The organism is Mesorhizobium sp. M1169, from assembly GCF_040318345.1.
GTDB lineage: Bacteria > Pseudomonadota > Alphaproteobacteria > Rhizobiales > Rhizobiaceae > Mesorhizobium.
Genome location: NZ_JAMYME010000005.1, coordinates 229113 through 283557 on the forward strand (window position 1 = coordinate 229113; position 54445 = coordinate 283557).

Genomic DNA, 54445 nt, shown 5'->3' on the forward strand with positions numbered 1-54445 from the left:
CACTGGCGCGCGTTGCCGTGAGCCGCATCACTGGGCAGGTACGCGTGCTCGAGCTCCATCAGCATACCGCGGCCGGACCGATGCTCGATGCTGCCGCCTATCTTGGCCAGATCGAAGGCGGCGGCGTCCAGGGGCTGGGCTTCACCCTCACTGAGGACGCGGCTATGCGGGATGGCCGGGATCTTGCCGGCAACCTCGATTTCTACATGCTGCCAGGCATTGCCGACACGCCGGAAAGCTTCGCGACCTTCGCGTTGGAGGATCTGGACGAGGACGACCCGTTCGGCCCGCGCGGAGTTGGTGAGCTTGGCATTGGTGCCGTGACGCCAGCCGTCGTCAACGCGATTGCGGACGCCACAGGGGCTTGGCCCGAGCGCCTCCCGGTCGATCCTGAATGGGTACTCGACGCCCTGCAGAGGAGTGCAGCGTGAGTGCCGAGATCGCGATTACCTTTAACCTAAACGGCTGCCGCCAGGCGCTGGCCGTGCCCGCCGAGTTGCGCCTGATCGACCTGCTGCGCGATCATTTCGGCATGACTGCCGCCAAGATGGCTTGCGGCATCGGCCGCTGCGGCGCTTGTTCCGTGCTGATGGACGATCGCGCGGTCAATGGCTGTCTGCTCATGTCGTGGCAACTCGACGGGGCCACCATCATCACGCCGGAGGGTTTCGACGACCTTCCCGAAGCCATTGTCCTGCGCCAGGCTCTGGCGGCCGAAAACGCTTTCCAGTGCGGCTACTGCGCACCCGGCATCACTGTTGCGCTGACCGCTCTGCTGCTGGAGAATCCGGCTCCAGACGAGTCTCAGATCCGCACTGCGCTCGAAGGCAATATCTGCCGCTGTACCGGCTATCATTCCATCATCCGCGGTGCCCTCGCGGCGGTCGAGGCGTTCGCTTGCGGGGTACGGACATGACGGTCATCATTCGAAACGGTGCAGCCAGGCACGCAGGCGTCGAGGCGTTCCTGGCCAAACCCAGAATGCGGCACCTGATCGGCGGCGGCTGGTGCGACGCCAGCGATGGCGCAACCTTGCCCGCGACCGATCCTGCGAATGGCGACACGCTCGCGCTGCTGGCGCAAGGCACAGCCGATGACGCCGGGCGCGCCGTTGCTGCGGCGCGTGCTGCTTTCGAAGGCGAGAGCTGGCGCGACATGACACCGTCGGCACGCGGCAAGCTGCTATGGCGCATCGCCGACCTGATTGAACGCCATGCCGATGAGCTTGCAGAACTCGAGACGCTTGACCAAGGAAAGTCGCTGAAGACCTCGCGCTTCGCCGAGATTCCCGCCTCGGCCGAGCAGTTCCGCTATTTTGCCGGTTTTGCCACGAAAATCCTCGGCACGACCATCCCCACCTCCATCAGCTACCAACCGGTGGGCAGCAAGATTTTCGCCTACACGGTGCGAGAGCCGATCGGTGTCGTGGCTGCCATAACGCCATGGAATTCGCCGCTGCTTATGGCCTCGATGAAGCTCGCCCCGGCGCTTGCCGCCGGCTGTACGATCGTGCTCAAGCCAGCTGAGGAAACGTCGCTCACCGCGCTCAGGCTCGGCGAACTGATGATCGAAGCCGGCTTGCCGGACGGCGTCGTCAATATCGTGACCGGTCTCGGTGAAACCGTGGGCGCAGCATTGGCTGCAGATCCCGATGTCGATAAGGTCGCCTTCACCGGCTCGACGGAAGTCGGAAAGATGATCGTCTCCGCAGCGCGCGGCAATCTGAAGAAGCTGACGCTCGAGCTGGGCGGCAAGTCGCCGGCCATCATCATGCCCGATGCGGACATGGGGCTCGCAATCCCCGGAGTGGCTCGGGGGATCTTCGCCAATGCCGGCCAGGTCTGCGTCGCCGGCTCGCGTGTCTATGCGCATCGCTCGATCTACGACCGTCTGGCGGAGGGGCTGGCGGAAGAGGCGCGAAAGCTGCGTCTCGGACACGGGCTTGACCCGGATACCGACCTTGGTCCGCTGGTCAACGGAACCCAGGCTGCGCGCGTCGCCTTCTACGTCGGCGATGGTGCTTCCAGCGGCGCCGAGATCATCGCCGGCGGCCGGCGCTTCGACAACTTCTTCGAGCCGACCGTGGTTACCGGCGTGCGCCCGGACATGCGCATGATGCGCGAGGAAATCTTCGGCCCGGTCGTTGCCGTGACACCGTTCGACGATGTCGCGGAGGCGATAAGCCTTGCGAACGACTCGCCCTACGGCCTCGCCGCAAGCGTCTGGACCCGCGACCTATCCACTGCGCATCGCCTTGCCGCACGTATCCGGTCGGGCACCGTCTGGATCAATTGCCATTCCTACTTCTCGCCGGAACTGCCGAAGGGCGGCCACAAGCAATCCGGTTGGGGCTATGAGAACGGCGCACCGGGCCTGGAGAACTATCTCGAGACGAAAACGGTCTGCGCGGTGATTTAGCCGCGCCTTTTCCGCGATGTTCGCGGATCGGAGGCTGACAGCCCTTCCATCGGCGGACAAGGATTGATCGAAAATTGCTCGGATCCTCCTGAGGACCAGTTCCTTGGCGGCGCTGGTCCACATCGACGTTGCACTTGACTCGTCCATATTATCCGTAATAAATCATACATATTGCCATCGAAAAAAGGCGGCAGGTCTGGGAGGACCGATGAAAATCACGGCCATCAAGGCGCGCGTCTGCAATGCGGAAATGCGCAACTGGGTCTTCGTCCGGGTCGAAACCGACGAGCCCGGGCTGTTTGGCTGGGGTGAGGCAACGCTGGAATGGAAGACCCGAGCCGTCGTTGGGGCGCTTCAGGACCTTGAGGCCCTGCTCATCGGGCAGGATCCGCGCAACGTGGAGCAGTGCTACCAGATACTTACGCGCCACGGATTTTGGCGTCTTGGCGTCGAGGGAATGTCTGCCGTCAGCGGCATCGAGATCGCGCTCTGGGACATCCTGGGCAAGTCATTGGGCGTCCCCGTCTGGCGCCTTCTGGGCGGACAGGTTCGCGACTATCTGCGCACCTATACGCATCTCGGCCTCGGAGACATGAAGGCGGTCTATGAGACCGGATCCGCGGACGCGATCGTGGAACGCGGACGCATCGTGACGCAGGCAGGCTACGACGCTGTCAAGGTCGTCTGCATTCCCTACACCCACTACGCATCGCCTGCGAAAGCCGTTGATTCTGTCGCCAACATGGTTGGCTCACTTCGCGAGGCCATAGGTCCGGACATCGACATCATGGTCGATTTCCATGGACGCCCTGCATCCGTTAACGCTGCGATGGACTACCTCAGAGCAATCGAGCCGGCCCGCATCATGTTCGCGGAAGAACCCGTGCCGCCCGAAGATGTTGCCGGACTGGCGCATATCACGGCGCGATCGGCCGTGCCGATCGCTTCCGGCGAGCGGCTGATCGGGCGTCGCGAATTCACGCACTCGATCGCAGCCCGTGCCTTCAACATTGCCCAGCCTGATATTTGCCACACTGGCGGTCTGCTGGAGACAAAGAAGATCGCGGCCATGGCGGAAACGGCAGGCATCGGCCTTGCGCCGCACAACCCGCTCGGTCCGATCGCTGGCGTCGCTGCTCTTCACTTCGGCATATCGACGCCAAACGTCGTCATTCAGGAGGAGATGTCCGGTGCCGTCGCCTGGTACGACGACGTCGTTACCTGGCCAATTCGGCGTAAACCAGGCCGCTGGGACCTGCCCGATCTGCCGGGCCTTGGCGTCACCGTCAATGAGGACGTCATCGCGCGTCACCCCTTCAAGCAGGAAGTGCTGCATGCCCGCAATGCCGTCATGCCGGACGGCACCGTGGTCGACTGGTGAATGCAATGGCAGGCCGGCTGCAAGGAAAGATCGCAATCATCACGGGCGCCGGCCAAGGCATAGGTGCCGCCACCGCCCGGGCTTTTGCAACACATAGGGCAAAGACCGTCATTGCCGAACTGAATGCGGCAAGCGGCAAAGCGGTCGCCGACGAATTGCGTGCCGGAGGCGCCGACGTATTGTTCGTCGAGACGGATGTCACGGACACATCCGCGGTCGCGGACATGGTCGCCGGCACGATCACGGCCTATGGCGGCGTCGACATTCTGGTCAACAATGCCGGTGCCAACGTGTTCTACGAACCATTGCTGATGCCGGATGAGGAATGGGAGCGCTGCCTCAAGCTCGACCTCCAGGCCGCGTGGTTCTGCGCCAAGGCGGTTTTGCCGACGATGCTGGCGAAGGGCTCGGGGTCCATCGTCAACATAGCGAGTTGCCACGCCTTCCAGATCATTCCCCATACGTTCCCGTATCCGGTCGCCAAGCATGCACTTTTGGGCCTGACCCGTTCGCTGGCCATCGAATATGCCGCACGCGGTATCCGGGTGAACGCGATAGCCCCCGGCTATATCGAGACGCCGATCGCGGAAGCCTACTGGAACACATTCCCGAACCCCGCCGAGGAGAAGCGGCGAGCCTACGACCTCCATCCGCCCAAGCGAATTGGCCGGCCGGACGAGGTTGCAATGACGGCGGTTTTCCTCGCTTCGGACGAAGCGCCGTTCATAAATGCCGAGACGATCACCATCGATGGTGGGCGCTCGGTTCTCTACCACGACTAGCAACCACCATTGAGCTCAGGGAGGATCTTCATGAAAACCACAACAAAGGCTTTGGCGACATTTGCGGTACTGGCTGCCGGACTGATGAGTGGCACAGCAAGCGCAGACGACATCAAGATCGGCTACATCAACAAGATGGGAGACCACCCATGGTTCGTCGCCGAAGTCGGCGGCGCCAAGAAAGCGGCTGAGGCGGCAGGGGCCGCGTTCGTGTCGCAGGACGTTCAGTTCGACGCCAATTTGACGATCACGACCTTCGATACGATGGTCGGCGATGGCGTGAAAGGCATCGCCATCGTTGTCCCCGACAAGGCACTGGGACCGGTCATCGCGGAGAAAGCAAAGGCCGCAAAAATTCCCTTGGTGGCGGTGGACGACGATATCTACTACCAGGATGGCACCCAGGTCCCCTATGTCGGCATGAATGCTTACAATATCGGTGCGCGGGTGGGCGAAGAGCTTGCCAAGCTCTACAAGGCTGAAGGCTGGGCGGGCAAAGAAGTGCGCATCGCCTCGATCGAGGACCGCAAGGCCGATACCTGCATGCAGCGCAACAAGGGCGCGGAAGAAGCGTTCCTGAAGGCGGTGCCCGATTTCAAGCCGGGCAACATCGTTCGCGTCCCCTACGACAACACGATGGTCAACGCCATCGACGTGATGACCACCACACTGACGGCCAATCCCAGCGTCACGAACTGGATATTCTATTCATGCAACGATGACGGCGTGCTGGGTGGTGCGCGAGCACTGGAGAATGCTGGCTATTCCGCAGACCAGGGCATGGGGATCGGCATCGACGGGAGCCGCGCCTGCGATGCCTTCGGATCCGGAAAGCCCTCGGCGTTCCGTGGTACGATGTGGCTCAATTCGGAAAATCATGGCGCGCTGGCGGTGAAGATTCTCTTGGCCTCCATCAAGGACGGAACCAAGCTTCCCGTTCAATCCTTCACTGACCCGGAATACATCACCGCCGACAATTTTGCGTCGGACTACAAAGCCAAGCTCTGCCACTGAACCAGATATGCGTCATGCGCCGCAGTGCGCATGACGCTCTTTGGGCCGGCAGTTCGTCGACGGGCACACGGGATCGATCCTCGGGAGTGAGCTTTTGACGCAATCGGATTTCTTCTCGCTCGACAGGATATCGAAGCGCTTCGGCGTCGTGCAGGCGCTCGACAATGTCTCGATTGCCTTTCGGCCAGGAGAGGTGCTTGCCCTGGTTGGCGAGAATGGCGCCGGCAAGTCGACAATGATGCGAATTCTCGAGGGCGTGTTCGCACCGGACACCGGCACCGTGCTGCATGGCTCCACGCCGATCGTTTTCAGCGAACCGCGCGACAGCCACAGAGCCGGAATACGCGTCATCCATCAGGAGCCGGAGATCGTTCCGAACCTGACCGTGGCCGAGAACATTTTCGTCGGCGAACTGCCGCGGCTGGCAGGCGTCCTGCTCGACTGGCACAGGCTCGAGGACCAGACCGATAAGGTGCTTGCGACCTTCGGCATGCAGCAGGATATGCTGCCGCGTCAACTCTGCAGCACACTCGGTCCGGCACAGCGCCAGATGATCGAAATCATGCGCGCCATACGTGCCGGCGGCCGGCTGATCGCATTCGATGAGCCGACCTCGTCACTGACCGACGACGAAGCGCGCCGTCTGTTTTCAGTAATTCGCCGGCTGCGCGGCGAGGGCACTTCGATCGTCTACATCTCTCACAGGCTGAACGAGGTCATCGACCTTGCGGATCGCATTGTCGTGTTGCGGGACGGCCGGCTGGTCGATGATTCCCCCGCTGCCGGTGCCAGCGAGCAGACCATAGCCAAGCTCATGGTGGGCCGCGACATAGCCGATCTGTTTACGCGCGAGACGTGGCAATCGGGGCAACCGTTGCTGGAGGTGGCGGGCCTGACCACCGACCACGTCACCGATGTGAGCCTCAAGGTCCGCCGTGGCGAGGTGCTCGGCATTGCCGGCCTTATGGGTGCGGGTCGATCCGAACTGGCAAAGGCGATTGTCGGCTATGATAGGCGCCTCGACGGAACCATAACGATGAATGGTGTGCCCGTTGGCCCCAACAGTCCGCATGCAGCGATCGTGGCGGGCATCGGCTTTGCCCCGGAAGACCGCAAGCACGAGGCGCTGCTGTTGTTCCGAAGCATTCTTGATAACGCCTCGCTTTGCGTGCCCGACAGAACGTCGACCTTCGGCTTCTTCAACCGGCGCAAGGCACTGGAGATCGTCTCACCGCTTGCAGCAAAGATGTCGATCAAGGCGCCTAACCTCGACGAACAGGTTTCGAAATTATCGGGTGGCAACCAACAGAAGGTCGTTCTCGCGCGCTGGCTTGCGCGGCAGCCGATGCTTCTCATCCTCGACGAGCCGACCCGCGGCATCGACATCGGCGCCAAGGCGGAAATCTATCGCCTGATCGACGAACTCGCCGCCAGCGGCATCGGCATAATCCTGATTTCCTCGGAAATGCCGGAACTGATCGGGCTGGCCGACAGGGTGCTTGTTATGGCTGGAGGCCGGATCACGGCCGAACTTTCCCGCCCTGACATCGACGAGGCCACGATCCTGAGACATGCCATGCCTCAATCTGCAGCATCGCTTGGAGGACAAATTCAGTGAACAGCCTTGAGCTCAGGACAGCAACAACGCAAACCGGCAAAAGGCGCGCTTCCTTGCGCATCGCAGAGCGCATCGGCATTCACAACATAAGCCTTCTTGTTGCTCTCGCCATTCTCGTGCTCATTTTCGGCACCCTGAGAGGCGACGTGTTCTTCTCCAGCCGAAACCTGCTGAACATCGGTCTAGGCATTACCATCCTGGGCGTTCTGGCGATGAGCCAGACCGTGGTTATTGTCGCCGGAGGGCTCGATATTGCCGTCGGCGCAATTGTCGGTCTGACCACAGTATCGACGGCAATGGCCATCCAGGCCACCGGATCACCCGCCGCGGGCATTCTTGCCGGCCTGGTCCTGGGCGGTCTTGCCGGCCTCGTGAACGGCATCATCATCACCTATGGGCGGGTCAACGCTGTCATCGCGACTCTCGGTACGATGGCGATCTTCCGCGGCATCGCGTTCATCATGTCCGACGGGCAATCGATCGCGATTTTCAGCGAGACTTTCCGCTTCATCGGGATCGGACGAATCCTCGGCCTGCCTCTGCTGATCTGGATTCTCTTGCTGACCGCGATCGTGTTCCATCTCTTCCTTGCCCGCTCGATCGTTGGCCGCAACATCTATGCCCTGGGCGGCAATCCCGTTGTCGCACGCTTCTCCGGCATCGATATCAACCGCTACCGCGTCGGCATCTACATCATGAGTGGAGTGGCGGCCGGATTGGCCGGGATTCTGTTGGCTGCCCGTACCGGCTCCGGGCAGCCCGTATCCGGATCCCAAGGCCTGGAACTCGAGGCCATCACAGCGGCCGTTCTTGGTGGCTGCGCCTTGCAGGGCGGCAAGGGCACGATCGTCGGCGCACTGCTGGGCGTCGCCATCATTGGCGTCCTCAACAACGGAATGATACTGACGTCCGTGCCAACCTTCTATCAGTTGCTTGCCAAGGGCTCGCTGCTGATACTTGCTGTGGTAATTGCCGAGTACCACTTGAACAGGACATGACGATGGACGCGGCGATCGCTTCGACTGGCCAAGGCAAGCAGGACATTCCTGCCGCAGATGGCACCACGTCATCGCTCAAGGATCGCATCGCACGCGATCTCGGACAGCGCATCCTCGCCGGCTCCTACGCCCAGCACTCCGTCCTGCCGACGGAAGCCGAGCTTTGCGTTATCTACGGGGCGAGCCGCACCGCGCTTCGCGATGCTCTTCTGACGCTTTCGGCGAAAGGATTGATCGAGGCGCGCAAGCGGGCCGGGACGCGTGTGCGCGTGTCGAGCGAATGGAACAGGCTGGATGCACAGGTTCTGGAATGGATGCGCGATATCGAGCCCGATCTCGATTTCGTCCGAGGATTGATCGAGGCGCGGCTGGTCATTGAACCCGCTGCCGCCCAACTTGCGGCCAAGATGGCGACGTCAGGCGATCTCGCGGTCATCGAAGCGGCCTATGAAGCCATGCGCATTGCTCCGCAGGATGATCTCGCTGCGTGTCTCGATGCCGACGTCAGGTTTCATACGGCCATCCTGCGTGCCAGCCGCAACCCGGTGTTCGCCAATCTCGGCAATATGCTTGCGGCCGCCCTCAGCTTCTCCTTCCGCTTGACCACATCGGCCACCGCTAATTACCAGCAGACGCTGAGCGCGCATGGCGACGTGCTGGAGGCAATCAGGATGCGGAGGGCCGACGATGCACACGATCAGATGAAGGCGCTCATCGGGATCGCGTCGAACGACCTTCTTGCAGTGGCTCGCAAAGGCCGCCATCAACAGCCGATCGCCGCTGCCAAGGCCAGTACCGTCTGAAGCGGATGGTCGGGACGATCAAGATCAGAAGCGGAGACCTGTCTGCTGAAATCGTCCCATCGCTTGGGGCAGGTCTTGCGAGACTGGACCATGGACGCGTGCCGCTCTTCAGGCCTTGGCCGAACGGCGGGAGCAGCAACCCGTTCGACCTTGCCTGCAACCTGCTTTTGCCATGGTCAAATCGCATCTCGGGCGGCGGGTTCACATTCGACTGCAAATTCCACGAACTGCCTGCCAATGTTGCACGCGAGCCCTTTCCCATTCACGGCAATGGATTTTCGAGCGAGTGGGACGTCGACAGCGTAACGCAGGACAACGCAAAGCTGTCGCTCATCAGCAACGGGCCCGGCCCATACCGATATCGCGCCGAGGTGAGCTACGCGCTCGCCGGACAGGGGCTCGAGCTGAAACTTCGCATCGTCAATCGGGCATCGATCAGATTGCCGTACGGGCTTGGCATCCATCCATGGTTCCCGAGAACAGCGTTGACCACGCTTCACGCCGCGGCATCACAGGTTTGCCTCGAACGGCCCAACCATCTCCCTGAACGATGTGTGGATGTCAAAACCCGTCCTGATTGGAATTTCGGCGCCCCAGTCGTATTGCCGAGTGGATGGATAAACAATCTGTTTGCCGGTTGGAACGGTGTCGCTACCATATCGTGGCCGGAGCACAGTTGCAGCCTGCGGATTGAAGCTTCATCGCCGTTGAATTTCTACCTGGTCTATTCGCCATCGGACGAGAGCGACTTCTTCTGTTTTGAACCGGTCAGTCATGTTGTCGATGCTCATAATCGGGGTTCGATCGACAAATGGAATGGACTGTCGGTGCTTGGGCCCGGCGAGAGCCTGGCAGCCCGCTGCAGCTTTGCCGTCAGTTAGGCGGACCTCTGCGGCGCCCTCGAATTGGCGGATGTCGGCCTGCATGTCCGGTGACAACGAAGCCGTCTTTTCGTCCAAACGGAGCTTGGGAAGAGGGAACTCCGGCGACCGGGAACCCGTGAGCCAGTTCGACGTTTGCCGGATGTCGCTGCGCAGCTCGTCTGCTTGACGGCCCACCAAATGTGCCTGGCAGGATTGGATCAATGACGGATGTTGAACCAAAAGAATTCGTGCTCGCGGGCATCGTCATGAAGCGACTGGTGTCCGGCGAACAGACGGGAGGCTTGTTGAGTCTGTTCGAAAACAGAAGCGACGGGCGCACCAAAACGCCAATCCATGTTCATGCGAATGACGACGAGACGGTCTACGTCATCGAAGGGCACTTGACCGCAATTGTGGACGGTGTGGTCCGAACGCTCTCGCCCGGCGAGAGCATGTTTTTGAAGCGGGGCATCCCGCACCAGCTTATGAATCCCGGCAATCAGCTCGTTCGCTATATCCTGATAGACACGCCAAGTGTGTTCGAGCAGTTTCTCGCCGAAGGTGGCCATGAACGCAGCAAGGGAGAGGTGGTCGGGCCGCCAACGCCTGCCGATATCGAGCGGCTCAAAGTAGCCGCGCCGAAGTTTGGGATTACGCTCCTGCAGGACTGGCCGGCAAGAGAGTAGATGGCTTCGTGATGGCGGCTTGGACCGCCGCTAAAGCCGGCCCTTGCCCGAGGAACCGGTATTGGCTAGCCGTCGGCAATCCAATCCGAGAGGCTTCGCGAAAAACTTCGCGGCACGATGAGTTCGCACGCGGTCTCGCCGGTGCGCAGGAAGAGCACGGGCACGTGATGGAAGGATGTTTGCACGGCGCGGCCCGGAGCGGCGGTCGGCGCGTGCCAGTTGACGGTAATGCAGCCGGACAGAAGCCTTGCGATACCAGGGCCGGCCATTTTCAAACGAACACGACCTTCCCCGAGGGGCACGGAACAGCCGAGATCGGGGTCGACGACAAGGGCTGGCGCTTCTGTGCCTTCGTCGAGAGCCAGCCAAAGGCGGCGAGGTGCAACGCGGATGGTCAAAAGGCCCTTGTGGCGAACCGTCTCTCCCACCGAAGCGGGAAGTTTCGTGTTGAGCGACGCCGAGACGCTCTTTTCGAATTGTCTCAGTGTCGCGTCCCAGCCCTCGATCTGGATAAGCGGACAATCCGCCACGGACAGACTGAAATCCCGAGAAGAGGTCAAGCTAGCCATGCAGCCGTTCTCCCTGCGGATCGATGAATACCGGCGAGACAACGCGGGCGCGAACCGTTTCGGCCTTCATCGGATAGACCGCCACGACCTCGCTTCCTTCTGCCGCGACATCACCGGCAAGCAGGGCCAATCCGACATAGCGGTCGAGTTCTGGGCTAAAGGTGATCGAGGTCACCCGGCCGCGGCCATGGCCCTCGATCTTGTCGTCGGGCAGGAACAGGATCGCCCCGCCGCGGAGGCGCTTGCCGTCTTCGGCGCATTCCAGTCCGACCAGCCGCTGGCGCTCAGGCACCTGATAGGCCTGGCGGCGGCGCAGTACATCGCCGACGAAGCCGCTGCGCTTGCCGGCCATGCGGCCGAGGCCGAGATCGTCGAGCGTCGTGCGCCCATCGATCTCCGGTCCGGCGACATGGCCCTTTTCGACCCGCAGCGCGCCGAGCGCCTCGACACCGTAAGGCTTCAGGTCGAAGGGTGTGCCGGCTTCGAGCAAGCGGCTCCAGAGCTGTTCACCGGCAGTGGCGCCGACATAGACTTCGTAAGCGCGCTCGCCGGAATAACTGAGGCGCAGGATGCGGAGCCCACGGACCTGCCACTCGCTTTCGAGTAGCCCCATATGCGGAAGCGCCGCGTCGGAAACGTCGAGACCAGGAAAAGCAACACCGAGGATTGCGCGGCTGTTGGGCCCGGCAACCGACATCGCCGCCCATTCATCGCTGACCGAGGTAACGGCCACGCGCAAATCCGGCCAGGCCGTGTCGAGCAGGAATTCGAGACGCGACAGCACATCGGCGGCCTTGGCGGTCGAAGTGGTCATGAAGAACCGGTTTTCCGCTAGCCGCGTCGTGGTGCCGTCGTCGAAGACGATGCCGTCGTCGCGCAGCATGACGCCGTAGCGGGCGCGGCCTATCGCCAGTTTGGCAAAGCCGTTGGCATAGACGCGGTCGAGGAAGATTGCCGCATCCGGGCCCTGGACATCGATCTTGCCGAGCGTGGAGATGTCCATCAGCCCCGCGGCCTGACGCACGGTACGCATTTCGGCAACATAGGCCTCGTTCACGTCGCGGCCCGACTGCCGGTAGAAATAGGGCCGCATCCAGAGCCCGACCTCGAGCATCTCGGCGCCGTTCGCCATGTGCCAGTCGTGCATCGGCGTGCGGCGGATCGGCTTGAAATGATGGCCGACGGCGCGTCCGGCAAGCGCGCCGATCGCCACCGGCGTATAGGGCGGGCGGAAGGTCGTGGTGCCGGTCTCGGGAATCGTTGCGCCGCGCAGCGCTGCCATGGCGGCAAGTGCGGGAAAATTGCTGGTCTTGCCCTGATCGGTGCCCATGCCGAGCGTGGTGTAGCGCTTCAGATGCTCGACCGATTCATAGCCTTCACGATGGGCGAGCTCGATATCCCCGGTCGTCACGTCCATCTGGAAATCGACGAAGGCTTTTCCACGTCCGACCGAAGGGGCTTCGCGAAGTAGCGTCGTAGCGGTCTCGCCGAGATCGAGTTTCGATGGAGCGGGCACCGGCGCCGACTTGCCGCAGGAGGCTGCCGCTTCGATGCCGGCGCGATGGCCGTGCTCGACGGCAGCGGCGGTCGCATAAGCTCCTATCATTGCGCCGGCGCCGAACTGGCTGGCTGAAAAGACGCCCGGCACGAAGCCGTCAATGTCGTCGCGATAGACAGGTTTGACACCGAGGTGTGAGGTGAGATGCACGGTTGGCGACCAGCCGCCGGAGATGCAGACGAGGTCACAGGCGGCCGAGGATTGTCCCTCCGGTCCATTGAGCGTTACGCGCCTGACGGTATGGCCGCCGTGCAGGTCGACGATGCGCGTTGCGGCCCTCACCACCACGCCGAGCCGTGCGGCTTCCGCGGCAAGTGCTGCGGGCGGGACGGCGCGCAGATCGGCAATCGTCACCTCCGCGCCGGCTGCGGCGTAATCGAAGGCGGTGCGCCAGGCACCGTCATTGCTGGTGGCGACGATGATTTTCTTGCCCGGCAGGACGGCGAAACGGTTGAGGTAGGTCCGCGCGGCCGAGGCAAGCATGACGCCGGGCCGGTCGTTGTTCGAGAACACGATCGGCCGCTCGATGGCGCCGGTGGCGAAAACGATCGCGCGGGCGCGCAGCATGGTGACCGTTTGGCGTGTCTCGCCATTCGGCTGCGGATCGGTTGGATCGCGCTGTTCGACCAGTCCAAGCACATTGCCGTCATAGCTGCCGAAAGCGGCCGTCCGCTTCATCAGCGCGACGGTTTCGAAGCCCTCCAACTCGGCCTCGGCCTGCCTCAGCCATGCGGCCGCTGCGCTGTCGGACGGTTCCGCCAGAAGCTGGCCGCCAAGCAGAAAATCCTGCTCGATCAGCGCGACCCGCGCGCCGGCCGCGGCGGCTGCCCGCGCCGCCGACAATCCCGCCGGGCCGCCGCCGACGATGGCGACATCGGCGAAGGCATGATGAACCTCGTAGCGGTCGGGATCGGGGCCGGTGCCGGCTCTGCCCAGGCCGGCCGCCTTGCGGATGAAATGTTCGTAGAACATCCAGGCGCGGCGCGTCGGGCCCATGAAGGTCTTGTAGTAGAAGCCGGCGGACAGAAACGGCGCGAAAAGGCCGTTGACGCTTTGCACGTCGAAGCCAAGCGACGGCCAGCGGTTCTGACTCTCCACGACCATGCCATCGGCGAGTTCCAGCGTCGTCGCCGGCAGGTTCGGCTCGCGCCTGCCGGCGCTCCCGAGCGTAACCAGCGCATTCGGCTCTTCGGGCCCGGCGGAAAAAATGCCGCGCGGACGATGATATTTGAAGCTGCGCCCGACCAGAGTGACGCCATTGGCGAGCAGCGCGGAGGCGAGCGTGTCGCCGCGATACCCAATCAGCTTGCGGCCATCGAAGGTGAAATCTACCGGCACCTCGCGACTGATGCGGCCACCCGCTGGCAGGCGTTTGCGGTTCGAACTCATGCCGGTTGTTTCCTGACAGTCGATTTCCTGGCGAAGTCGACGGATGCGATCGCGTGGTTGCGGGTGTCGCGTTCGACCACCAGCCATTGCCGGCAGCCGGTCACGTGCTGCCAGAATTCACGGTGCGGGCCGGCCGGGTTTGTCCTGATATAGACGTAGCGGTACCAGGCCTCCGGATCGGCATCGTCATGGGTTGGACGCGTGACCGAGGCATCGCCGCCATAGCGGAACTCGTCATGGTCGCGCGGGCCGCAGCAGGGGCATTCGATGCGCAGCATTTTGTCCCGCCTCCTATTGCAGCCAGGCGGAAGGGCCGACGCCGGCCTCATCGAGCGTGTGGCCGGTGCGGAAACGATCGAGCCCGTAGGCCGCGATCAAGGGATGCGGCTTGCCGGTGGCGATCGTGTGGGCGAAGCACCAGCCGGAAGCCGGCGTCGCCTTGAAGCCGCCATAGCACCAGCCGCCATTGAGATAGAGGCCGTCGATCGGCGTCGGGCAGATGATCGGGCTGGCATCGGGAGTCATGTCCATGACGCCGCCCCAGTGGCGCAGCAGACGGACGCGCGAAATGCACGGCATCAAAGCAATCGCCGCCTCCGCCACCTCGCGCACGACGCCGAGATTGCCGCGCTGGGCGTATGAATTGTAGCCGTCGAGATTGCCGCCGAAGACCAGTCCGCCCTTGTCGGACTGGCTGACGTAGAAATGATCGGCGCCGTAAGCGACGACGTGATCTACCAACGGCTTCAGCGGTTCGGTGACAAAAGCTTGCAGCACATGGCTTTCGATCGGCAGTTCAAGGCCGGCCCTGGCACCGAGCACGGACGTGTGGCCAGCGACCGCGAGGCCGACCTTGCCGGCGCCGATCCGGCCTTTCGTCGTTTCGACGCCGAGGATCCTGTCGCCGTCGCGGAGGAAGCCTGTCACTTCGCAGTTCTGGATGATGTCGACGCCATGGCCGTCGGCGGCGCGCGCATAGCCCCAGGCGACGGCGTCGTGGCGCGCCGTGCCCGCCCGGCCCTGGAAGATGGCACCATGGATCGGAAAGCGGGCGGTGTCGGAAAAATCGAGATAGGGCACGAGACGGCGCACCTCGTCGCGGTCGAGGATATCGGCATCAATGCCATTCAGCCACATGACATTGGCGCGGTGGCTGAAGCCGTCGAGCTGATCGGCCGAATGCGCTGTGACGAGCTGGCCGCGCTGCGAGAACATGACGTTGAAGTTCAGCGCCCGCGACATGCCCTCCCAGAGCTTCATCGAGAATTCGTAGAACTGGGTGTTGCCGTCGAGCAGGTAGTTGGAGCGGATGACGGTGGTGTTGCGGCCGACATTGCCGCCGCCGACATAGCCCTTTTCGAGTACGGCGACGTTACGGATGCCGTGGTTCTCGGCGAGGTAGAAGGCGGTGGCGAGGCCGTGTCCGCCGCCGCCGATGACGATCACATCATAGGACGGTTTTGGCTCCGCCGCACGCCAGGCGCGCTGCCAATTCTTCTGGCCGGCGAGCGCGTTGCGGAAAATCGAGAGTGCCGAGTAGCGCGCCATGCGTGCGGGCCTATCGAACGATCGGGCCGGCCGGCGTGCGGGTGAGCACTTCGGCGCCCGCGTCGGTCAAAAGCACCGTGTTGGAGACGAAGTCATTGCCGCGACCCGTTCCCATCAGCCATGACAGGATGTGGAAGCTCATCCCCGTTTCGATCTCGAGGTCGGAATCGTGTCGCAAGCCGGTCACCGAATTGCCGCCGGTCCATGACGGCGGCTGGCCGGCGCCGACAAGGTAGCCGCAGTGATGGCGGCGATAGTGGGAAAGGCCGGCCTCATCGGCGACAGCCTGCCAGGCGGCGTAAACATCGCGCGCCTTGGCGCCCGGCCGCAGCGCCTCGACGACCGCGTTGAAGGCCTTGGCGGTCACCTCCGCCATTGCGGCGTCTTCATCGCTGATGTGGCCGATGCGAACGAGCCGGCCGAGCGGGGCATGGTAGCGCGAGATGCACCCGGACAGTTCGACAAAGACCGGCTCGCCCTTGCGGTAGATTCCGTCGCCCCAGGTCGTGTGCTCTTCACCCAGGCGCGCGGCCGGGCGGATGAACGGTCCGAAGCCCGGCGCATGACCGCCGGCGCGGATCATTGCCGCAACACATTGGGCGGCGACCTCCTGTTCGGAAGTGCCATCGGAGATCGCGGCGATCGCGGCACCGGCGGCGGCGTCCGTCACCTTTGCGGCACGCCGCATCAGCGCCTGTTCTTCGGCGCTCTTCACCCGCCGCATCTTGTCGATCAGACCGGAGACATCGCTCCACGTTGCATCGGCTTGCGTCTGGAGCGCCACGGCAAGTCCATGGCTAAGGCCGGCCGTCCAGCATTCGAGGCCGATCCGCTTGCCCGACAGGCCGAGCTCCGCAAGCATCCGCGCGGCAAGGTCGGCCGCCGTTTCGCTGTCAGAGTGGCCACGGAATTCCGCTGCCTTCACCTGCTTCTCGATCGTCACCTTCTCCATCGAGCGGGTGACCAGAACAGGTTTTCCCCGGAGCGGAACGATCAGCAGGTGAGGGGCAAAATACCCCCAGTGATCAAGCCCGGTGAGATAGAAGACGTTCTCCGGCGAGGCGAAGACCGCCGCGTCGAGCTCGCGCTCGGCCAGTGCAATACGGACCTTGGCAAGGCGGCCGGCGATTTCGGCTTCGGAAAACGGATTGCGGTCCATCGGGTGTCCTCGTGCTTGTTGCCGGCTTGCTGGCGCGCATGGTCTTTTCGGCAGCCGGTTTCCTGGCCGCCATGTCAGTCGATGACGATGAGTTCGCGCGCCACGTCGCAGAGGCGTTCGCCGCCGCGTTCCGTGACGACGAACGATTCCGAGATGGCGATGCCGAAATCGTCGAGCCAGACGCCGGCCATGAAATGGAAGCACATCCCGGACTGCATCTCGGTAGTATCGCCGGGACGAAGGCTTGCGGTGCGTTCACCCCAATCGGGCGGGTAGGCGAGCCCGACCGGATAGCCGACCCGGCTTTCCTTCTTCAGCCCGTTCCGTCGCAGGACTGCCTGCCAGGCGGCTTCCACCTGTTCGGCGGTGTAGCCGGGGCGCGCCTTCTCGAGGCCGGCGTCGACACCCTCGACGATTGCCTTGGCCATGTCGAGGATGGCTAGCGGCGGCTTGCCGAAATGTATGGTCCGCGTCAGCGCCGCGTGATAGCGGCGCCTCACGCCGGCAATCTCCAGAATGGCGGGGCCGCTGTCCGGCAGCGGCGCGTCGGACCACGTCAGATGCGGCGTGCTGGTGCCCTCGCCAACGGGCATAAGCGGACAGATCGCGGCATAGTCGCCGCCCGCTCCGGGCACCCCCGTGATCTGCGCGTGATAGATTTCCGCAATGACATGGTTCTGAGGCACACCGGGCCGCATTTTCCCGATGGCGCGGTTCATGGCATGCGTGCAGATCGCACCCGCCTCGCGGATCAGCACCAGCTCGGCTTCGGATTTGACCAGCCGCGCCCAGTTAACGAGATCGTGGTTGTTGGCGAAATGCGCGTCGGGCAGCCCCTCGACAAGATGGGCGTGGCAGCGCGCAGTGTAATAATGCGCGTCCATCTCGACGCCGATACGGGCCTTTCCCCAGCCGCGCGACCGGATCAGTTGGGCGAGTTCGTCATAAGGGTGTTCGACGGGCTGCTGCACCAGCCGTTCCGAGAACGGCACGATGTTTGTCTCGGGCAGGCCGGTGGTCAGGCGTGCGCTCTTGGCATCCTGCGCTCTGCCGAACCAGATCGGCCGGTCCTCCTCCAGATGGACGAGCACGCACTGCGGAACGTAGAACGACCATCCGTCATAGCCGGTCAGCCAGCACATGTTGGCTGGATCCTGACAGACGATGAGATCGAAGCCGGCTTTTTGCATGCGTGTCTTCACGCCGGCGAGGCGCTGCCGATACTCCGCTTGCGTGAATGTCCCGAAGCCGTTCGCGGTCGCCACCGAAATCCTGCCTTCCAGGTACGCCGTTTGCCTTTTGTAAGTGGCAACTAGGCCAAATTGTGCACAACTCGACGTCAATTTGCCGGCTAACGGCGAATTATCGCCGAATTTCCATGGTTTCTATATCTCTGCTTGCGAAATGTCTAGGGCAGTTGTATACGTCTGATCAAGCAGGCGTCGACCTCGAAGAAGGCCGCGCCCTGGGAACCATCCACAGTTGTCCAATGGGAGAAAAGCATGTTCAATTCATCGATATCGCGCCGCATGGTCGTGAAAGCGGCTGCCTGCATCGCGCTCGCCGCGACGTCATTGACCTCGCTGTCCGCTCACGCGGAAACCACCCTCGAACGGGCCAAGAAGGACGGCTACATCCGCGTCGGTTTCGCCAACGAGGCGCCGTTCGGTTACGCCACGCCAGACGGCAAGCTGACCGGCGAGGCGCCGGAAGTCGCCAAGGCGGTGCTCGCCAAGATGGGCATACCGCAGGTCGACGGTGTTTTGACCGAATTCGGCTCGCTCATTCCAGGTCTCAAGGCCGGCCGCTTCGACATCATCGCCGCCGGCATGTTCATCACCCCGAAGCGCTGCGCCGAGATCAACTACTCCGAGCCGTCCTACGGCATCGGCGAGGCTATGCTGGTGGCAAAAGGCAATCCGAAAGGCATCAAGGATTTTTCCAGCATCAAGGACAATCCGGATCTCAAGCTTGCCGTGATGGCCGGCGCAGTCGAAGGCGGCTTCGCCAAGGAAGCGGGCGTTGCCGATGGGCAGATCGTCTCCTTGCCCGACCAGTCCAGCCTGGTCGCCGCCGTCCAGTCGGGCCGCGCCGATGCTGCCGCGCTTACCGCCCTTTCGATCGCCGACATGGCCAAGAAGGCCGACGGTGTCGAATCGACCAAGCCCTTCGGCGAGGTCGCCGGCAAGTCGGTGAAAGGCCATGGCGGCTTCGGCTTCCGCAAGGAAGACACCGACCTGCAGCAGGCTTTCAACGCCGAGCTGAAGAAGTTCATCGGTTCGCCGGAGCATATCGCGCTGGTCGAGCCACTCGGCTTCGGCAAGGATTATCTGCCCAACAAGACCACCGCAGAGCTCTGCGCTGGCAAATAGGTTCCCAACTGCTGGCGGCGCGAAAGCGCCGCCCTTTTTTCCCGGGGGAATCGCATGGGAATCCGTACGCTCATTGCCATGCTGGTCATCGCGCTGGTCGTGATCGGCGCGTTGGCAACACAGGAAAGCTATAGAGTGTTCATGCCGGGGCTGCTGCAAGGCGCGGTCCTGACGGTCGAGATCGCCGTCCTCGGCAGCCTGCTGGCAATTATCATGGGCGTGCTTGCGGCACTTGCAAGGATGTATGGCCCGACGCCGCTCAGATGGCTGGCCACGGTTTACGTCGAGATCTTCCGCGGAACGTCGGCACTGGTACAATTGTTCTGGCTGTTTTTCGTGCTCCCGCAATTCGGCGTCACGATCAACGCGTTCGTGGTGGCAGTGCTGGCGCTTGGCCTGAATGTCGGCGCCTACGGATCGGAGTGCGTGCGCGGCGCGATCCAGTCCGTCGCCCGCGGGCAGTGGGAAGCGTGTACGGCATTGAACATGAGCCGCCCACAGATGTTGCGCCGGATCATCCTGCCGCAGGCCTTTGTCGCGATGATCCCACCCTGGGGTAATCTGTTCATCGAGCTTCTGAAATCGACGGCGCTGGTCTCGCTGATCACGCTTTCGGATCTCGCCTTCAAGGCGCAGCAAATGAACCAGAACACGTTCAAGACCATTCCGATCTTCACCCTCGTTCTTTTGATGTACCTGGCAATGTCGCTGGTTGTGACCATCGGCATGCGGCTTCTCGAAAGGCGAGCGTCGCTCGGACTGGCGCGGGGGAAGGCGGCATGATCTGGGATTGGGGATTTGCCCTGGAAATCCTGCCGGTGCTTGCCCGCGCCGCCGTCATTTCCATCGAAGCGACGCTGATCGGCTTTGCGCTTGCCGCCTCGCTCGGCCTGGTGCTGGCCGTTGTCCGCATCGCCGTGCCATGGACCAGCTGGACGATTTCGGTGCTGGTCGAGCTGATCCGCTCGACCCCGCTGCTCATCCAGATATTCTTTCTCTATTTCGTCTTTCCGAAATTCGGCGTCGTGCTCGACGCTTTCACCGCCGGGGTGCTGGCCATCGGCATCCACTACGCCGCCTATTGCTCCGAGGTCTATCGCGCCGGTTTCGACAACATCCATCGCGGCCAGTGGGAAGCTTCGATCGCGCTCAATCTCTCGTCCTGGACGACGTTCCGCGACATCATCATTCCGCAGGCGATCCCGCCGATCGTTCCGGCGCTCGGCAATTATCTGGTAGCCTTGTTCAAAGAAACGCCGTTGCTTTCCGCAATCGCCGTGATGGAACTGATGCAGACCGCAAAGATCATCGGCTCCGAAACGTTCCGCTACACCGAGCCGATCACGCTGGTCGGCCTGTTTTTCCTTGCCATGAGCCTGGTTTCGGCGGCGCTCATCCGCTCCCTCGAAGGGCTGCTCAACCGGAGGACCACGCGATGACTGAACAACCGATGGTCCGCTTCGACAATGTATCGAAACGCTACGGCACGTTAACCGTTCTCGACGGGCTCAATCTCGAAATAGCGCGCGGCGAAAAAGTCTCCGTCATCGGTCCGTCGGGTTCGGGCAAGACGACGGTGCTGCGCATGCTGATGACGCTGGAGACGATCAATGACGGCGTCATCTGGGTCGAAGGCGAGCCGCTGACCCATATGGAGAGGAACGGCAAGCTTGTTCCCGCCGATCTCGCCCACATCCGCAAGATCCGCGCCAAGATCGGCATGGTGTTCCAGTCGTTCAACCTGTTTCCGCATATGACGGCGATGCAGAACTGCATCGAGGCGCCGATAACGGTGCTCGGCATGAAGCGGGCGGACGCCGAGGCACGAGCGGCCGAGCTGCTGGAGCTGGTCGGTCTGGCCCAGAAGAAGGACCACTATCCGTCACAGCTTTCCGGCGGCCAGCAGCAGCGCGTCGCCATCGCCAGGGCGCTGGCAATGCGGCCCAAGATCATGCTGTTCGACGAGGTGACGTCGGCGCTCGACCCGGAGCTTGTCGGCGAAGTGCTGCAGGTGATAAGGCAAATCGGGCGCGAGCATGATCTCACCATGCTGATGGTCACCCATCAGATGGGCTTCGCCAAGGAGTTTTCCGACCGCGTTTGTTTCTTCTATCAAGGCAAGATCTGCGAGCAGGGACCGCCAAGCGAACTGTTTGGTGCTCCCAAGAACGAGCGGACACGGCAATTCCTGCACGCTGTCCTGGAGGCTGGGTGACGATCGAGACAGAGGCCAAGCCGCCCACGACGGTGACCGCCGCGCCGCCGCGCCCGCTCTCCGCGCGGGAGCGGTTCGAGCGCATCTACCGGATATTGCGCGACCGCATCTGCCTGCTCGATTATGCGCCGGGAAGCCACCTGTCCGAGGAAGAACTTGCCCAGGAATTCGAGATCAGCCGCACGCCGGTCCGGCGCGTCCTGGCGCGCCTTGAATCCGAGGGTCTGGTTCAATCCGTCCACGGCGTCGGCACGATCGTCACCGACGTCGACATCGAGGAATTGCAGCAGGTCTATCATCTGCGCCTGGAACTGGCGCTCCTCGTCGGCAAGCTTTCGCCGATTCCGCGCACGGCGGACGATCTTGACCGGATACGGGCGCTCATCGCGCGCTGCGATGCCGATATACTCAATCCCGACCAGCGCGCTTTCCTGCGCCTCAACATGGATTTTTTCTACGAGCTCACGGCGATGACCGGCAACCAGCCACTGCGCGAGATCAGCGAGCGCCTGTATTTTCAGGTCGCGCGCGTCGTCCTGAAGCTGATGCCGCAATTGGGCCTTGTCGAGGAATTCACCGCATTCCGCCGCGAAATGGAAGAGGTCCTTGCCGCCGCCGAAATCGGCGACTGGGAGTCCATCGGGCACATAAGGCGGGCGCATATCTCAATGAGCTTCCGCCGCATGATGCGCCATGCAGGCGTGGCGAATCTGGATAGAGCTACATAATCAGCCCCCGTAAGATTGTGCTGGTGGCCTGCCGTCGAACTGGCTTCGTTTGCCAGGGAAAGCAGGCCGCCCGCCCCGATGCCGATAGAATTTGCCAGCACCGGGAATGACCGGAACGGCCCGATCCTACAGGGCCATACCTGCCCTCAGAGAGCGTCCTCATTCGGTATGTAGGCGGGGTTCCAGACGACCTCCCACAGGTGTCCGTTCGGATCGCGGAAGTATCCGGCATATCCGCCAAAGAACGTGTCCCGGGCAGGCTTGATGATCTCGGCTCCGGCGCGAGCGGCCTCATCCATCACTTGATCGACTTCTTCGCGGCGCACAACGTTGTGTCCGACTGTGAACGAGGTCGAGCTGATCGGCGCCTTGGGCAGGCCAGTGTCGTAGGCGAGGTCGTCCTGCGCCCAGATCGCGAGCTTCAACCCGCCGGACAGCGTGAAGAACGCGACGGCGCCATGCTCGAACTCGCGGCCGATGATCCCTTCCGTCGGCAAGCCGAGACCGTCGCGGTAGAACGCCAGAGAACTCTCGAGGTTGGCGACAGCGATAGTCAAAACCGAAATGCGCGGTTTCATGGCGATCTCCTCTGGTTGTCGGAGACACCAGGATAAAGTCGGGCGACAGTGACGAATTGAACAAAACGGCCAATGAAGAGCGCGACGTGGTTTCACCCGTTCTGCAGCAGGTGATGAATCTGTCGCGGGGTGCTTCCCGTCAGGCGGCGGCTCTCGCGGACAAGATGCGCCTGATCGGAATAGCCTGCCTCGGCCGCCAGCATGGCGGTGGAGCTGTTGGAGTGGCTCGAAAGCCGCAGAAAGCGCTGGTAGCGGAGGATACGGTCAAGCGTCTTGGGGCCATAGCCGAAGCTCTCGTCGAAGCGCCGGCGCAACGTCCTTTCGCTCATCTCGAGCGCGCGCGTCAACCAAGGGACGAGCGGCATTGTCCGATATCGCGGTCCTGGCCGGGCGGGTTGAGGAGGGTCTTGAGCACATTCGCAAGGCGTTCCGGCTGAATCCGTTGCCGACAAATTGGTATTATCTGGCGCTCGGCTAGGCGCAATATGCAGCCGGCGAATACGAAGCCGCTGTCGAGACACCGCGCCGGGACGAGACTTATCGTACAAGCTCACGCCGTTTTCCGGCGGCAAGCCTCGCCCAACTCGGGCGGCTCGATGAGGCCCCTCAGTTGATGCTTGATAACCATTTATAGATCGCGGACTGCTTACGGTGACGTTTGGGTTTCTGGTGACATACGGCGAAGTGCCTCTTTCGCCCCTTGGTGACCTTGTGCGGCTGAGCGCTTTAGCCAATCCATCGCAAGCACCGGATCGCTGTTAACGCCGACACTCTTTAAATACATCAAACCTATATTATATTGTGCTTTCGCGTTATTTTGCTTTGCGGCCTTATTATACCAAAGGAACGCAAGGTATGTATTTTTATCGACATCTGTACCACTGAGATAAATCGAGCCTAAATTAACCTGAGCGTCGACGTTCCCCTGTTCTGCGGCTTTCGTGAACCAAAAAATAGCCTCATTAATGCTTTTTGGCACACCTTTACCAATGAGGTACACGTATCCGAGGTATTGCTGAGCTTCAGGTATTCCTTGTGTCGCTGCACTGCGCCAAAGTTCAGCCGCCTTTTCGTCATCTAGCTGAACTCCTTCACCCCAAGAATACAGAAGGCCGAGACTGACCTGTGCTACGGCCATATTTTGCTTCGCCGCCTTCGTCCACCATTCCGCAGCTTTGGCGTAATCCAACGAGACTCCAAGTCCCCTTGAATAGAGGAACCCCAAGTTGAACTCAGCGATGGCGTCACCGTTTTCAGCAAGCTCTTCCCATTCCTTATATGCAACTTGGTAATTACCCGCCTTGAAAGCAGCCTCCGCCTCAAGAGCACCCCCTTGCGACGCAGTAGGAGAAAACAGAGCAATGGCGAAAAGCAGCCCCAAAAGCCACAGAGATACGACAAACCGCGTTGACTTCATCATCTTGCCTCCGCTTGGCGACGCATCTCGCGACCCATGAGTTTGGCCGCCTGAACTCGGCGCGAATGACGACAGCCGTGATTTAAACATTGCCGCTTACCGCTCATGGAACGCCCCATCAGTCATCTCCATCAGTGGATCGAGGAGGAATTCTAGCACGCGCCGGTCGCCAGTCTTCACTTCCGCCGTCACGGACATGCCTGGTGTAAGTATCACGTCCTCGCCTTCGACCCGAATCGACCTCTCATTCAGCGCGATTCTCACCGGGAACACCAGCGGCCCGGCGGCATCGCGCGTGGCGTCTTGTATCGCGCTTGGCGCCTGCTGCACTTGACCAGCCGGTATCGCGTCATTGGACACCCTCAGAACCTTGCCATGCAGTGTACCGTAGCGAGTAAAGGGGAAGCCTCGAGCTTGACGCGCACCTCCTGCCCTTCATGCACAAAACCGTTGTCGCGGTTGAGCAGCATCGCCTCGATCTCGAGCGCCGTGCCATCCGGCACGATGACCATCAGCTTTTGTCCGGTCTGCACCACTTCGCCTAGCGTATTCACCTCCAGCTGCTGCACGCGGCCGGCGACCAGCGATTTGAGCAGGCCGGAGCGCTCGAACAGCTCGGCCTAGCCAGATCCTGTTGCAAGACCCCGATCGAGCGGTCGACCTCGATCAGTTCCGTGGCGACCTTGTCGAGATAGGCCTCGCGGCGCGCGTTTCTGTGTGCCAAGCGTCCTTATCGTCGCTTCGCGTTCAGCGATATGGTCCTCGTCAGACATCGCTGCCATCAGCTGGTCCTGCTCGCGCCGGCGCCGTCGCACCGTTCGTGCGACCTATTCCTCAAAGCGACCCGTGGCGTCACGATCGCGCTCGTACCGTCTGGTGAGCGGAAACGGCGGCAACCAGGACTCGCGTCGGATGATCCAGCTTTCGTAGGTTGGCATCAGTTGGTCAGGCGCATCCAGGGACCCCAGGTTTACTTCGATTTCGTCTGCGGTGCGTCCGAAAACGGAGGAGCCGCAGCGGGGACAGAAAAACCGCCCGGCGTAGTCGCGTGTTTCGCCGTCGATCGTCACCGCATCCTCAGGAAAAATCGCGGAAGCGTGAAAAAGGGCGCCATGATGCTTGCGGCAGTCGAGACAGTGACAAAGGCCGACCCGGTATGGGCGCCCTGACGCGACAATTCGGACGTTGCCGCACAGGCAACCGCCGGTGAATCGGTCCATGCTGCGTCTCCTCCAATATCAAGCGGCCGGAATGGTTACAACGACCGGCACTGTTGTTGCAATCGCCGCGCCGCGGGCGGGGACACGTCGTTCTTCCGTGGCGATGACATTGCAGCCGCCTCTCTATGTCTTGCGCGAGCTTGCCGCCGAAAATAGCCTTTGGTTTGTCATGTGGAACGAAACGGCGCGTTCCATTGAGCCGCCAACTCGGCGGCCGAGGCGATCTTGACGCCGCAGTCGGCGAGTATGCGTGCGACGGTCGCTACCAGTTCGGCGTTGGACGAGGCTATGCTGCCGTCCGGAAGGAAAAGATTGTTTTCGAAGCCGACCCGGACATGGCCGCCAAGCAACGCGGCCGCGGTCACGCACGCCGCTTCGTTGCGGCCGAAGGCGCAGACGCTCCAATGGTCGAAGCGCGGCATGTTCGCCGCGAGGAATGGCAGGAGATCGGCAGGAACGGACGCCTGTCCCGGCGTGTATCGGCCCAGCACGTAGAGAACCGGTATGCTTGCCCAGGGGATCAGTCCGCGCTGCTGCATGTGCGAAAGCCTGACGGCCTCCTCGGGCGAATAGAGGATGATCTGCGGCGCAACCCCCTCGGTGTGCAGCCAGGCCATGAAGCGCACAAAGGCGGGTTCCGATCCGGCATCAGGAACGATTTCGCGAAGCGCCAGCGAGACAGCTTGCGGCTTCACATCTTGTACGACGGCCATCTGTTGGGCCGGCGAATAGATACCGAGCGCTTCGGAGGTGATCTGAATTATCAAGCGGTCGCCGGCAGCACCGCGGATGGCGGCGATCGTCTGGCGGTAGGCGTCGGCGTCGAGCAGATGATTGCCGCTTCTGTCGCGGACATGGACGTGGATCATAGCCGCACCGGCATCGGCGCATTCCGCGGCCGTCCTCGCAAGTTCGGCTGGTGTCAGCGGAATCGCCGAATAGTCGGCCTTGCTGCGACGCCCCCCGTTCGGGGCGACGGCTATGGCGATGCGGTCGAGACCATGGGCCGGCTTCATGGGGATGTTCTGTGAGTGACAGGATTCATATGAATCAATCTTTGATCACACTGAAACAGACGTTGCAATCGCTGGTCTGGCGAGCTAGCAATATCCATGGACCAGGGAGAGCTTGCTGGACAGATCGTCACTGCCTTCGATGGCATGTCGGCGCAGCTTCGGTCCGCTGCGCGCTATGTCCTTGATAAGCCGTATGATGTCGCGCTGTTGTCCATGCGCGAGCAGGCCCGGCACGCAGGAGTGCAGCCGGCGACGATGACGCGGCTGGCCCAGCATCTCGGCCTTGATGGCTACGAGGCGGTACGCGATATCTACGCCGCCGCGATCCGGGACGGCGAAATCGGTTTCGCCGGCAAGGCGGGCCTTCAGGTGGCCAGCCAAAAGCTCAAGGGCGACCACGCGCTGGCGGCCGATATTCTGGATTCGATTTCCAGCCAGCTTGCCCATCTCGCCGAAAGCAGGTCGATCGACCGTCTGGTCGAGACGGCCAGGGCGCTGAGTGCGGCAAGGCGCGTCTATTGCCTCGGCCTGCGCTCGAGCCACGCAGTCGCCTGGCATCTGCATTACATCCTGTCGCTGATCGGCGAGAAGTCGGTGCTGCTGCACGGCATCGGCGGAACCGATGGCGACGCTCTGGCCCATGCGACCAAGGACGACGTGCTGATCGCCGCCAGCGTCCTGCCCTACACGCGCTTCACCATCGAGCTTGTCGAGTACGCTGCCGGCCGCGGCGTACCGGTCATTGCGATCACCGACAGCGGGGTAGCGCCCTTGGCGCTGCTTGCCGATCACCTAGTCGTCGTGCCGACCGGCAGCCCGTCCTTTTTCCACACCATGACGCCAGCTTTCATCGTTGCTGAGATCCTCGGTGCTCTTGTCGCAGGACAGGCAGGCGAGGGCGCCGTTGAATCGCTGCGACGCTTCGATGAGCAGGGCGCCGCCCTCAAGACCCACCTGAACCAGCGTGCGCCGAAGAAAATGCCCCTGAGGGACCGTCGATGACACACATTCTTCATCGAACCATCCACTCGACGCTGCCGGTCGCCGCTCGCGGCCAAGGCATCGAACTGTTCGATGCCGAGGGCAAGTCCTATATCGATGCGTCGGGCGGCGCCGCGGTGTCCTGTCTCGGCCACGGCCATCCCGACGTGATCGCTGCACTGCACACCCAGCTTGACCGCATCGCCTACGCCCACACCAGCTTCTTCACCACCGAGGTGGCGGAGCGCTTGGCGGATCGGCTGGTCGAGGACGCGCCGAAAGGCTTGGACCACGTCTATCTGGTCAGCGGCGGCTCGGAGGCGGTCGAGGCCGCGCTCAAGATGGCCAGGCAATATTTTGTCGAGAAAGGCGAGCCGCAACGGCGCCATCTCATCGCACGCCGGCAGAGCTATCACGGCAATACGCTCGGCGCTCTCGCCACCGGCGGCAATGAATGGCGGCGCGCCCAGTTCAGGCCGTTGCTGATCGAGACCCACCATATCGACCCCTGTTACGCCTATCGCTATCAAAAGCATGGCGAAAGCGACGAAGCCTATGCGGCGCGCGCCGCCCAGCAGCTCGAAGACAAGATCCTTGAACTCGGCCCGGACGAGGTCATCGCCTTTGTCGCCGAGCCGGTGGTGGGTGCGACGCTCGGCGCGGTGCCGCCGGTCGCGGATTACTTCAAGCACATTCGCGCGATTTGCGACCGCTACGGCGTGCTGCTCATTCTCGACGAGGTGATGTGCGGCATGGGCCGTACCGGCACGCTGCATGCGTGCGAGCAGGACGGCATCGCTCCCGACCTGCTGACCATCGCCAAGGGACTCGGCGGTGGCTACCAGCCGATTGGCGCGGTGCTGCTCGGCCGGCATATCTTCGATGCCTTTGCCCAAGGCTCGGGCTTCTTCCAGCATGGGCATACCTATATGGGCCATCCAATGGCAGCGGCGGCGGGCCTTGCCGTGCAGGAGGTCATCCGGCGCGACCGTCTGCTCGACAATGTCGGCGCAATGGGCGCGCAGCTGGACGAACGCCTGCATCAACGCTTCGATAACCACCATCATGTCGGCGACATTCGCGGGCGGGGTCTATTCAGGGGAATCGAGCTGGTGGTTGATCGCGCCAGCAAGGAACCATTCGACCAGAGGCTTGAACTCAACGCCCGCATCAAGCGCGAAGCAATGGCCCGCGGCCTGATGATTTATCCGATGGCCGGGACGATTGATGGTGTGCGGGGCGTTCATGTGCTTGTGGCGCCGCCATTCATCATTTCCAAACGGGATATCGATCGGATCGTCGAACGGCTCGGTGAGGCGATCGACGCTGCGATTGCTTCAGCGGCCTGACCCGCACGACGCTGACCGCCTCAACCAGTTCCAACGCGTCATCGGCGATGGGCCGGGACACCCACCAGAGAGGTAGCAACCATGTACAGTTCAATGAGAACCCTGATCGGCGCGGCGGCCTGCATGCTGCTGGCGCTGCCATCCGTCGGAGCCGAGCAGCGCTTCGTCACGGTCGGCACCGGCGGGGTCACCGGCGTCTACTACGCCGTCGGCGGCGCCATTTGCCGACTGATGAACAAGGACCGGCAGAAAACCGGCATCCGATGCTCCACGGAGTCGACCGGCGGTTCGGTCTTCAACGTCAACTCCATCCAGACCGGCGACCTCGATTTCGGCTTGACCCAATCGGACGTCCAGTACCAGGCCTATGAGGGGACCGGAAATTTCGACGGCAAGCCGTTCAAGGATCTGCGGGCCGTGTTCTCTGTCCATCCCGAGCCGTTTACCGTGCTGGCGCGGCCAGACGCCGGCGTCACCAAATTCGAGGACTTCAAAGGCAAACGCTTCAACGTCGGCAATCCCGGGTCAGGCACCCGCTCGTCCATGGAGGAGTTGCTCAAGCAGATGGGCTGGACGCTCGGCGATTTCTCGCTTGCCGCGGAGCTGAAGGCGGACGAGCAGGGCAGCGCGCTGTGCGACAACAAGATCGACGGTTTCTTCTACGGCGTTGGCCATCCTTCCGCCGCGATCCAGGATCCGACCACGGCCTGTGGCGCCAAACTCATCCCGCTGACCGGTCCGGCAGTGGACGCGCTGTTGGCAGCTCATCCGTACTATTCAGTCGCCACCATCAAGGGCGGCATGTACGCCAACAATCCGGACGACGTGACGACATTCGGCGTCCGCGCGACAGTGGTGACGAATGCCAGCACGCCCGATGAGGTGGTCTACGAACTGGTGAAGTCGGTCTTCGAAAATTTCGACGACTTCAAGAAACTGCATCCGGCTTTCGCCAATCTCGATCCCAAGGAGATGATCAAGACCGGTCTGTCGGCGCCAATGCATCCGGGCGCGGAGCGCTATTACAAGGAGAAGGGCTGGCTCTGAGGCCTTCAATGCGAGGCGCCACAGGCGCCTCGCATCGCAAATAATTGTGGGGAACGATGACAGATCAAAGCCAGCGGGCGGCAGGGCCTGACCAACCCGTTATCGACATTGACAAGCTTAGCGAGATCGTCGCCGAGGCCGACACCGGTGGGCGCAAGCCGACCGGCCGCACCGCGAAGCTGATCCTCGGCGTATCGCTGGCATGGTCGCTGTTCCAGCTCTGGTATGCCTCGCCCCTTCCGTTCATGCTCAATTTTGGTGTCATCAGCGATGGCATCGCCCGCTCCATCCATCTGGCCTTCGCCCTGTTTCTGGCGATGCTGACGTTTCCGGCCTTCAAGACCTCGTCGCGCAGCCAGGTGCCGCTGCCCGACTGGGTGCTAGGCATCGCCGGGGCGGCGTCCGCCCTCTATCTGTTGGTCTTTTACAGCGATATCGCCCATCGGCCGGGCCTTCCTACTACGGCTGACCTGGTCGTCTCGATCGCCGGCGTCCTCATCCTGCTCGAGGCCGCCCGTCGCGCCGTCGGGCCTGCCATCACCGTCATCGCGGCGATCATGCTGATCTATATCTTCGCCGGGCCTCACCTACCTGGCCTGCTCGGCCACAAGGGCGCGACGTTATCGCGCGCAGCCTCGCAGATGTGGCTGACGTCGGAGGGGGTCTTCGGTGTTGCCCTCGGTGTGTCCACCAACGTCGTCTTCATGTTCGTTCTGTTCGGAACATTGCTGGAGCGCGCCGGCGCCGGCGGCTTTTTCATCCAGCTTGCCTTCTCGCTGCTCGGCAAATACCGCGGCGGTCCGGCCAAGGCCGGTGTTGTGGCTTCCGGCCTGACCGGCATGATTTCCGGGTCGTCGATCGCCAATGTCGTGACCACCGGAACCTTCACCATCCCGCTGATGCGCCGGGTGGGATATTCTGCGGTGAAGGCGGGCGCCATCGAATGCGCGGCCGGCGTCAATGGTCAGCTGATGCCTCCGGTGATGGGCGCCGCCGCGTTCTTGATCGCGGAATATGTCGGCATTTCCTATGCCGAGGTGGTCAAGCACGCCTTCTATCCGGCGCTCCTGACCTACGGCTCGTTGTTCTACATCGTCGATATCGAGGCGATGAAGACGGGGATGAAGGGCCTGCCGTCACGCAGCACGCACTCCGCATTTCAGGGCGCGCTGCGCGGGCTGATTGGCATATGCGGTTTCATCATCCTCGCAGGGCTTGTCTATTACGGCATTGGCTGGACGAAGATCGTTTTCGGCGCGGCCGCGACCTGGATGATCACTGCCGCGCTGATCGCCGTTTACATCGGCCTTGTCGCCTACCGGGCGCGTTATCCCGACCTGCCGCTGGAGGATCTGGAGGGCGAGATCGTCAGGATTCCCCACTTCGGCGAGACGGCGCGCACCGGCCTGCATTTTCTGCTGCCTGTGATCCTGCTGATCTGGTGCCTGATGGTGGAAGAGTTGTCGCCCGGCCTGTCGGCATTCTGGGGCGCTGTCGCCCTTATGGCGCTGATCGTCACGCAGCGGCCGCTCACCGCCTTTTTCCGCAAGGACCGCGCGCTGGCGCAGCATTGGCTTCACGGTTTCGACGATCTGGTCGGTGGCCTGTCCGCCGCCGCACGCAACATGACGACGGTCGGCATTGCCACTGCGACGGCCGGCATCATCGTCGGCACGGTTCTGCTCACGGGCATCGGGCTGGTAATGACCGAGCTGGTCGAATTCATCTCGGGCGGCAGCTTCATCGTCATGCTTTTGTTCACCGCGGTGATCTGCATCATTCTCGGCATGGGCATGCCGACCACTGCAAGCTATGTCGTCGTCGCCACCTTGATGGCGCCGGTCATCGTCGATTTGGCGGCGCAGAACGATCTTGCCGTGCCGCTGGTCGCCGTCCACATGTTCGTTTTCTATTTCGGGCTGATGGCGGACGTGACGCCGCCAGTGGGCCTGGCGGCTTATGCAGCTGCGGCAATTTCCGGCGCCGATCCGGTGAAGACCGGCATTCAGGGCTTCAAGTACGAGATCCGTACCGGCCTCTTGCCATTCATCTTCATCTTCAACACCGGACTGCTGATGATCGATCTCGAAGGTCCGTTCGATTTCGTCGCGATGGTGGCGACATCGACGCTGGCCATGGTCTCGTTTGTAGCAGCGACGCAGAATTGGATGCTCGTGCGCAACCGCTGGTACGAGACGATTGCGTTGCTGCTAGCCTGTTTCATCTTGTTCAGGCCGGGATTATTGCTCGATCAGGTCAGTGAACCGTATCGGGCAGTACCCGCCTCCGAACTCGGCCGTATCGTCGACGAGACAGCCGAGGGAGGCGCAGTTCGCTTGCGCCTGACGACACTGAACCTCAACGGCGATGAGATATCGAAGCTGGTACGGATACAACTCGGGCCTGCAAATTCATCGGCCGAACGCCTGAAGGCTGCGGGCCTGGACGTCAGTGCGCTTGGCGATAGCGTGACGGTCGGCGTCGTGCGACTGGGCAGCCAGGCGGCCAAATTCGGCCTGCAGCCCGGCGACGAAATCAACCAGGTGCTAGTCCCTGCGGAACGGCCATCGCGCTATTGGTTTACCATCCCGGCCCTGTTGTTGGTCGGTCTCGTCTTCTGGGGTCAGAAGCGGCGAAGGAGGACAATCGGTCTGTAAGCGTCTTGTGAGCGGAAGAGTCTTGGCCAGCATGTCAGTAACAAGAGAACCAAACGGCGCCGCGGAACCGACTAATGCGGAAATGCGCATGACGACGCGCGACCGCCCCTTCGAACCCGTCGACTACGGGCTTTACGCGCTGACGGTCATTGCCTGGAGCGCATCGTGGTTCGCGATCGAACTTCAGGTCGGCAGCGGCGTGTCGAACGAGGTCAATCTGGTCTGGCGCTTCGCCATCGCCACGCTGCTGATGTTTGCCTGGGCGGGTTTTTCCGGTCGGCGGCTCCGCTTTCCGATCACCGATCATTTGCGCTTTGCTGTGCTTGGCATCCTCATCTTCTCGTCGAACTTTCTGTTTTTCTATTATGGCGCCGGCTATCTCGTCAGCGGCTTGCTCTCAGTCGTCTTCTCGCTCGCCTCGGTCATCAACATGCTGCTCGCTGCCTTGGTCATCGGCGAGCGCCCGGCGCCGCGCATTCTCACCGGCGGCCTCATCGGCTTCGCAGGCATAGCGCTGATGTTCTTTCCCGAAATCGCTGCCAACGGGCTTTCCGGCGGCACGTTGGTGGGCCTTCTTCTGTGCCTCTGCGGCACGCTGAGCTTCTGCGCCGGCAATCTCGTCTCCGTCGCCAACCAGCGCCGCGGACTGCCGCTCGTTTCAACGAGCGCCTGGGGCATGCTTTATGGCACTTTGTGGTCGGCGTTGCTGGCCTTCCTGCTTGGTGAGCCGTTCGTGTTCGCGACGACCGCCTCTTATATCGGCTCGCTGGTCTTCCTCGCCGTCATATCGACGGTCATGGCTTTCGCCGCCTACCTGACGCTGCTCGGACGCATTGGCGGCGCCCGCGCCGGCTATGCGACCGTCATATTTCCCGTCTTTGCGCTTTTGATCTCCACGGCGCTGGAAGGCTATGCCTGGACCGCTTACGCGATCGCCGGGCTCGTCCTCGTCGGCGCCGGGAACGTCCTGGTCATTCGCGGGGGACGGCGCTGACGCATGGAATGCTTGCACAATACCGCCGCGTTCCGGTTGTGCGGGTCGCGGTTCTATCGAGCTTGACTCTCCGCATCCTCTGTCTAAGCTGCGGTCAATGGGTCAGACCAATGTACCAGGGTGGCCCGGGAGGGAACTAAACGCGCATGCCGATCCAGGCCGTTGAACCACGCCGGCTTTACCGACAGGTCGCCGATCAGCTCAGGCAGCTGATCGATGCCGGCGAGTTTTCCGTCGGCGACCGCCTGCCGACCGAGCGGGATCTGGCCGACCAGCTCGGAATTTCCCGCCCGACAGTCCGTGAAGCGCTGATAGCGCTGGAGGTTGAAGGCCGCATACGCATCCGCGTCGGCTCGGGTATCTACGTCACCGATCCGCCGAGCGCCGCCGCCTCCGAACCCGAAGTCGAGGAAGGCCCGTTCGAGCTGTTGCGCGCGCGCGAATTCGTCGAAGGCGCGATCGCCGCCGAAGCGGCCCTCCAGGTCCGGCCTGCAGATATCGAACGGCTCGACGACGTGCTGCGCCGGATGGAGGCCATGCGTCACCCCAACAAGATGACCATTGCGCTCGACCGGGAATTCCACACCGCCGTCGCCGGCATTCTCGAGAACGCGGTGCTGGTGCGCTTCATCGGCGAGCTTTTCGACCAGCGCATGAACCCGTACTTCGAACGCCTGTCGATCTATTTCGAGACCAGCGATTCCTGGCAGGTCGCGGCAAAGGAACATCGTGCCGTGCGTGATGCAATTGCCGCGCGCGACCCCGAGCGGGCCAAGGCCGCCATGCAGCAGCATCTGCGCCAGTCGCAAATCAGATTCTCACGCAATTTCGATGAGAGAGCCGCAGCCACGGAGGTTGCGGAATAGCAGTTGGCCGGGGGGAGATCCGGCCGTCAAGTTCAACCAGGGAGGAATTAGATGCTGAGAAAATACGCAGTTCTGCTCGGTGCGATCGCCGCAATTGCCATACCCATGGCGTCGGCCTCGGCGGAAACGGTCCTGAAATGGGCACATGTCTACGAGACGACGGAGCCCTTCCACACCGAATCCGTGTGGGCTGCCGACGAGATCAAGAAGCGCACCCAGGGCCGCTACGCCATCGACGTCTATCCGGCCTCGCAGCTTGGCAAGGAAGCAGACATCAACCAGGGCCTGATGCTCGGCACCGTCGATATCATCATTTCCGGATCGAGCTTCGCGGCGCGCGAATATCCACCGATCGGCGTCACCTATTTCCCATACACTTTCCGCGATGCCGACCATTTGCTGAAATACACCAAGAGCGACGTCTACAAGGCCCTGACCAAGGGCTATGAGGACAAGACCGGCAATCACATCGCCGCCACCACCTATTACGGGACGCGGCAGACCACCTCGAACCGTCCGATCGCCAAGTGCTCCGACATGCAGGGCCTGAAGATGCGGGTTCCCGACGTGCCGGCCTATCTGGCCATGCCTCGTGCCTGCGGCGCCAACACCGCGCCGATTGCCTTCGCCGAGGTGTATCTGGCCCTGCAGAACGGCACGGTCGAGGCCCAGGAGAATCCGCTGACCACCATCGAGGCGAAGAAATTCTACGAGGTGCAGAAGAACATCGTGCTCACTGGCCATATCGTCGATCATCTCAACACCATCATATCGGCGTCGCGCTGGGCCTCGCTTTCCGACGAGGACAAGAAGATCTTCACCGAGGTGATGCAGGAGGCTGCCGCCCGCGCCACGGCAAAGATCGTCGCCCGCGAAAAGGAACTGGTGCAGGTATTCAAGGACCGCGGCATCAGCGTAACCGATGTCGACCGTGCCGACTTCGAGAAGAATGTGCTGGAGAAGGTCACCTTCGAGGAGTTCGGCTACAACAAGGCCGATTGGGAAGCGATCCGCGCCATCAAGTAGGGCACCGGGAAATCAGATGCTTGATCAAGAGGATAGAGCGGCAATCGGATTTGCTGCTTTAACCTGCCCTTACGTCCGGCTCCGGATTGCGCCGGACGGCCTTTTCAATCCTTGACGACCCACCAGCTTCGGGAGCCCGCGCCGATGGCCGAGGAACACCACATCGAGATCACCGTCGAAGAGATCGCGCACGCCTTCGAGGAGGTGCCGGTACACGTCGACCTGTCGGACCACGGCATCGAGGACTGGATCACGCTTGCCGTATTCTGGGGCATGGTCGTGTGTGTCTTCCTGCAGTTCTTCACCCGCTATGCGCTGAACAACAGCCTTGCGTGGACCGAGGAGATCGCCATCAACGCGCTCGTCGTCGTCGTTTTTCTGGGCGCCGCCATGTGCGTGCGCCTTTCGCGCCATATCCATGTCGACGTGCTTTACCACTATCTGCCGGAGCGCGTCGGCCGCTGGCTGGCGCTCGCCGTCGATGTTATCCGCATCGCATTCTTCGCCTACGGATCCTGGCTGATGTGGCGCTACGTCACGATCGTGGCGCATGAGCGCATGGTCACCGTCAACCTGCCGCGGCGCTGGTTTTTCTACGCCGTACTGGCCGGGTTCGTGCTGATGCTACTGCGCTCGATCCAGGTCTTCATCGGCAATTACAGGCGCGGCTATTCGGTGCTCGAGCGTCCTGGCGCGTTCGAGACGGCGGGGGTCTGAGCGATGCTGCTTCTGGTCGGGGGCTTTCTTGTCCTGATGCTCATCGGCGTGCCGGTCGCCGTTTCGATGGCGGCCGCGTCGATCCTTTACCTCGTCATCTACGGCGTCGCGCCCGATATCATCGCGGCCCAGCGCATGATCGCCGGGGTGGAGAGCTTTCCGCTGCTCGCCGTTCCGTTCTTCATCCTGGCCGGCAACCTCATGAACATCGCCGGCGTGACCGGGCGCATCTACTCCTTCGCCCTTGCCCTGGTCGGCTGGATGAAAGGCGGCCTGGCGCAGGTCAACATCATCGGATCGGTGATCTTTTCCGGCATGTCGGGCACCGCGCTCGCCGACGCCGCCGGCATCGGCACAATCGAGATCAAGGCGATGAAGGACCACGGCTATCCGATCGACGCCGCGGTCGGGGTTACCGCCGCTTCAGCCACGCTCGGACCGATCTTCCCGCCTTCGCTCCCCTTCGTCATCTACGGCATGATGGCCAATGTTTCGATCGGTGCGCTGTTCATGGCCGGCATCCTGCCCGGCGTGGTCATGACCGTGCTGATGATGATTACGGTTGCCATCTTTGCCTACAATCGCGGCTGGGGTTCCGACACGCCTTTCGAGCTTCGGCGGCTGGCCGAAGCGGCGGGCGAGGTGCTGGTGGTGGCTGCCTTTCCGATTGGCTGTTACGTGCTTGTGCAGCTTGGCCTGTCGATCAACATCGCGGTCGACATCGCGCTGCTGCTACTGATCGCCGCGGACTGGTATTTCGATTTCTCCGCGGTCATGGCGCTGATGACGCCGGTCATCCTGATCGGTGGCATGACGATGGGCTGGTTTACGCCGACCGAAGCGGCGATGGCGGCTGTGATCTGGTCGCTTTTCCTCGGGCTGGTGCGCTACCGCACGATGACGCTGCGTTTGCTTGCCAAGGCTAGCTTTGACACGATCGAGACGACCGCCTCGGTGCTTTTCATCGTCACCGCCGCATCGATCTTCGCCTGGCTGCTCACCGTCAGCCAGGCAGCACAGCTGTTCTCGAACTTCATTTTCGCGCTCACCGAAAACAAGTGGGTCTTCCTGATCCTGGTCAACATCCTGATGCTGGTGGTCGGCTGCTTCCTCGATACGATCGCCGCGATCACGATTCTGGTGCCGATCCTGCTGCCGGTCGCCGCCGTCTACGGCATCAACCCGGTGCATTTCGGGCTGATCATGACTCTCAACCTGATGATCGGGCTTTTGCACCCGCCGCTCGGCATGGTGCTGTTCGTGCTGTCGCGCGTCGCCAAGCTCTCGGTTGAGCGCACCACCATGGCGATCCTGCCGTGGCTGGTGCCGCTTATCGTGGCGCTGCTTCTGATCACCTTCATACCCGCCATCACGCTTTGGCTGCCGACCGAGATGGGCTTGATCCGGTGAGTGGCCAGGTGATTGCCGCGACGCTGTTCGGCCCGCAGGACCTGCGCGTCGTGGAGCGTCCGCTTGAACCGCTGGCACCAGGCATGGTGCGGGTGCGCTTTGGGGCAGGGGGCATCTGCGGCTCCGACCTGCATTATTTCCGCCATGCCCGTACCGGCGACTTCGTCGTCACTTCGCCGCTTGTCCTCGGCCACGAAATCTCAGGCGAAATCGTCGAGATCAACGGCGCCGCGCCCGGCCTCGGCATCGGCGACCATGTCGCGGTCAATCCGTCGCGCTGGTGCGGGCGTTGCGCGCGATGCCTGGAAGGCCGCGCCAATCTCTGCGAAAACATCTATTTCATGGGTTCGGCATCGAAGACGCCGCATATGCAGGGCGGCTTCGCCAGTCTGTTCGACGCCACGCCCGCGCAATGTTTCAAGGTTCCATCTGACGTGGCCTACCAGGCGGCCGCACTTGCCGAGCCGCTGGCGGTCAGTCTGCACGCCGTCGCGCGGGCGGGCGACGTCAGGGGCCGCAACGTCGTCCTGTTCGGTGCCGGCCCCATCGGTCTCTTGACCATGCTCGCGGCCAGGCTTGCCGGCTGCGCTGAACTGACCGTCGCCGACATCGCCGCCGCGCCGCTCGCCTTCGCCCGCAGTTTGGGTGCCGACAGGACGATCGGCCTTTCCGGCGGCGACGCCGAACTCCAGGCGCTTGCTGCCGGCGATTCGCTTGATGTGGCGTTCGAGATTTCAGGCACTGCCGCCGGCCTTGCCGCGGCGATCGCCAGTGTCCGGCGCGGCGGCACGGTGGTCCAGGTCGGCAATCTTCCCGGTGGCCAGATCCCGCTGCCTGCCAATGCAGTGATGGCCAAGGAGATCGACCTCAAAGGCACATTCCGCTTCGGCACGGAGTTCGGCCGGGCGGTCGATCTCATCGTGTCGGGGGAGGTGGACGTCCTGAAGCTGATGACAGCGGAGCGCACGCTTTCTTGCGCCCCCGATGCCTTCCGACTTGCCGCCGACCGTTCACAGAGTGTCAAGGTCGTGCTGACCGCGGACTGAATCGTGGTTTTTGCCAGATCGTTGGCGGCCATAACTCATTGCGAACGGACGAAACTCAGAACGTGCTCGACGTATATGCTCCCACCCAGGTCTCCGGTTAAACTCCGGAGCAATACCCGGCAGCTTGCTGTCAAAATTGTTGGCAGCAAATCCGCTCGCGATTAAAGCCCCTCGTCGCGGGATTTCGCTCAGTTCGGCCATTCCTCGTCCTGCCAATCGCGCGCTGCGTGGATCACCCGCAAAATTGAAATGCTTTGTCGGGCGTCCTTGGCGGTCACGGCATAAGCGATGATGTAGGGCAGGCGGCTCAAAGGCTTTTCATAGGTGCCGGATACACGGCCGGGTCGCCCGGTTGCCATTTCCCCAAGCGCGGCCCCTGCGTCCAGAATCCGGTCTGCTGCCAGGCGCGCAGCGCGCGGATTATCCTGCGAGATATAGGCGATCTGTTCCTTGATGTCGTCCAGCTTACCGCGAGACCACTGAACGGCTCGCGTCACACCTTGCGGCCCGTGCCGGCATCAATCGCGGCATAAATTTCTGCCATAGCCTTATCATGAGACACGATGCGCCCAGCTTCGACATCAGCAAGGCCGCGCTTGATACCTTCAATGATTTCAAGCTCGCGATCGACATACGCTGCGACGGCTTCACCTGCGAGGAATGACTTGCTACGCCGGGTGTCGGTTTGCGATCCGGTCGAGCTTTTCCTTTACATCGGGACTGACGCGAATTGTCATAGTGGTGCTAGCGGCCATAGCGGTGTCCTGTGTTGATCGGTGTACACCTTAGCACAGAGCGCCGCGCTGGTTCATTATCCCCTGACCGCCGAGCCGACGATCGAATCCACAAAGAAGCGCTGCAGCAAGACGAAGAGCACCAGTGGCGGGAGCACGGCAAGCGTGGCGCCAGCCATCACCAGTCCCGTGTTTAGAGCGCCTCTGTTGTAGCTGAGCAGGCGACTAAGGCCGATGACGATTGGATATTCGTGTGCATTGCCCTGTAGAACGGTCAGCGGCCAGAGATAGCTATTCCAGTGATAGACGAAGGCAAACAGCGCCAGTGCCGCGATTGCCGGCGCCAGACTGAATCGAGGATGCGCAAAGTCCCTGTTTTTTGCGAGGCAATCGGCGCTTCACTGTGCAGGTACAAATAGAATGTGCGACCGTGCTGGCTTCCCAGCATCAGGATAGAGCATACGCCCGGAACCTTCATAGCCCGATGCCGCGCTTCTTTCCCAGGTTCCAATCCACGCCCCCCATATCCGAGCACACGACCCCGATGACTTGATTACCCAATCGCTTTTCGAGCGACGGCGACCAGGGCACGAGCTTGAATTCGAGTCCATTGTCGATCATCGCGAGCCGGCCTGAAGCCAGCGAGAAACGCCGCCGGTAAATCCCAGCCACATGATCGCCGTTGGCAGCCTTCGTGAACGAGAGGCCCGTCTGGGCGGCGAGGCGGGCACCGAGCGATTCCACCTCATGATCGTGTAAAGTATCGATCAGATTGCGCACAAGAATGACGCGCTGTCCCTCGCGCTTGGCCAGATCGCGGCTGACAAGGTGGTCGACCCGATCTTGCAGTGCCTGTCTTACGTCCCTACCAAAGCCGCCGTCACCGAATTCGGCAGGCTCGCGTGCAACGAGTTGGCGATCGAGCCAAGTCGCGCCGGAAGCATGGACCTGCTGTTCGATTGACAGGTCGGAGCGGACCGCGAGCGTGACCCGGCCACCGCCATTTGCACTCGCATCGCGGCACAACTCCACGACCGAGCCCGGGTCGGAGTCTCCGGCCGCATCAGGGTCATGGAAGCGAATGTGGTGCGTGCGTCCATCAATGCCATCGACGATGGCATAGGCCGCGCCGCGCCGTTCGTCATAAAGGCCGCGTTCGAGCAGTCGGCCGATCACGGGCGCATCAATCCTTTCGGCGGCTAGCACATAGTCGGCCGTCCCTTTTTCTAGCCCATGCACAGTGAGGCTGCGGTGCATGCGCTTGATGATGTCGCCGCGTTCACCGAGGGCGCGCAAAGTGGGCTCGGCCTGTTCGACCACTATCCACTGGCCGGGACGGATCTCGTTCGCGAGGCCCAGGCTTTCCAGTTGCCGCAGCCGGCCGACTTTGAGCCCCAGGAACTCGTCGGGCCGGCGATCAGGATGTGGCGCGAGATCAATGATACCATGACGGTCGGCGTCACGAACAAGCTGGCGATCGAGCTGCGTCCAGCGCTCAGTGTCGACCTGGCGCTCGATGGCCCGGCGGATGTCGAGGTCCATGCGGAGCCCAAGCTTCTGGGTGAGAATGTCGCTCGCCCGATCGCGCATGCCCTGGCGGATGTAGTCCCGCGAGATGACAAGGCTCTCGCCATCGTCGGCAACGCCGCGAACGAGGATGTGAACGTGCGGATGTTCGGTGTTCCAGTGATCGACGGCTATCCAGTCGAGCCTCGTGCCGAGGTCGCGCGCCATGTCGGCCATCAGGTCACAAGCGAAGTTCTTGAGGTCGCCGAGCTCCATTGCATCGTCTGGCGAAACGATGAAACGGAAGTGATGCCGATCATCCTTGCAGCGGTCGCAGAAGGCGTCATGATCTGCATCTTTGGTGTCGGGACCGAACATCCTCGCCTTCTCACCATCACGTGTAACACCTTCGCGGCGAAGATATTTGAGATGGGTGGCGAGTGGCCCAGACCCTCTGAACTGCCGTACCACACGGGTCTTGACGACGGCGCCGCGTGACCGGTCAGAGATGAGGCGACTGGCGCGGATGCTCGCTGACCTGCCGCGGCCAAACGTTGAAGCTCGCGGGGAGGTGATCCGACCCTCGCGTGTAAGGTGACCGCCGGCGCGCTGTGTGGCCGCAAGAGCCTGGAAGATGAAGGGTCGTGCGCGCTGGCCGGCGCGGGAGCGGATGCGACCAGGGCGGACGCGAAAGCTATCGTCACGCTTCATGCTAGACGGCCACGAGGTGCGGTTTCCATTGAAACACTGAAAAATTGGGAATAGCGCACATCGCTGATTGTGCCAGCACATTGCGAAATGAGACGAAAATTGTAAGGAAAACAATCGGCCGAACCGAGCCGCACCTCGCGGCCCTTTATCCTGCCAATCTCTCTGTTCTCATCCACAGCCAACCCTTCCGCCGCAATTTCCGCGACGGAACAGGCCGGAATGCAATTGAGGACGAACGTGGCGATCATCGCGATATGGCTAAAGAGGGCTGAGCGAATAGGCCGGAAACAGCGTGGTTCGATTGGAAATCGGTTTCACCCGGCTGTGGCTCGATCGCGGTCAGGTCCGCAGCAGGATCGCCCATTGGCGACCGCATTGCGGACGAATAAATCGCCGCAAAGATCGTCTCGGCATAACCATTGCCATCCGATGCAGCGGCGTTCCGAATGTCATGGGGATGCGGAAAGATCGTTGCACCTTGCCGCGCGCGCCGCGGAGTGAGAACTGCACCATCGAGCAGCGGCGCAAGTTTCCTGACGTAGTCGACCGTCTCGCGTGGCAGCGGACGGCCGGTTAAGAGATGTTCCGTGTAACGACCAGGACCGGCATTGTAAGCGGCAAGAAAGCCGCTGCGCCCGAAGCTGTCGAGCATTTCGCGAAGATATGCTGCACCTGCAAGAATGTTGTTACGCGGTTGATAGGGATCGTCACCAAGACGGTATTTGATGCGCAGTTCCTGCCACGTCGCCGGCATGATCTGCATCAAGCCCATTGCGCCCTTGCTTGAAAGCGCACGAACATCGCCGACGCTCTCAACATGCATAACGCCGCGCAGCAACTGCTCTGGAATGGCGAAGCGTTTTGACGCTTCCCGGATATGCCGCGACCACGGGCCAGCCGACAAGATCGTCGACTCGGAGTGCGCCGGCCGTTCACCAGCACAGGAAGTCGCTGCACCAGTTTCGGGCGCCACGAAGCCGAGCATGACACATGCGGCAAACGTCGTCATGCCTCTGTGGGCTGCGTCCCGCAGACCGCAGAACCGATGCGCTGCCAGCCTGCGACGGTGTTCGCTTCCGTTAAGGGTAGGGGCTCGCCAATCGAACCGGCTTTGCCAAAACTGTGATGAAATCGGTGTCCGCAGCCACAAGCAAGTGTCCGGCCCCCTCTTGGCTGCCTCGCGGGCGGTCGGGTCGAAGGTTTTCGCCGGCGCGCAATGGATCAAAAGGGTTGGCGAGAAGGATTCGTCGAAGGGCTCCAGAAGCATCTGTTCAGCCTCGCCCGTCGCGCTTCGAAGATCGCTTCCAGTGCAGGCTCCAGACGCTGTTCTCTGCATCGGACCGGAACAGCTTGGCGCGGATCGGCTGCGTAAAGGACGGGTCGTCTATTGAGACGGAGAGGTAATCCCCAGCCTTGTCTCCGGCGCGGTCCCAAGCCGCACCGACCGCCATCCCTTCGCAATAGATCAGATGGTCGGGCGCGTTTTCGGTTTTGGATTTCTCGGCAGGCAGGATGGCAATCTTCGCCTCGATTGTTAGCGTGGAGAGATTGCCGAAGAAGCCGTCATCATTGCGCGTGAAGGTTCCGATCTGGGTCATTGCAGTGCTCCTTTCTGAGTGTTGGTGCGCGTCGAGCCGAGCCATCACGGCTCGCTAGCGAGGGATCGTTGGTGATATCCAGTACCGGAGTGGTGCGCTCCGTGGTCCAGACGGGAACCGCGCGGCCAACTATCGATGAGAGCGGGAGCGGGCCGAAATAGCGGCTGTCAAAACTGTCGGCTGCACCCGGGTTCATAAGGAAGACGTCGGCCTCGGCAACGTCGCGGCAGCCCTGCCAGATGGGCAGGGATCGACCACGACTGTCACGCTCGCGCGCATGTCCATACGTCTTGCCGTTGACGATGATCATTGTGCCTTGGCGACAGACGGTTGCGCCCCCGAGTGCCAAAACACGCTTCAGGAGCGGCACTTTTTTCGGCAGATAGCCGCGTCTTGCCATGAAGGCCGCCAATGGCTCGGGCGGCATGATGACGGCGATATTGGCAATACCGATTTTGTCGGCCGGCTGGACGCGATAGAGCCCGACGGGGATGCTCGCCGATGCGTTCCAGATGGACAGCGGCGGATGGCTAATCCATGCCGGCGCCGCGGCGAGCACTGCGCCGCCAACCATGGTGGCGATGATCTTTGTGCGTCTGCTCATGACTCGATCCCGGGGCGCAGCAGGAAAGCTTTACGACGCTTGCCGGCGTATGGACTCGGCTGCTCGCGTGCGGCTATCCGGCTGTGGACGTGCCGCCGTTGACGCGGCGACATGAAGGTCAGGATTTGCTGCTGTTTCGCCGCTACCAAGCGGCGCGGTTGCAATCTCCTGGCTTGCGCGTGGATGGTTTGCGACGCAGCCCAGACCAGGATGGCAGCGTTCCAAATCGTTGCCATGCCGTGCACACTTGCCGCCTCAACGCAGGTCGGTTCTTCGCCCGCATGAGGGTGGATCGGTGTCAGGTGGCGGGATTTCACCAATAAGACGAGCTGCCGCGCCACGACGTCCCGCGTGCCGCGTGGAGGGAAGCCGGTTGAGGGGATATAAGACAGCGCAAATTGCTGCTGAACGGTCTCGCGATACTGCATTTTCGGTGCGCCACAGATCAGGTGCTGCGGTCGCGCCGGCCGACATAGGCGGGCGCGCGGGCTGCATGGGGTTTTGCCGGCGGAACATAGGTCGCATTGGCATCGCTGGTGGAGGTGCGTGCGCCCAGCTCTATCCAGGCGTGCAGGTCGTTGATGTCGTAGAGAACGCGCCCGCCGACCTTCCGGTATTTTGGGCCGGTGCCGTAGGTCCGGTGCTTTTCGAGTGTGCGGGCGCAGAGCCCGACGATGGGTGCTGCCTCCTTCGTGCGCAAATACTTTTGGGGCGCGTCCGCGGGACCCTTCGACATCGCTCGATCTCCATTCGGTTCTGCTGTCGTCCTGGCCTGCCGGGACGCGCGAAGTGGACCATGATCGAAATGAGGAAAGGCGAGGGAGGGCAAAGATTGGGGGGCGCGTTTTTGCTACCCTTTGCTACCCCGAAGAAGGACTTCGGCGGCCGGACTTTTCGCTGCGGTTGTGGGGGTAGAAGAGAAGATCGCGATAGCCGCCGGCGACTAAAAAAGCTGCACGGCGTAAGATAGCTCGGACCTTGTGGCGGAGATGATGATCACGCCAATCTCGCGGCACAATCGGCTCTTGCGAAAACAGCACCTCCGCGAGCTGACGATACGTTGCACCCGTGCGGTGACCATCATGTGCGCGTAAATTGAGGATATGCCTGGTCTTGGTCTGTTGCGGCAGCGCGCCGTAAGATGAACTTCCTGCCCGGCCGTTCAGTGCGCGCCAGAACCGGCGCGCTGCATCGAGCCGCGTCTCGAATGCAGCGTCGAGCGGCAGAAGGATAGCGTTGAATTCACCGGCGCGGTCATCAGCGACGAGATGACTTTTCCCAATTAAGGTAGACCAAGTAATGTGAAGGCCTTCGTCCTGCGGCCAAACGCTGGCTCCGGCAAGGCTGGAAGGTCGAACTGTTTGATGGGATGCGGATACCTGCATGACCCGGAGCACGCGCGGCGAGGCCTGTTCCGTCCAGATGATATTGTCCGCTTTCGGAACTCCGGCACCGGCAGTTTTGAAATCGCGCGCCCCAACGGGCGGCGAGATCGGGCTGACCGGCAGGTTCTCCAGAACCAGCGAGTTGCGATGCAAGCTGGCTGCACTCTGCCACGAATTCGTCATTCCGGATCAGATACTCGGCAGCGAACTCCGTAGCCTGGTAGCTGCACATGTGTGCATACGCCGCCGGATCGGTCCAATCGCCTTGCACTGTTCCTGTCCTCTCCGCGTACCCGGATGTGAGGCGTCGGCGTCAACATTCCCGGCGGATAAGGAAGTTGAATAGTTGGAGAGTCGACAAACCATTATGCCGACTCAGCAAAGTGGAGCGCCGGCCGCGTCAGTGCGGAGCGCCGCCAGCGAGAAGATATCGGTAGCCGCTGGTCGTTATCCATCGCGCGCGGGCAAGATGGGTTTCCCAGGACCGGAACGCTCGTTCCGGCTCCTGCTCCGGGTCTATATGCAAGACGATCCTGGCCACCTCTCGCCAATCGGCATCTTCCGCCGCCGCGTCAAGCAGGCGAATGTAGGTGAGCAGACGCTCCTCGTCATAGCCGGTCAGGACCGAGGCATCCGGCGCAATGTCGGCGACATCAGGATCGAGCAGCGGTTTAAGCATGGTATTTGACCGTTCATATTTCGATCGCGATCTCGAAGGAGCCGTCCTTTAGATCGAGCACCAATCATAGCGAATAGGAACGATCATTCCTAGAACGATAGTTCCCTTTCTGGTCCCTAATCCGCCATGAATCTCAAGGAGATCATGGCGGCCAACATGCGTCGTCTGCGCCATGACCAGAACGTGACGCAGGAGGAACTGGCCGCCCGCTCTGGACTGAGCATGCGTTACGTCGGATCGATCGAGCGCGCTCGGGTCTCGGCCAGCATCAGTGTTCTTGGGAGGATCGCAACTGCGCTGAATGTGGACCCATGCGAGTTGATCAGAAAATCGGCACCGTGAGTTGACGCGGGAAACACCTCGAATTTTCGATGATCGGCGAGGCGACATGCAGGAATGAAGTCTCCAGTCGCGAACACGACAGGTAGTCGCCCCGAAGTCCGACGGAGCTCGTTGCGCAGCGACTGCGCTCATCTTGTCGTGAAAAGGAGGACGGCCCCGCCCTGTTCGTCCGGGCGGAGCCTTGGTCGGGGCTTTACTCCGCGTTGCGGCGGCCGTTGGGGCGGGACCAGATGAGGCTGTAGTCTTCGCCTTGCTCATCGTTGAAGAGGTTGGCGTAGATCGGAGCGGTGAAGCTCGGATCGTCCAGCTTCAGGCCGAGAAAGTCGCGGCCTTCATTGGAGCGCTTGGACCAGGCGGCGCCGATCTCGACCCGCCCGACGAAGACACGGTGGCTGGGGGCGTTGTCGCCAGAGCGGTTGGCCTCGGGGATGATGCGGACGTTCTTGGCCTGGAGCGAGAGGGTGACGATTTCGCCGGTGAACTCGTTGTTGCCGGTCCTCTTGAAGCTTCCGATTATCGCCATGAGTTTTCTCCTTGAACTCTGTTTCGAGCCCGCACCATTGCGGCCTCGATGGCGATCGGCGGGCCGCAGGCGATCGACGCCGCATCGCTTGCGACCGCAGCGCCAGCGGAGGATGGCAGCCAAGCGACTTTGTTGTTTGGCGAGGAATGACGGCGCAGCCGGCAGGGGAAGAAAGTCGATTGGCGCCATTGCGGCTTAGGCGATCGAGGCGCAGCCGACCTTCGGCCAGATCAGCCCATTAAAGAGGCCGTTTGGAGCGGCCCACCAGATAGAGACATCAATGGAGAACCTGGCGATACCGTCGCTGGCGAAATCCTGGCTACGACGGTCACCGGCGTCGATGCTCCTCTGTACGGGATCGCGAAGTCGCAAGCTGTTGTCAGCAACGCGAATAAGACACGCACGTGATGGTTCAAGTCACGGCTGACGTGCACCACCGGATATGCGCTATCTTTAGAACGGGTCGGAACGCCGTGGTGGATTCGAACTGTGCGTCGCGCGATGCCGTGTCAGCGACGACGCTAACAATGCGACGGCCAAAAAAGCATCCTGCCCACGCCGGTTGTTCGGTGAGTTCGCCCAGATCCAGGCCCTGTTCGGTTGAACGGGCGTCGTTTATTCGCAGCTGTGATGCCAGCTGCGACGCAGCTGAAACGTTGACGGCAAGCGTGACGGCGTCGCGCGCCTTTGCTAGGGCGCGGACTTGAGCATCGCAAAAAGACGGACGGGGCTGGAGCCGGAGATCCGGCATCCCGGGCCAAGCACTCCAGCGAGCTGCAAATACAGTACGCGCTGCCCGATCGCGGCCGTATCGCACAATCGAAAAAAGGGTAGGGGCGGGCAGCGCTTACGTGCCGCCTCCCTTGGGGCGGAAGTCGAGGACTGGGATGCCGAGCTTCTTTGCCTTGTCTGCAAGATTGTCCTGAATTCCGGTCCCGGGAAAGACGATGACGCCTATCGGCAGCGCCTCCAGCATTACGTCATTGCGCTTGAACGGGGCGGCTTTGGCATGCTTTGTCCAATCAGGGGCAAAGCCGATTTGGGGTACCTTGCGACGGTCTGCCCAACAGGAGGCGATCCTTTCGCCACCCTTCGGCGATTTCCCGTGCATCAATACCATGTCGGGATGCCTGGCGTGGACCTGGTCGAGCTTGGCCCAGATCAGCTGGTGGTCATTGAAGTCGAGCCCAGCGGTGAAGGCGATTTTCGGGCCAGGTGGCAGAAGGACTTCCTGCGAGGCGCGTTTCTTGGCGCTGAGAAAATCGCGGCTGTCGATCAGCGCAGAGGTCATGTTGCGATGGTTGACCATCGATCCGCTGCGCGGTCGCCAACTCGATCCGGTGTGGCGCTCGTAGTGCTCCGCGGCCTGATCACGCATCAGTTCGAAGGCGCTTTGGCGTTCGATCAGCGTCTGCCCTTCGGCCGTCAGGCGTTCCAGCTCGACGGATTTCACTTCGCTGCCGTCCTGCTCACACTGGCTGCGGCGTTGCGCCTGCTCGTTGTGATCGAGTTCGCGCTCGATCCGATCTGCGGCGCGGTGAAAGATGTTGACGGTCGACCACAGAAGATCGTCGAGATCGGGCTCGAGGCGAGTGTCTTGCAGTGCCACGATGAGGGCGTCGAAGATGTCGGCGATCGCGCCGGCGACGCAGTGGCCCTCTGGAAGCGGTCGAGGATCAGGCTCATCCACGAAGGGACGGTAGCCATAGAGCTGGAGTTCGGTGAGGACGTGGTCGATGGGTGAAGACGAGTGCTGTGGTTCGTAGTCGTCATGCTCGCTCATTGGATGCTCCGCCGGTTGGACCGCGACCCTCGCGGCCTTCATGGCGACGGAAGCCGGCGAACGGGACGGACCTGCACCCGCAGCGAAGCGAAGGGCCGGAGTGTCAGCGGAGGAGGGTGAAGGCCGGCTATTTTGCTTCGCGATGGAAAGCGCTCCGTTGGGGGAGCGCGCCGGAAAATAGTCGGCCGGAGACATTGCGGGTCCGGGTCGTTTGCTGGCCGATCGCCCTCTCGAAGGCCCGCAGGCGCGGTTCTCTCCGACTTCAGGAGCATCCAGTGATGCAAGCGACAGCGGACAGGCTGTTCGTTCCGAGTTATCCCGCCACTGCCATGAAACGGGCGATGTCCTGCGGGGCGAGCTGAACACGGACTGCTGCTCGAACGGCATCCACGCCTAGCGTACAGAGATCTTCGTTGAGGTCCCCAAGTGCCGGCGAGAGCACGACCGGCTCGATCCCGGCAGCATTCGCTCTTTCGATCAAGGTGTCACGCGCGCCATTACCGGCTGGATCGGCGTCGCGCACGATGTAGAGCCGTCTCAGCGTGAGGGGGAACAGCATGGCAGCAAGATGGGCGGCCGAGAGTGCCGCTGCCATAGCCATATCGGGCAGGATGCACCGAAGCGACAAGACGGTCTCGATGCCTTCGCCGCCCGCCATGACGTCGCCCGGCAGGCCAAAGCGAACCGCGTGACCAAGAAGATCGCCCATTGCGCGCCTCGGCGTACCGACCGGTGCCTTGCCCCAGCCGGAAGGATCAAGCCATGTGCGATGTGCGCCAGTCAAATGGCCGTCGAGATCGGTGACTGAAGCGATCATCGCCGGCCAGGTCTCAGTCGGCGCTTGTTCGTTGGGCCGGTAGTAGCAGCGCGGGTGAAAACGCAGGCTTCCGGTCCCGTGCAAAGCGGTAATACTGCGGTTGCGCAGATACGCCTCTACGACCGTACCCGCAATCGGCTGCGACATCGCAAACAGCCGACGCGCTGCTTCCGATGATCCGGATCGCTTGTCTACCGATTTCGGCCGGGGAGAAATCTGCTCTGGTTCGGGATGCGGCAAGCCGAGAAAAGTCATTGCTTCATTCGCAACGTCCTTGAAGTTGCTGAAGCCGCGGCTTTCGCGGATGACGTCTAGAAGGTCGCCATGCTCGCCAGTCGCCGCATCGGCCCATTTGCCGGCTGCTCCTTTTCCGTTTGCTGACCCGACGAGCCGCACGAACATTGAGCGGCCCGGCGTGTTTTGCGCATCGCCGACAAGCCAGTAGCGGCCCTCGCGATGCCCGTTCGAAAGATAGTAGCGACAAACCGCCTCAGCCTGCCGGCTGAGCCGGTGCGCCAGTTCTGACGCATCGTGGCGGGCCATCACGCATCCTCCCGCGTGTCGATGCGCTGGACTGGATAACCCTTCAGGAGCTTGCCCAGAATTGCGGGTCCAGATGCGTCGGCCGGCACGAACATGCGCAGCTTCCAGGAGATGATCTCTCGGAAGAGGCCGTAAGCCGAAAGACGGTCACGCATAGTGTCGTTGAAGCCCGTCAGCTCGATTCGGCTGACGCCCATGACGCGGCTGCGCCGAAGCTGCAGACCATCGGCGAGGTCCAGGATCGTTCGACCGCCCAGAAGCGCAACGAAAGCGTCACTGGCTGTGATGGAAGACGAGCTTGTTGCCTGTGCGCCCGCGATCCATGCTGGCGGGACCTGACGACCGATGATGCGCTCGCCATCGTCAGTCTGGAGCCGGTACACACGTGAGAATTCCCTGGGCAGACGCTTCCAGATCGGCAGCAGCATGCCGGCAACGACATGGATAGTGCTGTCCGTGAATTCGGGCACGTCAGCCGACTCGACACCCCAGGCGTCAGCGAATGCAGCCTGCTCAGCCTCAACCCAGTGGCTCTCCGCCATCATCTTCAGTGAGGCCTGATGGTGCTCCATCGGCCGGATCAGCCGGACGCGCCATTCGATCTCGCCGTTGTCGAGCATGAGTGCGGGCGCTGGCACCTGTACGGCGGCGCGGCCGGATCGGTTGTTGACCAGGAGCTTCGCGCGGGGATCGTGAAGCTGGGCAAGGGCATCGGCAAGTGAAACGGGTCGATTGCGCTTGCGCTGGGCGATGGTCAGCAGTCGTGTTTCCGCACCGGTGGCGGCATGGACATGGATGACGCGTCGCTCGGTGACGACGACGCTCTCCGCACGCAGTGTTTCCAAGCCGATGTCGTAGGCACCGGAGGCGATGGCGCCCTCGATTTTCGCATTTAGCAATTGTTCGAAGGCCGTAAACAGGGCGGTTTGAAGCGCAATGGTAAGCGCCAGCAGCCGATTGAGGAAGGTCGTGATCGGCGGCAGTTCGTCCTTGATGCCGGTGGAATCCGTCAGTGTGAGGCCGGTCGCTTCCTCGAACATCTGGAGTGAGCAGCCGTCCACCTTGCCGCGAACCAGCAGCAGGTAAAGCTGCCGCAACGCGTCGCGGGCATAGTGCGACTCCAGATTGTCCTCAGGGCGAAATAGGCCTTGGCCACCGGTCTGGCGCTGGCCGCGCGTAATGGCGCCCAATGTGTCGAGCCGCCGGGCTATCGTCGAGAGAAAGCGCTTCTCAGCCTTCACATCGGTCGCAACCGGCCGGAACAGCGGCGGCTGCGCCTGGTTCGTGCGGTTGGTGCGCCCTAAGCCCTGGATGGCGGCATCGGCCCTCCAGCCCGGCTCGAGCAGATAGTGAACTCGAAGGCGGCGGTTCTTCGCAGTGAGATCAGCGTGATAGCTGCGGCCAGTGCCACCGGCGTCGGAAAACACCAATATGCGCTTACAGTCATCCATGAATGCCTGTGCCTCGGCGAGATTGGCCGATCCGGCGCGATTTTCGACGACAAGGCGATCGATGCCTCGAGTGCTGGTCTTGCGCACGATTCGGCGCGACCGGCCTGTCACTTCCGCTACGAGGTCGGTGCCGAAGCGCTGTACGATCTGATCGAGTGCCCCCGGGACGGGGGCCAGCGAAGCGAGTTGCTCGATGAGGCGATCGCGGCGGGCGACCGCTTCGCGGCTCTCCACGGGCTGGCCGTCGCGATAGACCGGACGTGACGACAAATTGCCTTCGCTGTCGGTGAACGGCTCGTAGAGTTGCACCGGGAACGAATGCTGCAGATACGAGAGGACATATTCGCGCGGCGTGATATCGACGCGAACGTCGTTCCATTCCTCGGTTGGAATTTCCGCGAGGCGCCGTTCCATCAGTGCCTCGCCGGTCGAGACGATCTGGATGACGGCGGCATGGCCCTGACGGAGATCGCGCTCGATCGAGCGTATCAGGGTCGGCGTCTTCATGCCGGTGAGCAAATGCCCGAAGAAGCGCTGTTTCGTGCTCTCGAATGCCGAACGTGCAGCCGACTTTGCCTGACGGTTCAGTGTCCCGGTCTCGCCTGTGACGTTGGCGGCCCGCATCGCGGCGTCGAGATTGTTATGAATGACGCTGAACGCTCCGGCATAGGCGTCGTAGATGCGGGTCTGCTCGGGGGTAAGCTGGTGCTCGACCAGCTCGTATTCGACACCATCGTACGAGAGCGATCGGGCCGTATAGAGACCGAGTGCGCGAAGGTCTCGGGCGAGCACTTCCATGGCGGCAACGCCGCCAGCCTCGATCGTCTCGACGAATTCGGCCCTGGTCGCGAAGGGCAAATCCTCACCACCCCATAGGCCCAAACGCTGCGCGTAGGCGAGGTTGTGGACGGTGGTTGCGCCCGTCGCCGAGACGTAGACGACGCGGGCGTTCGGCAGGGCATTTTGGAGGCGGAGCCCGGCGCGTCCCTGCTGTGAGGCGGCGACGTCGCCGCGTTCTCCCTTGCCGCCTGCGGCGTTCTGCATGGCATGGCTCTCGTCGAAAATGATCACTCCGTCGAAGTCGGTGCCCAACCATTCGACGATCTGCCGCACGCGCGAGACCTTCTCACCGCGTTCGTCGGAGCGCAGCGTGGCGTAGGTGGTGAATAGGACCCCTTGATCGAGGCGGATGGCCTTGCCCTGCGGGAACCGCGACAGCGGCGTGACCAGCAGGCGCTCCATGCTGAGAGCAGACCAGTCGCGCTGGGCGTCTTCGATCAGCTTGTCGGATTTGGAGATCCACACTGCCTTGCGGCGGCCCTGCATCCAACTATCCAGGATGATGCCGGCCGACTGGCGGCCCTTGCCGGCGCCCGTCCCGTCGCCGAGCATGAAGCCCCGGCGGAATCGGACGACGTGCGCGGCATCGTCGCGCGCGGCAGAGACAAGATCGAAGGTGTCGTCCACCGTCCAGGAACCGGCGAGGAACTCCGAATGGGCCTCGCCGGCATAGATGACTGTTTCTAGCTGCGCGTCGGACAAGAGGCCGTCGCTGACAACCTTGGCAGGAAGAATCGGCCGGTAGCTCGGCTTCGGCGGAGCAACGGATGCCATGGACGCCGATTGAACCAGCTTGGTCGGATGCGGATGGGCGCCCGGAATGCGGATCGCCTGCAACCCGTACTCCTCATAGATGCCATCGGTGATGTGCCTACTTTCGGCAGGCCTCCAGTCCACAGTCTCGTAGGCAAGCTCGGCGCCTTCCGGCTCGGCGAGGCTGCGCACCGGAGAGGAAGCGGTGGATCTGGCGAGATCACCGCGCACCGTGCGCGCTGTGGGCCCCAGTGCCTTGACGGCGGGCGCAAAAGCCGAAGCGCTGACCGGCAGCCGTGCGGGAACGTGCTCGCCAATCCTGGCGATCAGTGTCGCGACGTCGGGCGCCGTTCCGGCTGATGCTGGAAAGATGCCTGGATTGTCGGCCGGCAGTTTGTCGATGACGGTCAGCCGGGTCTCGACGGTGGTGCCATGCCTGGCGTAGACGGCGCCGTCGATCGCGGCGGTGAACACCACGCGACCGCGCTCCTGGAGCCTGACGAAGGACTCGCGCCAGATGCGCAGCTCTGGGGAAAAATTTGCCCCAGTGATTGCGACAAGCCGCCCCCCCTCGGCGAGCCGGGCCAACGCAGAGGCGACGTGGCGGTAGGCGGCGTCGGGCATGCGGCCGCTGACGTTAGCAAGCGCCGAGAACGGCGGGTTCATCAGCACGACGCTTGGTGCAATGCCGGGATCGAGATAATCATCGATCTGCGCTGCGTTGAAGCGAGTGACGGGGATGGCCGGAAAGAGCAACGAGAGAAGCCCGGCGCGGGCCTCGGCCAGTTCGTTGAGCAGCAGTGTGCTGCCGCTGATCTCGGCCAGAATAGCAAGTAACCCGGTGCCGGCGGAGGGCTCCAGCACGCGGTCGGCAGGGGTGATTGCCGCGGCAGTCACGGCCGCCAGACCGAGCGGAATGGGGGTGCTGAACTGCTGAAGCGCTTCGGTCTCTTCGGAGCGGCGCGTGTGCGTTGGGAATAGGCCGGCGATCTTGCCCAGCATCGGAAGTGCGGCGGCCGGAGAACCGGCTTTGCGGAAAAGCGACTTTCCGTATTTGCGCAGGAACAGCACCGTCGCGACTTCGCAAGCGTCATAGGCTGATTTCCAGTCCCATGCGCCGGACGCATCGGAGGCAGCGAAGGCAGCTTCCATGGCGGAGCGAAGGCTCGAGACGTCGACGCGCTTACCGCGTTCGAGATGGGGCAGAAGAAACTGCGCCGCGCTGTGGATGGCGGCAGCTGGTTCGACAGCCGGGGATGAGACAAGCGGAAGCGGCACTGCCGGAGCGGCAGTCTTCGAAGAAACATCAAGCATGGAGAAAACCTCGAGGAGAGCGGAACGGGAATGAACCGGGCGGCCCTCTCTCTCGACCAATCCGGCTCAAATCCGCCCTGGCCGGCCTCTCCCCTCCGGACTGCGGTCTTGCCGATGACAATCCTTCTTCGATCCGGGCGCCGCGCCGCTACCCGCCGTCAGCGCAACGACGACAGCGGCAACGCGGTTGGCAGCCCGGGGGCGATATCTTGGCACGCAGTGGGAACGGCGGGGCAGCAGCCGCCGAGCGAGAAGGACGCGGCAGATGCGGCCAATTGGCTTTGCCCGTGTGAGAAAGTGAGCATCCGATAGGGTAGGAAAGGGCGCGGGGCGGGCCCCCCCCCGCCCCGCGGGGGGGGATTTTTAACCGGCCTGTTGGGCGAGCGGGGGTGAAAAATGGGCGAGGGGGGTGTGAGGCATTAGGGGCGCGGGTGCCC

At 62.3% G+C, this 54445-nt stretch carries 55 protein-coding genes and 2 pseudogenes (1 of these 57 running past the window's edge); 28 read left to right on the plus strand and 29 right to left on the minus strand.

Features of this window, described 5'->3' with window-relative positions; translation table 11 throughout:
• The 11 genes from NKH41_RS07815 to NKH41_RS07865 all read left to right on the plus strand — a co-directional run.
• Positions 1–431, plus strand: the 3' end of a protein-coding gene (locus tag NKH41_RS07815) for a molybdopterin cofactor-binding domain-containing protein (protein WP_352768618.1). 2716 nt of this gene lie to the left of the window's left edge; 431 of the gene's 3147 nt are visible here — the last part of the coding sequence; its start codon lies beyond the left edge, outside the window; the stop codon is at positions 429–431.
• Positions 428–916 carry a (2Fe-2S)-binding protein gene (locus tag NKH41_RS07820; protein WP_352612510.1) on the plus strand — a complete coding sequence of 163 codons (489 nt, stop codon included), beginning with the start codon at positions 428–430 and terminating at the stop codon, positions 914–916. Before NKH41_RS07815 ends, NKH41_RS07820 begins: the two co-directional genes overlap by 4 nt.
• Positions 913–2418: an aldehyde dehydrogenase family protein gene (locus tag NKH41_RS07825; RefSeq protein WP_352768616.1), complete on the plus strand. Its 1506-nt coding sequence runs from the start codon at positions 913–915 to the stop codon at positions 2416–2418. The genes NKH41_RS07820 and NKH41_RS07825 overlap by 4 nt, the downstream gene beginning before the upstream one ends.
• A gap of 208 nt (positions 2419–2626) precedes the next feature.
• Positions 2627–3799 (plus strand): galactonate dehydratase, encoded by a 1173-nt coding sequence (gene dgoD / locus NKH41_RS07830; RefSeq protein WP_352470581.1) that lies wholly within the window; start codon positions 2627–2629, stop codon positions 3797–3799.
• 5 nt (positions 3800–3804) lie between these two features.
• Complete coding sequence (locus tag NKH41_RS07835) at positions 3805–4581, plus strand: SDR family oxidoreductase (RefSeq protein WP_352470580.1); 777 nt, start codon at positions 3805–3807, stop codon at positions 4579–4581.
• A 30-nt stretch (positions 4582–4611) separates the two neighbouring features.
• The gene (locus NKH41_RS07840) at positions 4612–5595 is read left to right on the plus strand and encodes a substrate-binding domain-containing protein (protein WP_352612514.1); all 984 of its coding nucleotides are present in this window, start codon (positions 4612–4614) and stop codon (positions 5593–5595) included.
• Positions 5596–5689: 94 nt separating this feature from the next.
• Complete coding sequence (locus NKH41_RS07845; protein WP_352768608.1) at positions 5690–7213, plus strand: sugar ABC transporter ATP-binding protein; 1524 nt, start codon at positions 5690–5692, stop codon at positions 7211–7213.
• A 53-nt stretch (positions 7214–7266) separates the two neighbouring features.
• Positions 7267–8211, plus strand: a complete 945-nt coding sequence (locus NKH41_RS07850) for an ABC transporter permease (protein ID WP_352540082.1) — start codon at positions 7267–7269, stop codon at positions 8209–8211.
• A gap of 2 nt (positions 8212–8213) precedes the next feature.
• Complete coding sequence (locus NKH41_RS07855) at positions 8214–9014, plus strand: FadR/GntR family transcriptional regulator (protein ID WP_352684659.1); 801 nt, start codon at positions 8214–8216, stop codon at positions 9012–9014.
• A gap of 5 nt (positions 9015–9019) precedes the next feature.
• Entirely contained in the window at positions 9020–9895 is an 876-nt protein-coding gene (locus tag NKH41_RS07860) for an aldose 1-epimerase (RefSeq protein WP_352768606.1), read from the plus strand.
• A gap of 203 nt (positions 9896–10098) precedes the next feature.
• Positions 10099–10563 (plus strand): cupin domain-containing protein, encoded by a 465-nt coding sequence (locus NKH41_RS07865; RefSeq protein ID WP_352768604.1) that lies wholly within the window; start codon positions 10099–10101, stop codon positions 10561–10563.
• A gap of 65 nt (positions 10564–10628) precedes the next feature.
• Here NKH41_RS07865 and NKH41_RS07870 read toward each other — a convergent pair whose 3' ends face one another.
• From NKH41_RS07870 to NKH41_RS07895, 6 genes are all read right to left on the minus strand, one after another.
• Complete coding sequence (locus NKH41_RS07870; RefSeq protein ID WP_352768601.1) at positions 10629–11132, minus strand: sarcosine oxidase subunit gamma; 504 nt, start codon at positions 11130–11132, stop codon at positions 10629–10631.
• Positions 11125–14079, minus strand: coding sequence for a sarcosine oxidase subunit alpha family protein (locus tag NKH41_RS07875; protein ID WP_352768599.1), 2955 nt, complete (start codon positions 14077–14079; stop codon positions 11125–11127). Before NKH41_RS07875 ends, NKH41_RS07870 begins: the two co-directional genes overlap by 8 nt.
• A complete protein-coding gene (locus tag NKH41_RS07880; RefSeq protein ID WP_352470571.1) occupies positions 14076–14357 on the minus strand; it encodes a sarcosine oxidase subunit delta in 282 nt (93 codons plus the stop codon). The genes NKH41_RS07875 and NKH41_RS07880 overlap by 4 nt, the downstream gene beginning before the upstream one ends.
• 13 nt (positions 14358–14370) lie before the next feature.
• Entirely contained in the window at positions 14371–15627 is a 1257-nt protein-coding gene (locus NKH41_RS07885) for a sarcosine oxidase subunit beta family protein (RefSeq protein WP_352768597.1), read from the minus strand.
• 10 nt (positions 15628–15637) lie between these two features.
• Entirely contained in the window at positions 15638–16786 is a 1149-nt protein-coding gene (locus NKH41_RS07890) for a M24 family metallopeptidase (RefSeq protein WP_352768596.1), read from the minus strand.
• A 74-nt stretch (positions 16787–16860) separates the two neighbouring features.
• Positions 16861–18051, minus strand: a complete 1191-nt coding sequence (locus tag NKH41_RS07895; RefSeq protein WP_352768593.1) for a M24 family metallopeptidase — start codon at positions 18049–18051, stop codon at positions 16861–16863.
• Positions 18052–18288: 237 nt separating this feature from the next.
• On the opposite strand from NKH41_RS07895, the gene ehuB reads away from it, so the two are divergent.
• From ehuB to NKH41_RS07920, 5 genes are read left to right on the plus strand one after another with little or no spacing between them, the layout of a single operon-like run.
• Positions 18289–19158, plus strand: a complete 870-nt coding sequence (gene ehuB / locus NKH41_RS07900; RefSeq protein ID WP_352470567.1) for an ectoine/hydroxyectoine ABC transporter substrate-binding protein EhuB — start codon at positions 18289–18291, stop codon at positions 19156–19158.
• A 54-nt stretch (positions 19159–19212) separates the two neighbouring features.
• Positions 19213–19941: an ectoine/hydroxyectoine ABC transporter permease subunit EhuC gene (gene ehuC, locus NKH41_RS07905; protein WP_352470566.1), complete on the plus strand. Its 729-nt coding sequence runs from the start codon at positions 19213–19215 to the stop codon at positions 19939–19941.
• The gene (gene ehuD, locus NKH41_RS07910) at positions 19938–20597 is read left to right on the plus strand and encodes an ectoine/hydroxyectoine ABC transporter permease subunit EhuD (protein ID WP_023674259.1); all 660 of its coding nucleotides are present in this window, start codon (positions 19938–19940) and stop codon (positions 20595–20597) included. Before ehuC ends, ehuD begins: the two co-directional genes overlap by 4 nt.
• The gene (gene ehuA / locus NKH41_RS07915; protein ID WP_023717024.1) at positions 20594–21373 is read left to right on the plus strand and encodes an ectoine/hydroxyectoine ABC transporter ATP-binding protein EhuA; all 780 of its coding nucleotides are present in this window, start codon (positions 20594–20596) and stop codon (positions 21371–21373) included. Before ehuD ends, ehuA begins: the two co-directional genes overlap by 4 nt.
• Positions 21370–22101, plus strand: coding sequence for a GntR family transcriptional regulator (locus tag NKH41_RS07920; protein ID WP_352768591.1), 732 nt, complete (start codon positions 21370–21372; stop codon positions 22099–22101). The genes ehuA and NKH41_RS07920 overlap by 4 nt, the downstream gene beginning before the upstream one ends.
• Positions 22102–22247: 146 nt before the next feature.
• On the opposite strand, the gene NKH41_RS07925 is transcribed toward NKH41_RS07920, so the two are convergent.
• Both NKH41_RS07925 and NKH41_RS07930 read right to left on the minus strand, forming a co-directional pair.
• Positions 22248–22679 carry a VOC family protein gene (locus NKH41_RS07925; protein ID WP_352768588.1) on the minus strand — a complete coding sequence of 144 codons (432 nt, stop codon included), beginning with the start codon at positions 22677–22679 and terminating at the stop codon, positions 22248–22250.
• Positions 22680–22771: 92 nt separating this feature from the next.
• The gene (locus NKH41_RS07930; RefSeq protein ID WP_502895668.1) at positions 22772–23044 is read right to left on the minus strand and encodes a helix-turn-helix domain-containing protein; all 273 of its coding nucleotides are present in this window, start codon (positions 23042–23044) and stop codon (positions 22772–22774) included.
• Here NKH41_RS07930 and NKH41_RS07935 point away from each other — a divergent pair.
• Positions 23038–23283: pseudogene (locus NKH41_RS07935) on the plus strand (adenylate cyclase); the annotation flags it as partial. The gene NKH41_RS07930 and the pseudogene NKH41_RS07935 overlap by 7 nt on opposite strands.
• Positions 23284–23325: 42 nt before the next feature.
• On the opposite strand, the gene NKH41_RS07940 reads toward NKH41_RS07935, so the two are convergent.
• The 5 genes from NKH41_RS07940 to NKH41_RS07960 form a co-directional block, all read right to left on the minus strand.
• On the minus strand, positions 23326–24099 hold the full coding sequence (locus NKH41_RS07940; protein WP_352768585.1) for a tetratricopeptide repeat protein: 774 nt from the start codon (positions 24097–24099) through the stop codon (positions 23326–23328).
• Positions 24100–24192: 93 nt separating this feature from the next.
• Positions 24193–24456: a hypothetical protein gene (locus tag NKH41_RS07945; RefSeq protein ID WP_352768583.1), complete on the minus strand. Its 264-nt coding sequence runs from the start codon at positions 24454–24456 to the stop codon at positions 24193–24195.
• A gap of 2 nt (positions 24457–24458) precedes the next feature.
• Positions 24459–24650: a hypothetical protein gene (locus NKH41_RS07950; protein ID WP_502895667.1), complete on the minus strand. Its 192-nt coding sequence runs from the start codon at positions 24648–24650 to the stop codon at positions 24459–24461.
• Between the two features lie 273 nt (positions 24651–24923).
• Positions 24924–25316: a GFA family protein gene (locus tag NKH41_RS07955; RefSeq protein ID WP_352452141.1), complete on the minus strand. Its 393-nt coding sequence runs from the start codon at positions 25314–25316 to the stop codon at positions 24924–24926.
• Between the two features lie 167 nt (positions 25317–25483).
• Entirely contained in the window at positions 25484–26332 is an 849-nt protein-coding gene (locus NKH41_RS07960) for a beta-keto acid cleavage family enzyme (protein WP_352768581.1), read from the minus strand.
• A gap of 96 nt (positions 26333–26428) precedes the next feature.
• Here NKH41_RS07960 and NKH41_RS07965 point away from each other — a divergent pair, with 96 nt between their 5' ends.
• The 10 genes from NKH41_RS07965 to NKH41_RS08010 all read left to right on the plus strand — a co-directional run bounded on the left by NKH41_RS07965 (position 26429) and on the right by NKH41_RS08010 (position 38425).
• Entirely contained in the window at positions 26429–27334 is a 906-nt protein-coding gene (locus tag NKH41_RS07965) for a MurR/RpiR family transcriptional regulator (protein ID WP_352768579.1), read from the plus strand.
• Positions 27331–28662 carry an aspartate aminotransferase family protein gene (locus tag NKH41_RS07970; RefSeq protein WP_352777588.1) on the plus strand — a complete coding sequence of 444 codons (1332 nt, stop codon included), beginning with the start codon at positions 27331–27333 and terminating at the stop codon, positions 28660–28662. Before NKH41_RS07965 ends, NKH41_RS07970 begins: the two co-directional genes overlap by 4 nt.
• A gap of 93 nt (positions 28663–28755) precedes the next feature.
• A complete protein-coding gene (locus tag NKH41_RS07975) occupies positions 28756–29709 on the plus strand; it encodes a TAXI family TRAP transporter solute-binding subunit (RefSeq protein ID WP_352768919.1) in 954 nt (317 codons plus the stop codon).
• Positions 29710–29765: 56 nt separating this feature from the next.
• Positions 29766–32366, plus strand: a complete 2601-nt coding sequence (locus NKH41_RS07980; RefSeq protein WP_352768576.1) for a TRAP transporter permease — start codon at positions 29766–29768, stop codon at positions 32364–32366.
• A gap of 88 nt (positions 32367–32454) precedes the next feature.
• Entirely contained in the window at positions 32455–33360 is a 906-nt protein-coding gene (locus NKH41_RS07985) for a DMT family transporter (protein ID WP_352768574.1), read from the plus strand.
• A gap of 146 nt (positions 33361–33506) precedes the next feature.
• Positions 33507–34226 carry a FadR/GntR family transcriptional regulator gene (locus NKH41_RS07990; RefSeq protein WP_352768571.1) on the plus strand — a complete coding sequence of 240 codons (720 nt, stop codon included), beginning with the start codon at positions 33507–33509 and terminating at the stop codon, positions 34224–34226.
• A gap of 51 nt (positions 34227–34277) precedes the next feature.
• On the plus strand, positions 34278–35252 hold the full coding sequence (locus NKH41_RS07995) for a sialic acid TRAP transporter substrate-binding protein SiaP (RefSeq protein ID WP_023717039.1): 975 nt from the start codon (positions 34278–34280) through the stop codon (positions 35250–35252).
• A 144-nt stretch (positions 35253–35396) separates the two neighbouring features.
• Positions 35397–35969: a TRAP transporter small permease gene (locus NKH41_RS08000; RefSeq protein ID WP_352768569.1), complete on the plus strand. Its 573-nt coding sequence runs from the start codon at positions 35397–35399 to the stop codon at positions 35967–35969.
• A 3-nt stretch (positions 35970–35972) separates the two neighbouring features.
• The gene (locus NKH41_RS08005) at positions 35973–37379 is read left to right on the plus strand and encodes a TRAP transporter large permease (protein WP_352932388.1); all 1407 of its coding nucleotides are present in this window, start codon (positions 35973–35975) and stop codon (positions 37377–37379) included.
• Positions 37376–38425 carry an L-idonate 5-dehydrogenase gene (locus tag NKH41_RS08010; protein ID WP_352768566.1) on the plus strand — a complete coding sequence of 350 codons (1050 nt, stop codon included), beginning with the start codon at positions 37376–37378 and terminating at the stop codon, positions 38423–38425. Before NKH41_RS08005 ends, NKH41_RS08010 begins: the two co-directional genes overlap by 4 nt.
• A 188-nt stretch (positions 38426–38613) precedes the next feature.
• On the opposite strand, the gene NKH41_RS08015 is transcribed toward NKH41_RS08010, so the two are convergent.
• The 12 genes and pseudogenes from NKH41_RS08015 to NKH41_RS08070 all read right to left on the minus strand — a co-directional run bounded on the left by NKH41_RS08015 (position 38614) and on the right by NKH41_RS08070 (position 45642).
• Positions 38614–38922 (minus strand): type II toxin-antitoxin system RelE/ParE family toxin, encoded by a 309-nt coding sequence (locus NKH41_RS08015; protein WP_352768564.1) that lies wholly within the window; start codon positions 38920–38922, stop codon positions 38614–38616.
• A pseudogene (locus NKH41_RS08020) lies at positions 38919–39180 on the minus strand (CopG family ribbon-helix-helix protein). The gene NKH41_RS08015 and the pseudogene NKH41_RS08020 overlap by 4 nt, the downstream one beginning before the upstream one ends.
• 453 nt (positions 39181–39633) lie before the next feature.
• Positions 39634–41376: a relaxase/mobilization nuclease domain-containing protein gene (locus tag NKH41_RS08025; protein WP_352768562.1), complete on the minus strand. Its 1743-nt coding sequence runs from the start codon at positions 41374–41376 to the stop codon at positions 39634–39636.
• Positions 41373–41624: a hypothetical protein gene (locus tag NKH41_RS08030; protein WP_352768560.1), complete on the minus strand. Its 252-nt coding sequence runs from the start codon at positions 41622–41624 to the stop codon at positions 41373–41375. The genes NKH41_RS08025 and NKH41_RS08030 overlap by 4 nt, the downstream gene beginning before the upstream one ends.
• On the minus strand, positions 41621–42385 hold the full coding sequence (locus NKH41_RS08035) for a lytic transglycosylase domain-containing protein (RefSeq protein ID WP_352932393.1): 765 nt from the start codon (positions 42383–42385) through the stop codon (positions 41621–41623). The genes NKH41_RS08030 and NKH41_RS08035 overlap by 4 nt, the downstream gene beginning before the upstream one ends.
• Before the next feature lie 262 nt (positions 42386–42647).
• The gene (locus tag NKH41_RS08040; RefSeq protein ID WP_352768557.1) at positions 42648–42974 is read right to left on the minus strand and encodes a DUF736 domain-containing protein; all 327 of its coding nucleotides are present in this window, start codon (positions 42972–42974) and stop codon (positions 42648–42650) included.
• Positions 42943–43578, minus strand: coding sequence for a S26 family signal peptidase (locus NKH41_RS08045; RefSeq protein ID WP_352932396.1), 636 nt, complete (start codon positions 43576–43578; stop codon positions 42943–42945). The genes NKH41_RS08040 and NKH41_RS08045 overlap by 32 nt, the downstream gene beginning before the upstream one ends.
• Positions 43575–44006, minus strand: a complete 432-nt coding sequence (locus tag NKH41_RS08050) for a replication initiator protein A (RefSeq protein ID WP_352768553.1) — start codon at positions 44004–44006, stop codon at positions 43575–43577. The genes NKH41_RS08045 and NKH41_RS08050 overlap by 4 nt, the downstream gene beginning before the upstream one ends.
• Positions 44007–44023: 17 nt before the next feature.
• A complete protein-coding gene (locus NKH41_RS08055; RefSeq protein ID WP_352771559.1) occupies positions 44024–44314 on the minus strand; it encodes a helix-turn-helix transcriptional regulator in 291 nt (96 codons plus the stop codon).
• A gap of 124 nt (positions 44315–44438) precedes the next feature.
• Positions 44439–44879: a DUF2285 domain-containing protein gene (locus NKH41_RS08060; protein WP_352777613.1), complete on the minus strand. Its 441-nt coding sequence runs from the start codon at positions 44877–44879 to the stop codon at positions 44439–44441.
• Positions 44836–45195 carry a transcriptional regulator domain-containing protein gene (locus NKH41_RS08065; protein WP_352768913.1) on the minus strand — a complete coding sequence of 120 codons (360 nt, stop codon included), beginning with the start codon at positions 45193–45195 and terminating at the stop codon, positions 44836–44838. The genes NKH41_RS08060 and NKH41_RS08065 overlap by 44 nt, the downstream gene beginning before the upstream one ends.
• 168 nt (positions 45196–45363) lie before the next feature.
• Positions 45364–45642, minus strand: coding sequence for a DNA -binding domain-containing protein (locus NKH41_RS08070; protein ID WP_352470545.1), 279 nt, complete (start codon positions 45640–45642; stop codon positions 45364–45366).
• A 126-nt stretch (positions 45643–45768) separates the two neighbouring features.
• On the opposite strand from NKH41_RS08070, the gene NKH41_RS08075 reads away from it, so the two are divergent.
• Positions 45769–45984, plus strand: a complete 216-nt coding sequence (locus NKH41_RS08075; RefSeq protein ID WP_023674290.1) for a helix-turn-helix domain-containing protein — start codon at positions 45769–45771, stop codon at positions 45982–45984.
• Positions 45985–46177: 193 nt separating this feature from the next.
• On the opposite strand, the gene NKH41_RS08080 is transcribed toward NKH41_RS08075, so the two are convergent.
• The 4 genes from NKH41_RS08080 to NKH41_RS08095 form a co-directional block, all read right to left on the minus strand.
• The gene (locus tag NKH41_RS08080) at positions 46178–46507 is read right to left on the minus strand and encodes a DUF736 domain-containing protein (protein ID WP_352768910.1); all 330 of its coding nucleotides are present in this window, start codon (positions 46505–46507) and stop codon (positions 46178–46180) included.
• An 847-nt stretch (positions 46508–47354) separates the two neighbouring features.
• On the minus strand, positions 47355–48290 hold the full coding sequence (locus NKH41_RS08085) for a DUF2493 domain-containing protein (protein WP_352768550.1): 936 nt from the start codon (positions 48288–48290) through the stop codon (positions 47355–47357).
• 313 nt (positions 48291–48603) lie between these two features.
• Positions 48604–49650: a DUF7146 domain-containing protein gene (locus tag NKH41_RS08090; protein WP_352768548.1), complete on the minus strand. Its 1047-nt coding sequence runs from the start codon at positions 49648–49650 to the stop codon at positions 48604–48606.
• A complete protein-coding gene (locus tag NKH41_RS08095) occupies positions 49650–54008 on the minus strand; it encodes a strawberry notch-like NTP hydrolase domain-containing protein (protein ID WP_352777600.1) in 4359 nt (1452 codons plus the stop codon). Before NKH41_RS08095 ends, NKH41_RS08090 begins: the two co-directional genes overlap by 1 nt.
• Positions 54009–54445: the final 437 nt, after the last annotated feature.

Bases quoted from the DNA above. Each gene is read 5' to 3' on its own strand.
- NKH41_RS07825 (WP_352768616.1), top strand. From the start codon at position 913: ATGACGGTCATCATTCGAAACGGTGCAGCCAGGCACGCAGGCGTCGAG.
- dgoD (WP_352470581.1), top strand. From the start codon at position 2,627: ATGAAAATCACGGCCATCAAGGCGCGCGTCTGCAATGCGGAAATGCGC.
- NKH41_RS07835 (WP_352470580.1), top strand. From the start codon at position 3,805: ATGGCAGGCCGGCTGCAAGGAAAGATCGCAATCATCACGGGCGCCGGC.
- NKH41_RS07840 (WP_352612514.1), top strand. From the start codon at position 4,612: ATGAAAACCACAACAAAGGCTTTGGCGACATTTGCGGTACTGGCTGCC.
- NKH41_RS07855 (WP_352684659.1), top strand. From the start codon at position 8,214: ATGGACGCGGCGATCGCTTCGACTGGCCAAGGCAAGCAGGACATTCCT.
- NKH41_RS07860 (WP_352768606.1), top strand. From the start codon at position 9,020: ATGGTCGGGACGATCAAGATCAGAAGCGGAGACCTGTCTGCTGAAATC.
- NKH41_RS07865 (WP_352768604.1), top strand. From the start codon at position 10,099: ATGACGGATGTTGAACCAAAAGAATTCGTGCTCGCGGGCATCGTCATG.
- NKH41_RS07870 (WP_352768601.1), bottom strand. From the start codon at position 11,132: ATGGCTAGCTTGACCTCTTCTCGGGATTTCAGTCTGTCCGTGGCGGAT.
- NKH41_RS07875 (WP_352768599.1), bottom strand. From the start codon at position 14,079: ATGAGTTCGAACCGCAAACGCCTGCCAGCGGGTGGCCGCATCAGTCGC.
- NKH41_RS07880 (WP_352470571.1), bottom strand. From the start codon at position 14,357: ATGCTGCGCATCGAATGCCCCTGCTGCGGCCCGCGCGACCATGACGAG.
- NKH41_RS07885 (WP_352768597.1), bottom strand. From the start codon at position 15,627: ATGGCGCGCTACTCGGCACTCTCGATTTTCCGCAACGCGCTCGCCGGC.
- NKH41_RS07890 (WP_352768596.1), bottom strand. From the start codon at position 16,786: ATGGACCGCAATCCGTTTTCCGAAGCCGAAATCGCCGGCCGCCTTGCC.
- ehuB (WP_352470567.1), top strand. From the start codon at position 18,289: ATGTTCAATTCATCGATATCGCGCCGCATGGTCGTGAAAGCGGCTGCC.
- ehuC (WP_352470566.1), top strand. From the start codon at position 19,213: ATGGGAATCCGTACGCTCATTGCCATGCTGGTCATCGCGCTGGTCGTG.
- ehuD (WP_023674259.1), top strand. From the start codon at position 19,938: ATGATCTGGGATTGGGGATTTGCCCTGGAAATCCTGCCGGTGCTTGCC.
- ehuA (WP_023717024.1), top strand. From the start codon at position 20,594: ATGACTGAACAACCGATGGTCCGCTTCGACAATGTATCGAAACGCTAC.
- NKH41_RS07925 (WP_352768588.1), bottom strand. From the start codon at position 22,679: ATGAAACCGCGCATTTCGGTTTTGACTATCGCTGTCGCCAACCTCGAG.
- NKH41_RS07930 (WP_502895668.1), bottom strand. From the start codon at position 23,044: ATGCCGCTCGTCCCTTGGTTGACGCGCGCGCTCGAGATGAGCGAAAGG.
- NKH41_RS07940 (WP_352768585.1), bottom strand. From the start codon at position 24,099: ATGATGAAGTCAACGCGGTTTGTCGTATCTCTGTGGCTTTTGGGGCTG.
- NKH41_RS07955 (WP_352452141.1), bottom strand. From the start codon at position 25,316: ATGGACCGATTCACCGGCGGTTGCCTGTGCGGCAACGTCCGAATTGTC.
- NKH41_RS07960 (WP_352768581.1), bottom strand. From the start codon at position 26,332: ATGAAGCCGGCCCATGGTCTCGACCGCATCGCCATAGCCGTCGCCCCG.
- NKH41_RS07965 (WP_352768579.1), top strand. From the start codon at position 26,429: ATGGACCAGGGAGAGCTTGCTGGACAGATCGTCACTGCCTTCGATGGC.
- NKH41_RS07970 (WP_352777588.1), top strand. From the start codon at position 27,331: ATGACACACATTCTTCATCGAACCATCCACTCGACGCTGCCGGTCGCC.
- NKH41_RS07975 (WP_352768919.1), top strand. From the start codon at position 28,756: ATGAGAACCCTGATCGGCGCGGCGGCCTGCATGCTGCTGGCGCTGCCA.
- NKH41_RS07980 (WP_352768576.1), top strand. From the start codon at position 29,766: ATGACAGATCAAAGCCAGCGGGCGGCAGGGCCTGACCAACCCGTTATC.
- NKH41_RS07985 (WP_352768574.1), top strand. From the start codon at position 32,455: ATGACGACGCGCGACCGCCCCTTCGAACCCGTCGACTACGGGCTTTAC.
- NKH41_RS07990 (WP_352768571.1), top strand. From the start codon at position 33,507: ATGCCGATCCAGGCCGTTGAACCACGCCGGCTTTACCGACAGGTCGCC.
- NKH41_RS07995 (WP_023717039.1), top strand. From the start codon at position 34,278: ATGCTGAGAAAATACGCAGTTCTGCTCGGTGCGATCGCCGCAATTGCC.
- NKH41_RS08000 (WP_352768569.1), top strand. From the start codon at position 35,397: ATGGCCGAGGAACACCACATCGAGATCACCGTCGAAGAGATCGCGCAC.
- NKH41_RS08005 (WP_352932388.1), top strand. From the start codon at position 35,973: ATGCTGCTTCTGGTCGGGGGCTTTCTTGTCCTGATGCTCATCGGCGTG.
- NKH41_RS08025 (WP_352768562.1), bottom strand. From the start codon at position 41,376: ATGAAGCGTGACGATAGCTTTCGCGTCCGCCCTGGTCGCATCCGCTCC.
- NKH41_RS08030 (WP_352768560.1), bottom strand. From the start codon at position 41,624: ATGATCGCCACGTTCGTCCTCAATTGCATTCCGGCCTGTTCCGTCGCG.
- NKH41_RS08035 (WP_352932393.1), bottom strand. From the start codon at position 42,385: ATGACGACGTTTGCCGCATGTGTCATGCTCGGCTTCGTGGCGCCCGAA.
- NKH41_RS08040 (WP_352768557.1), bottom strand. From the start codon at position 42,974: ATGACCCAGATCGGAACCTTCACGCGCAATGATGACGGCTTCTTCGGC.
- NKH41_RS08045 (WP_352932396.1), bottom strand. From the start codon at position 43,578: ATGAGCAGACGCACAAAGATCATCGCCACCATGGTTGGCGGCGCAGTG.
- NKH41_RS08050 (WP_352768553.1), bottom strand. From the start codon at position 44,006: ATGCAGTATCGCGAGACCGTTCAGCAGCAATTTGCGCTGTCTTATATC.
- NKH41_RS08055 (WP_352771559.1), bottom strand. From the start codon at position 44,314: ATGTCGAAGGGTCCCGCGGACGCGCCCCAAAAGTATTTGCGCACGAAG.
- NKH41_RS08065 (WP_352768913.1), bottom strand. From the start codon at position 45,195: ATGTGCAGCTACCAGGCTACGGAGTTCGCTGCCGAGTATCTGATCCGG.
- NKH41_RS08070 (WP_352470545.1), bottom strand. From the start codon at position 45,642: ATGCTTAAACCGCTGCTCGATCCTGATGTCGCCGACATTGCGCCGGAT.
- NKH41_RS08075 (WP_023674290.1), top strand. From the start codon at position 45,769: ATGAATCTCAAGGAGATCATGGCGGCCAACATGCGTCGTCTGCGCCAT.
- NKH41_RS08080 (WP_352768910.1), bottom strand. From the start codon at position 46,507: ATGGCGATAATCGGAAGCTTCAAGAGGACCGGCAACAACGAGTTCACC.
- NKH41_RS08085 (WP_352768550.1), bottom strand. From the start codon at position 48,290: ATGAGCGAGCATGACGACTACGAACCACAGCACTCGTCTTCACCCATC.
- NKH41_RS08090 (WP_352768548.1), bottom strand. From the start codon at position 49,650: ATGGCCCGCCACGATGCGTCAGAACTGGCGCACCGGCTCAGCCGGCAG.
- NKH41_RS08095 (WP_352777600.1), bottom strand. From the start codon at position 54,008: ATGCTTGATGTTTCTTCGAAGACTGCCGCTCCGGCAGTGCCGCTTCCG.